The sequence below is a fragment of the Serratia liquefaciens genome, from assembly GCF_027594825.1.
Taxonomy (GTDB): Bacteria; Pseudomonadota; Gammaproteobacteria; order Enterobacterales; family Enterobacteriaceae; genus Serratia; species Serratia liquefaciens_A.
On record NZ_CP088930.1, the window covers coordinates 2543465 to 2601135 of the forward strand.

Sequence of the window (57671 nt, forward strand, 5' to 3'; positions counted from 1 at the left end):
GCGCCGACGATCAGCCCGGCGACAATCCAGCCGAAGGTCCCGAACGCCCGCACCACGGGAAATGCCTTTTCACTGTTGCTCAGGCTGTAAAACGCGACGTTGTTGCTAAGGGCGATCGTCGGCATATAGCACAGCATATAGCCGAAGATGATCCACAGCAGGCCGCTTTGCCCACTGCTGAAAAAGCCCGGCATCAGCCAAAGCAACCCGGCACCGATCAGGTGCAGTACGCCCAGTACCTTCTGCGAGGCAAAGAAACGATCCACCAGCATGCCCAGCACGAACGGCGAAAGAATCGACGCGATCGGCCCGGTGGAATAAGCATCGCCGATGATTGCCGCCAGGCCGAACTTGCCCATCACTACGCCGAGCGTGACGTACCAGGCGCCCCAAACAAAGAATTGCAGAAACATCATCAGTGCCAGCCGCGGCACTACCCATTTGAATGTGGCGCTGTTGGCCCCCAGGACCGCGCTGTCAGTTTGCATAGTTTCCCCATTGGTATTGTTGTGGTGGTGGTTAACCGCTTTCCGGCAGGAAGGACGGCATAACCACACCGCCGGGTTGCTGCGCCAGGCCTTTCACCTGCGCCAAATGCAATTCGCAAATCCTTCCGCCCCACTGCAACAGCACCTGACTGAGGGCGGAACGTTGCGCCGGTACCAGCACCACCGGCGTGGTGCCGCGGTGATGCTGGTCCAGCATCCAACTGATCAACTCCAGGGCGATCTCTTCGCTGTGGCTGCCGCCCGGCCCCAACATGCGTGAAGCCGGATGCGACACCGACGCCAGATAGCCGCCAATCACGCCGTCCAGTTCCCACACAGCGATACGCCACAGCCCGCTGGTGTCGTTAAGGAAATGGTCAATATCGCGACGGCGTTCAATGCCCAGCAGCATTCGCTCCAATTGCAAAATGCCGGGCAGATCGCCCTGCTGAGCGGCACGTACCCTGCCGCGCGTCAGTCGTGGAAAAGAGAACCCCAGCGTCGGCACCGGGATCGCCATATCCTGATAAATCGCATAGGGCGTGAAGCCGGCACGGTGGTACAACGCGTAGGAGTCCAGATTTAACGCGCTGGAAATCAGGCGTATCGGTAGCGATCCCGCCAGCTCATCGGCTTTCGCCATCAGCTGCGCGGCGATACCGCGACCGAAGTAATCGGGATGCACATTCATGATGCCCAGCCCGAGGTGTGTCTCACGCGGATGGAAAAAGCAGGAACCGCACAGTACGCCCTGCTCATCGCGCGCAATCCAGTGCTGACCGGGATCCAGTTGGCGATAGACGTCAACGAACAGCCCACAGCTGGCCGGCTCTGCGGTAAAAATGGCCCCTCTGCCGTGGCGTTGGTACCAGGCATTGGTCGACAGATGAATCAGCTGCGCGATTTCCGGGCGATCGCCGCTTTCCGCTACCCTCAGTTGCACCTGCATCCGCCACCTCTTTTCAGATTATGGGTTCAGCGAAATACCGCGAAATCGTAAAATGTAATCGATTTCATTTTCACCATGAGCAAAATGTAATCGATTTCTTTTTTTCGGCAACCCGATTAATGTGATAAGAGGGGCTGATAAGATGAATTTGTAATCAACATCACAATCCTGAGGTCAGGCGCAGACATTTTTCCGTGCTTGAGCATATTGTTCGGGGCAAATGGGCAGAAGGAACAGCAAACCATGTCGATCGAAAAGGTGGCGAAACTCGCCGGCGTCTCCGCCGCGACCGTTTCACGGGTGTTGAACGGCCAGCAGATCGTCAAACCGGCCACTCGCGACAAGGTACTGGCCGCGATCCGCGCCTGCGACTATCAGCCCAACCTGCTGGCGCGTCAGTTGCGCACCTCACGTAGCCGCATGTTGCTGGTGCTGGTTTCCAGTATCACCAACCCCTTCTGCTCGCTGGTAGTACGCGGTATCGAAGAGGAGGCTGAACGTCACGGCTACCACATTTTGCTGTGCAACTCTGAATCCAATCCGACGCGGGAATCCGCTTACCTCAGCCTGCTGAGCGGTAAGGTGGTCGACGGTGTTATTACCATGGACGCCGTCAGTTGCCTGCCCGGCCTGACCGCGATGATCGGCGATTTCCCCTGGGTACAATGCGGTGAAGGCGATCCCGAGTTCCGCGCCTCCTCGGTGACCATCGACAATCATCAGGCGGCGATGGCCGGCGTACGTTATTTGGTCGCGCAGGGCCGGCAACGTATTGCTCTGATCAACAGCGACATGCGCTATCTCTATTCACAGCAGCGGGAGCAGGGTTATCGACAGGCGCTGGCCGAAGCCAAACTGGACTATTGCCGGGTGGAATACGTCGAAGGATTGGAATATGCCGCCGGTGCGCTGGCGATGAACCGCCTGCTGGACGCGGAGCCACGCCCGGATGCGGTCTTTGCCATTTCGGACGTGATTGCCGGCGGGGCAATGAGCAGCTTGCACCAACAAGGGTTGCGCATCCCCGAACAGGTCGCCGTGATGGGCTTTGACGGTGTGCCTTTTGGCGCCATTACCACCCCGCCGCTGACCACCGTCGAACAGCCGATGCATCAATTCGGCGTGCGCAGCGTGCAGCTGCTGCTGGAAAAAATCAAGGATCCGCAACAGCCGCCACGCAATGACGTGCTCGAATGGCGGCTGGTAGAACGCGGTTCTGCCTGATTACAGGCTCAGTTCGCCACGCAAAAAAATCTGCGCATCGCCGCCTATCAGGGTACGGTCGCCTTTCAGTTCACAGAACAACTCACCGCCGCGCGCCGATATCTGCCGCGCGTGTAATTGATGACGGCCGAGACGTGCGCTCCAGTAAGGCATCAACGTGCAGTGTGCAGAGCCGGTGACCGGATCCTCACCGCCGTCCAGCGTGAAATAGCGCGAAACGAAATCCACCGTTTCGCCCGGGGCGCTGGCGATCACCGCGCGACCAGTTAAAGCAATTAACGCCGGGATAACCGGCTGCAGCGCTCTCACCTGCGCTTCATTTTCCAGCACCACCAGCAGCGCATTGGCTTGCCACACTTCCAGCGGTTCAACGCCCAACAGCTCTGTCAGCCCGGCAGGCGTCGCGATTTTTTGCGGCGGTCGGGACGGAAAATCCAGGATCAAGCGTTCGCCATCTTCGGCGTCGCGCTTAACGTACAAATCACCGCTGGCCGAACGGAAACGGATATCCTGCAACGCCGGATTGACCGCGCTGAGCATCACGTGCGCCGCCGCCAGCGTACCGTGGCCGCACAGATCCACCTCGCGCTGGGGAGTGAACCAGCGGATGGCCGACATATCGCCCTCGTCCCAGACAAAACTGGTTTCCGGCAGGTTCAGCTCATTGGCGATCGCTTGCATCTCGGCGGTCGACAACGGCTGTTTCAGCAGGCATACGCCGGCCGGATTGCCGCGAAGCCCTTCGCCGGTGAAGGCCACTACGTGGAAGTAATTTTCTGCCATCCGCAACTCCTTAATGCCAGATGAGTAACACACAGGCCGCCGTCAGCAGCCCCATAGACACATTAAAGATGATCCAGGCCTTTTTGCTGTGTAACAGGCGACCAATCACCGTGCCGAATCCGAGCCAAATCACGCCGGCGACGATATTCACCACCAAAATGCCCAGCGAGATCGCCACAATCGACGAGTTGTACCTGTCGCCTGCCAGGCTAAAACTGGCCACCGCCCCCAGCGCCATCAGCCAGGCCTTGGGGTTAAGGAACTGCAACAGCCAGCCCTGATACAAGCGTATCGGTTTGGGCGGTGCCACGTCGGTCTCCAGCTTTTCATAGGCGGCCGTGGCCACTTTCCACGCCAGCCATAACAGGTACAGGCTGCCGAGGATTTTCAGCACCAGGTGCAACGCAGGGTAAACCAGGATCAGGCTGCCGACCCCGAACGCCACCAGCAGCAAAATACTTTGCATGCCCAGCATGATGCCCATCATCAACAGCAGCGAGCGCATAAAGCCAAAATTGGCGCCGGAGGTGGTCAGCAGCATATTATTAGGGCCTGGCGTGATGGCGGCGACCCACAGGAAGCCTAACATCGAAAGAAATAAACTCGGTTCCATGAGGCGGGTGCTCCTCACCCAGGGTGATTTTTTGCAGTATTATTGTCAGTTCAGGATAGTGAAGCTAACAGCGCACTATTAATCCCACAATAGCCGCCAATAAGATTTTTACTCAGGTTATGCATGAATCCTTTCGCCCTTTGACCGGGGCCAGTAATCCGCATCTGCAGACGCTGCTGCCACGGCTGGTGCGTCGCCGAGTGCAGCTCAAACCGCACTGGCAGCGGCTGGAGTTACCCGACGGCGACTTTGTCGATCTCGCCTGGAGCGAAGATCCGGCTCAGGCTGCCGGCAAACCGCGCGTGGTGCTGTTCCACGGACTGGAAGGCAACTTCTACAGCCCCTACGCTCATGGTCAACTCAACGCCTGGCGTGAAAAAGGCTGGCTTGGCGTGGTGATGCATTTTCGCGGTTGCAGCGGCGTGCCGAACCGCAAGCAGCGCATCTATCACTCCGGAGAAACGGAAGATGCACGTTTCTTCCTGCAGTGGCTGCGCGCAACCTACGGTGAAGCGCCCACCGCCGCGGTCGGCGTCTCGCTCGGCGGTAACATGCTGGCCTGCTACCTGGCGCAGCAGGGGGCGGAAAGCCTGCTGCAGGCGGCGGTCGTGGTCTCCGCGCCGCTGATGCTGGAGCCCTGTTCGTGGCGTATGGAACAAGGCTTCTCGCGCGTTTATCAGCGCTATCTGCTCGGGCAGTTAAAACAAAACGCCACTCGCAAGCTGCTGCACTATCCTGATACCCTGCCGCTCAAACTGCCGCAGCTCAAGGCGTTGCGCCGGATCCGCGACTTTGACGATGCCATTACTTCGCGCATCCATGGCTTCAGCGATGCCAGCGATTATTACCGTCGTTGCAGCGCCCTGCCGCTGTTGCCGGCGATCCAGACGCCGTTATTGATCATCCATGCCAAAGACGATCCCTTTATGACCGACGAAGTGATCCCCGAAGTCGCCACGCTGCCGCACAACATTGAGTATCAGTTGACCGAGTTTGGCGGCCACGTCGGTTTTGTCGGCGGCACCTTGAAACATCCCCAAATGTGGCTGGAATACCGTATTCCATCCTGGCTTTCCCCTTATCTGGACACCGCCAAGTGATTATCCCCTGGAAAGAACTGGAAACTGAGACCCTGAACAGCCTGATCGAGTCCTTTGTGCTACGCGAAGGCACCGACTACGGCGAGCACGAACGTTCGCTGGAACAGAAAGTGGAAGACGTGCGCCGCCAGTTGAAAAACGGCGAGGTGTTGCTGGTTTGGTCAGAACTGCATGAGACCGTCAACATCATGCCGCGCGGCCAGTTCCGCGCAGGGCAGGAAGAAATTTAGTGGCGATCGGTTCTATGACTGACGGAAAAAATCAGGTAACAATGCGTTATTGCAAACCAACGCGCGGAATTTTGCCCTTGGCGAAAGGGCGTCAAACAGACCAATAATGATATCTGACGCCTGCGCATTTAACACGGAGTGACCTATACCATGTCCGCCAAACATCCCGTTATCGCAGTGACCGGCTCCAGCGGGGCCGGCACCACCACCACCAGCGTGGCGTTCCGTAAAATCTTTCAGCAGTTGAACATCCGCGCCGCCGAGCTGGAAGGCGACAGCTTCCACCGCTACACCCGGCCGGAAATGGACGCGGCGATCCGCAAAGCGCGCGATCTCGGCCGCCATATCAGCTATTTTGGCCCCGAAGCCAATGACTTCGGCCTGCTGCAGCAAAGCTTTCTCGACTACGGCAAAAACGGTACCGGCCGCTCACGCAAGTATCTGCATACCTACGATGAAGCGGTGCCCTATAACCAGGTTCCCGGCACCTTCACCCCCTGGGAAGCTTTGCCGGAACCCACCGACGTGCTGTTCTACGAAGGACTGCACGGTGGCGTCGTGACCGAACAGATCGACGTGGCCAAACACGTCGATCTGCTGGTTGGCGTGGTACCGATCGTCAACCTGGAATGGATCCAGAAGCTGATCCGCGATACCGGTGAGCGCGGCCACTCCCGCGAAGCGGTGATGGATTCGGTGGTTCGTTCGATGGAAGACTATATCAACTACATCACGCCGCAGTTCTCACGCACCCATATCAACTTCCAACGGGTGCCGACGGTAGACACCTCCAACCCGTTCGCCGCCAAGGCTATCCCTTCGCTGGACGAGAGCTTTGTGGTGATCCACTTCCGCGGGCTGGACCAGATCGACTTCCCTTATCTGCTGGCGATGCTGCAGGGATCTTTTATCTCGCATATCAATACGCTGGTGGTACCGGGTGGCAAAATGGGGCTGGCGATGGAGCTGATCATGGCGCCGCTGGTGCAGCGACTGCTGGAAGGAAAAAAAATCGAGTAGCCGACAGGGCGCGGCACAACCGCGCCCCTTTATCCGTTACGCCAGGTCGCGGATTTCAAAACTGTGGGTCACGCTGGCGGCTTTGCTCAGCATCAGTGAAACCGAACAGTACTTCTCGGCCGAGAGGTTCACCGCACGCTCCACGATCTTGTCGCTCAAATCTTTGCCGCTCACGATAAAATGCAGGTTGATGTGGGTAAACAAGCGTGGCGCTTCTTCGCGACGTTCAGAGGTCAGCTTCACCTCGCAATCACGCACGTCATTACGCCCTTTTTGCAGGATCGACACCACGTCGATTGCACTGCATCCCCCTGCTGACATCAGCACCATTTCCATCGGACTGGGTGCTTTATCGCCGGCGTTGCCGTCCATCAATACCTGATGGCCAGACGCGGATTCGCCCAGAAACGTCAACCCTTCCACCCACTTAACTCTTGCCTGCATGCTGGTCACTCCGGTTAATTTCTTAAAATCACAGTACGCTTTCGCATAGAAACTGGCAACGGAACCTGATGCTAATCATGCTGAAGCGAGACAACACAAGACACCCGCCTCACTCTGTGCTACAAACAGAGCCGCAATAAATCTTTCCGGGACACTGATTTCAGGGAAACTCCCAGGGAAAGGCTCCTTTACCGGTATGTTAACAGAATGTAGCTTGCAGCTCTCCCGGCAAGTTAATATGCTAGAGCGACAGCGTATATTTATGACACGCCTCAAAACCTGCTGATAGCCACCATTAAAACAACGGCGACAGCACGTTTTACAGGGAACTCTGACCCCTGTGACACAAGGCAGCGATAACAACAGAGGATAACAGCGAATGGTTCTCGGCAAACCGCAAACAGACCCTACTCTCGAATGGTTCCTGTCTCATTGCCATATCCACAAATATCCATCCAAAAGTACGCTGATTCACCAAGGTGAAAAAGCCGAAACGCTTTACTACATCGTTAAAGGCTCCGTTGCGGTGCTGATTAAGGATGAAGAAGGTAAAGAGATGATCCTGTCCTACCTTAACCAGGGGGATTTCATCGGCGAGCTTGGATTGTTTGAAGAAGGTCAGGAGCGTAGCGCCTGGGTTAGGGCGAAGACCGCCTGCGAAGTGGCTGAAATTTCCTACAAGAAATTCCGCCAGCTGATCCAGGTTAACCCGGACATCCTGATGCGCCTGTCTGCCCAGATGGCAAACCGCCTGCAGATAACCTCTGAGAAAGTGGGTAACCTCGCCTTCCTGGACGTTACGGGCCGCATCGCGCAAACCCTGCTGAACCTGGCGAAACAGCCTGATGCCATGACCCATCCGGATGGCATGCAGATTAAAATCACCCGTCAGGAAATTGGCCAGATCGTCGGTTGCTCTCGTGAAACCGTGGGTCGTATCCTGAAAATGCTGGAAGATCAAAACCTGATCTCCGCTCACGGCAAAACTATTGTCGTTTACGGCACCCGTTAATCACTGAAAAAACGGCGCGATGATTCGCGCCGTTTTTTTATGCCCCGATTTATCATGTGGCGCCGACTGATTTACCATCCGGAAGTCAATTACGCACTGCGGCAAACGCTGGTGCTGTGCCTGCCGGTTCTGCTTGGCCTGCTGATCGGCCAACTGCAATACGGCCTGCTGTTTTCTCTGGTTCCCGCCTGCTGCAACATCGCCGGGCTGGACACGCCCCACAAGCGCTTCTTCAAACGCCTGATCGTCGGCGGTTCGCTCTTTGCGCTCAGCAGCCTGCTGCTGCAACAGGCGCTACTTTGGCAGTTGCCGCTGCCGATACTGATGCTGGGCCTGGCGCTGCTGCTCGGCGTCAGCGGTGAAATCAGCCCGCTGCACGCCCGCCTGCTGCCCGCCGCGCTGGTTGCCGCCATCTTCTCTCTCAGCATGGCCGGTACGGTGCCGCTTTGGCACGCGCCCCTGTTGTATATCGTGGGCACCGCCTGGTACGGCCTGTTTACCTGGTTCTGGTTCAAGCTGTGGAAAGAGCAACCGATGCGCGAATCGCTCAACCAGCTCTATCTGGAACTGGCGGACTACTTCGAAGCCAAATATTCACTGTTAACCCAGCACACCGATCCGCAGACCGCTTTACCGCCACTGCTGGTGCGCCAGCAAAAGGTCATGGACCTGATCACTTTGCTGTATCAACAACTTAATTTTCTGCCCCATGCCAGCAATCTCGAGCAAAAGCGTTTGCAACGCACCTTCCAGGTCGCACTGGATTTGCAGGAGCACATCACCGTCAGCCTGCATCTGCCGGAAGAGGTGCAAAAGCTGGTAGAACAGAGCCAGGCCGAAGCCATCATCCGCCGTAATGCACAGGTGATTGCCAACCGGCTGCGCACGGTAGCGCATGACATTCTCTATCATCAGCATTCTCAGCGTTTCAATATGGACAATGAACTGGCCGCCCTGGAAAAAGTGGCGGCGCAGCATCCGGACAACCCGGTCGGCCAATTCTGTTATTACCACTTCAGCCGCATCGCCCGCCTGCTGCGCACCCAGCACCCACTCTACCGACGCGATCTGATGGCCAATCAAAACCGTCTGCCGTTCTGGCCCGCGCTGGTCAGTTATCTGTCGTTCAAATCCAACGCCCTGCGCAATGCGGCTCGGCTGGGAGTCACCCTGGCGGCGGGCAGCAGCCTGGGCATGATGTTCAATCTGCCAAAGCCTTACTGGATCCTGTTGACCATCATGCTGGTGAGCCAAAACGGCTACAACGCCACTCGGGTGCGCATCCAGCACCGTGCGCTCGGCACCCTGGTTGGGTTGGTGATTGCCGCCGGGTTACTGCAACTGCAGCTGCCCGAGGCTGAGACGCTGGGCGTGATGCTGGTGATCACGCTGCTGGCCTACCTGGTTTCACGTAAAAATTACGGGCTGGCGGTGATTGGCTTTACGGTGACGGCGGTCTATACCCTGCAACTGTTGGCACTGAACGGCACACACTTCCTGGTGCCGCGCCTGATCGACACGCTGATCGGCTGCGTGCTGGTGTTCGGTAGCACCATCTGGCTGTGGCCTCAGTGGCAAAGCGGTTTGCTACGCAAGAATGCCCATCAGGCATTGGAAAACGATCAGCAGGCGCTGCGCCTGTTGCTGGAAGAACAAGAGCCCGATGCCAGTGCGCTGGCCTATGCTCGTATGCAGGTCAATCAGGCGCACAACGCGCTGTTCACCTCACTTAATCAGGCGATGCAGGAACCGGGGTTTGAATCGAGCTATCTGGCAGATATGCGCCTGTGGGTCACGCACAGCCAGTTTATTGTCGAACACCTGAATGCGATGACCATTCTGGCGCGCGAACACTATATGCTGACGCCAAAGCTGGCGGAGGAGTATCTGCAGACTTGTGAAATCGCGCTGCAAAGCTGTCAGCAGCGGCTGGAATACGACGGCCCGAGCAGTGGCAGCGCCATTATGCAGCCGCCGGATTTGCACCCGGAGATGCCGGTAACCGAAATGGAACGTCACCTGCGGCGGATTTTGTCCCACCTGAGCGTCATGCACACCATTTCGTCGTTGGCCTGGCGCCAGCGTCCACACCATGGCATCTGGCTGAAACGCAAACTACGCGATCAATAAGGGCGCCGTCTGGCGCCCTCGTCATCAACACGACGCATTAAGCGTTAATCACGTCCTGTACCGCCAGCTCAAACAGCGCCATCCCTTCGTCAATATCCTCGGTTGCTACTACCAGCGAAGGCGCAAAACGAATCACGTTTGGCCCGGCATTGAGGATCATCAACCCGCGCGCAGCAGCGGCAGTCAGGAAATCGCGCGCCTTGCCATGATACGGCGCAGTCAATTCGGCACCGATCAGCAGGCCCATGCCGCGAATGTCGCTGAAAACACCATATTTCTCACCAATCTGTTTTAACGCCTGCACGTACAATCCATGACGCAGTTCAATGCCACTGAGCACTTCCGGCGTATTGATCACGTCCAGCGCCGCCTCCGCCACCGCGCAGGCCAGCGGATTGCCGCCGTAGGTGGTGCCATGGGTACCCACCTGCATCACCGATGCAATCTCTTCGGTGGTCAGCATGGCGCTGACCGGGAAGCCACCGCCAAGCGCTTTGGCCGTGGTGAGGATGTCTGGCGTCACGCCATAGTGCATATAGGCGAACAGTTTGCCACTGCGTCCCATACCGCTTTGCACTTCGTCGAATACCAGCAGCGCCTGATGCTTGTCGCACAGTTCGCGTACGCCCTTGAGGAAGTCGGCATCTACCGGGGTAATCCCGCCCTCACCCTGGATCGGCTCCATCACCACCGCGCAGGTATGGTCGTCCATCACCGCTTTCACCGCGGCCAGATCGTTGAACGGCACGTGGACGATATCGGCCGGTTTCGGTCCAAAACCGTCGGAATACTTGGCCTGTCCGCCTACAGAAACGGTAAACAGCGTGCGGCCGTGAAACGCGTTATAGAAGGCGATGATTTTGGTTTTGTACGGACTGTGGCGGGTAATCGCATAATGACGCGCCAGTTTGAAGGCCGCTTCGTTAGCCTCTGCGCCGGAGTTGGCAAAAAACACCCGATCGGCAAAGGTGGCGTTAATTAGCTTGGTCGCCAGACGCAGCGCCGGTTCGTTGGTGAACACGTTGCTGGTATGCCACAGGGTTTCGCCCTGCTGTTTCAGCGCCTCAACCAACGCCGGGTGGCAGTGTCCCAACGCCGTCACCGCAATACCGCCGGAGAAGTCGATGTACTCTTTCCCTTGCTGGTCCCACACGCGGCTGCCTTTGCCCCTGACCGGGACAAACTGAGCAGGTGCATAAACAGGCAGGATAACCTGATCAAAGGTGCTGCGGGTTACTGCAGATTTTTCGGTCATTATGGGGTCCACCCTGAAAGTGACTCAGTCTTTTGATTGCAATTAAGTGAAAATATAATCACAAAATATGCATAAAAAACCAGTTAAGGGCAAACTCAAATCGCCTTGGCGGCTAAAAAAAATCTAAGTAGTTAACTTTTAAGGAAATTATCCAACAGCTGATGCCCCTGCTCGCTGAGGATGCTTTCTGGGTGAAACTGTACCCCTTCCAGCGCCAACTGCCGGTGGCGGATGCCCATGATCTCATCGCGAGCGCCGTCGCGCTCGCTCCAGGCGGTGACTTCAAAACAGTCCGGCAGCGTGGCGGCTTCAAGCACCAACGAATGATAACGGGTAACGGTCAGCGGATTGTTCAAACCGTGAAAAACACCGCTGTCGAGATGGCGGATCGCCGAGGTCTTGCCATGCATCACCTCGCGGGCGCGTACCACCTTAGCACCGAATGCCTGCCCCAGCGCCTGGTGCCCCAGACAAACGCCGAGGATCGGCAGCTTGCCGGCAAAATGCTGGATGGCGGCTAATGAGATGCCGGCTTCATTCGGGGTACAGGGCCCAGGAGAGATCACCAGACGCTGCGGCGCCAGCCTTTCGATATCGGCCAGTTGCAGCTCATCGTTACGCTTCACCAGCACCTCGGCGCCTAATTCGCAGAAGTACTGGTAAAGGTTATAGGTAAAAGAGTCGTAGTTATCGATCAACAGCAGCATAGTGTTTCCAACAGACATCATCGTAGGGGGCGAATATGCCGCCCCGATTTACACGGGCGCAGTATACAACGCCCCCACGATAGTGCCGCTACCGATAATTTCAGCTTACTTCTTGCGACCGCCCATGATCGAGCCCAGCACGCCGCGCAGGATCTGACGCCCGAGATCGCGTGCCATGCTCTTGGCGGCGGTTTGAACTATGCCGTCGCGCTTGCCGCCACGTGGGCCGGTAGAGCCAAACAAAATATCGTTCAGCCCGCCCATCAGGCCGCCGCCCGCCGGCTGCTGCGCCTGGGGTTGCTGTGCAGGTTGGCCCGCTTGCGGTGCACCGACGGTTGCGAAACCTTCCGCAGACAGCTTCTCGTAGGCAGACTCGCGGTCCACCATATCCTCATAACGACCGTACAGCGGCGATTTGTTGATCGCACTGTTCAGCCCTTCCGCCCCCAGCATGCCCATCTTGGACTCCGGCGCGATCACCATCGCCCGTTCCACCACGTTTGGCCGCCCTTTTTCGTCGAGGAAAGAGACCAGCGCCTCGCCGACACCCAGCTCGGTGATCGCCGTTTCCGCATCGAAGGCCGGATTGGCGCGCATGGTTTGCGCTGCGGCTTTCACCGCTTTCTGATCGCGAGGGGTAAAGGCGCGTAGCGCGTGCTGCACACGGTTGCCCAACTGTCCGAGCACGCTGTCCGGAATGTCGAGCGGGTTTTGGGTAACAAAGTAGATGCCGACACCTTTGGAACGGATCAGGCGTACCACCTGTTCGATTTTCGTCAGCAGCGCCGCCGGTGCGTCGTTGAACAGCAGGTGAGCTTCGTCGAAGAAGAACACCAGCTTCGGCTGTTCAGGATCGCCCACTTCCGGCAGGTGTTCGAACAGCTCGGCCAGCAGCCACAGCAGGAACACCGAATAGAGTTTCGGCTGATTAATCAGCTTATCCGCCGCCAGCAGGTTGATGATGCCGTGGCCGTTGGCGTCGGTTTTCATCAGGTCATTGATGTCCAGCATCGGCTCGCCGAAAAACTGGTTCGCCCCCTGCTCTTCCAGCGTCAGCAATCCGCGCTGAATAGCGCCGACCGAGGCCGAAGAGATATTGCCGTATTGGGTTTGGAACTGTTTGGCGTTGTCCCCCACGTACTGCACCATGGCGCGCAGGTCTTTCATATCCAGCAGCAGCAGCGCATTGTCGTCGGCTATTTTGAACACCAGCTGCAGCACGCCGCTTTGCACTTCGTTCAAATCCAGCAATCGGGCCAGCAACAGCGGCCCCAGATCGGATACGGTGGCGCGGATCGGGTGGCCCTTCTCGCCATAAATGTCCCACGGAATAATAGTACAGGCCTGAGGCTGCCAGTCAGTGACGCCAATTGCCGCCAAACGCGCCTGCAGCTTCTCGGAAGGCACGGCTTCGGTACCAATACCCGACAGGTCTCCCTTCACGTCAGACAAAAAGACCGGTACGCCAATGCGCGAAAACTGCTCGGCCATTTTTTGCAGCGTCACGGTTTTACCTGTCCCGGTCGCTCCGGTGATCAGACCATGGCGGTTCGCCAATGCCGGCAGGATGACCAGATCCTGTACGGGTTTCCCGTCTTTCATCGCTTTGGCAATAATCCGTGCTTCACTCATTTTCTTTTCCTTGGACGCGACGCAAAAAGCGCCTGTTGATGTCAATAAAGCTATAAGGGGGACTTAACCCCGTCAAGGACAAACAAAAATCGGCCCCTTAACCCGCCAACTGGACAGGTAAATTTAGGATTCCGCTTAGCGCATTACCGTCATGCCATAACCCGCTTGAACAATAAAACACCAGTGATATAGTAAGCAGTACTCTGTATATACGAGGTATTTACCATGTCTGAATCTACCGTGGTTATCCGCGTGGATGACGAGTTAAAAATGGCTTTCGCCAGTGCGGCCAAAGCAGCGGATCGTACGGCATCCCAACTTTTACGCGATTTCATGCGAGATTTTGTCAGTCGACAATCGCAGCAAAAAGAATATGAACAGTGGTTGCAGGAAAAGGTCGATTTAAGCCGAAAAGCGCTCCAGGAAGGAAGAGTGGTTGATAATGAGGACGTTGAGGCCTATTTCGCCGAGCGCAGGGTAAAATCAATGCGGTAAAACGATAAGGAAATATCGTGAAGCTAAAGTGGACGGATCCCGCAATTGCTGACCGTATGGCAATTTATGACTATCTGGCGTCAAAGAACCCGACAGCTGCCGCAGAGATTGATGCTTTGATTTCTGCGGCGGCAAGCCAACTATCCCGAAACCCATCAAGTGGCAAAGTGGGTCGGGTTTCAGGCACTCGTGAATGGGTCATTCATCATTCTTACCTACTGATTTATGAAATAAAAAACGACCTTCTTATTATTTTGGCAGTCGTACACTCCCGCCGCCAATGGCCAAAGGATTAATCACCCCCGCAGCCCCAGCTCTTCTTTCAAGGCTTTTAGGTAGCGGCGACTGACCGGGACCGGCTCACCCACCGGCATGATCATTTCCGCCGCCCCGCCGTCGTCGAAGCGAATTTCACGCACCTGCTCCAGATTGACCAAATACTGACGGTGGCAGCGTACCAGCGGTGTCCGCAGCTCCAGCGTTCGCAGCGTCAGTTCGGTAAAACATTCCATGCCGTCATTACGTACCACAAACACGCCACTCAGCCGCGAACGTATCGCGACTACCTCGTCAAAACGCAGCAAATAGATGCGACTGTGGCCGGTACAGGGGATGTATTTCAGGTAGCCGGCGCTTTCATCCAGCGCGGCGATGTTTTGCTGCCCGCGCTGTTGCTGCAGGCGCTGCAGCGTTTTGCTCAGCCGCTTCGGTTCCGCCGGTTTCAACAGGTAATCGAACGCATGCTCTTCAAAGGCCTGCACCGCGTATTCGTCATAGGCGGTCAGGAACACGATATGCGGCATGCGATTAGGATCGAGCATGCCCACCATCTCCAGCCCGGTGATGCGCGGCATCTGAATATCCAGAAACACCACGTCCGGCTGCAGGCGATGGATCCCGCTGATGGCTTCTATCGCATTGGCGCATTCGCCGACAATGCTGATGCCCTCTTCCGCTTCCAGCAAATGTCGCAGGTTATCGCGCGCAGAGGGTTCATCATCGACAATCAGTACGTTTAGCATCAGGCAGCCCTCGCCAAGGGGACATTGAGCGTAATGCGGGTGAATGTTTGTGGCTCACAGGCCACCCGTACGCCATAGCCGTCGCCGTAGCGTACGCGAATACGTTTATCTACCAGGTTCATTCCCAGCCCGCTGTTGTTCGGCAAAGGCTGGTATAAGCCCGCATTGTCGGTCACCTGCAATAACAGACAGCCGCCCTCGAGCCGAGCGCCAATATCTATGCGCCCGATGCCCAGCAACTGCGAAGTGCCGTGCTTGATGGCATTCTCAACGATAGGTTGCAGTGAAAAGGCCGGCAGACGTACCGCCAACAGCTCTTCCGGCAGCGATACCGCAATCTCCAGCCGGTCGGCAAAACGCGCCTGTTCGATCTGCAGGTAGGCGTTAACGTGCTCAAGTTCGTCGGCCAGGCTGACTTCGTCGTCCGAACGCTTGAGGTTTTTGCGGAAAAAGGTCGAAAGGTACTGCACCAGCTCACAGGCCCGGTCCCCGTCACGACGGATCACCGCCACCAGCGTATTCAGGGCGTTGAACAGGAAATGCGGATTGACCTGCGCATGCAGCAATTTGATTTCCGACTGCGCCAGCAGCTGCGTGTGGCGCTCATACTGACCGGCCATGATTTGTGCGGATAACAGGTTGGCGATACCTTCACCCAGCGTGCGGTTGATGGTACTGAACAAACGGCTTTTCGGCTCGTAGAGTTTAATGGTGCCAATCACCCGTTGGTTCTCACCGCGCAACGGGATCACCAGCGTTGAACCCAGCTTGCAGTTGGCGTTGATCGAGCAGCAGTAGGACAGCTCATTACCGTCGGCGTAAACCACTTCATTGTTGTCGATCGCGCGGTGCGAGTGCCCTGAGGAGATCGGAGTGCCCGGTAAATGGTGGTCATCACCGATGCCGATAAACGCCAGCAGTTTCTCACGGTCGGTTATCGCTACGGCGCCAATCCCCAATTCCTGATAGAGCACCCGCGCCACCCGCATGCTGTTTTCCTGATCGAACCCCTGACGCAGAATACCCTCGGTACGCTCGGCGATCTTCAGCGCCTTGGCGGAGAACGCGCCGGTGTATTTCTCGAACATCGCTCGCCTGTCCAACAGGATCTGCATAAACATCGCCGCGCCCAGCGTGTTGGCGATCAGCATCGGCAGAGCAATGTGTTCCACCAGCCGCAGCGCCTCGCCAAACGGCCGTGCGATCGCCAGGATAATCGCCATTTGCAGCACTTCGGTCACCAATGCCACCCCGGCGACAAACAAGGGGTTAAACAGCAGATCGATACGCCGCCGGCGCATGGCGATGCTGTGCACCAGCCCTCCCACCAACCCTTCCGCCACGGTAGAGACCGCACAGGCGATATCGGTCATGCCGCCCAGCGTGTAGCGATGCAGGCCCCCGGTCAACCCCACCAGGAACCCTACCGAAGGCCCTCCCAACAGGCCGCCCAGCACGGCGCCGATCGCGCGAGTGTTGGCAATCGATCCTTCGACATGCAGCCCGAAATAGGTGCCCATGATGCAAAACACCGAGAAAATGACGTAGCACAATAGCTTGTGCGGCAGGCGGATAGTCACCTGAGTCAGCGGAATAAATAACGGAGTTTTGCTCAGTAAATAAGCAATGACAAGATAGACGCACATCTGCTGTAGCAGCAGCAGAACCTGGCTAAATTCAAACATGGCAGCAGCTCATCCCTTAACAAAACAGATGCAGAACGCCGGGTTTCCGGTCTGATTATAAGCTGGCGATTAAAGCATGCGACGGGGAAAAAAACAGTGATGCAGGCAAGGCTTCCGGGGAAAGCAACGCAGCCGGCCCACCGGGGGCCGGCGCAAAATCATTATGGCAGCACTTTCGCTGACAGAATGACGATAGGTTTGCTCGGAACATTTTGATAGGGGCCCACGTTGCCGGTCGGCGCCTGGGAAATCTTATCTACCACGTCCATACCTTTAACCACCTTGCCAAACACCGCGTAACCGAAATCGCGCTGGCCGTGATCCAGGAAGGCGTTATCCGCCACGTTCAAGAAGAACTGGCTGGTAGCACTGTCTTTATCGGCGGTACGCGCCATCGAAATGGTGCCGCGCAGGTTACGCAGGCCATTATCCGCTTCGTTTTTGATCGGTGCCTGGGTGGATTTTTGCTGCATATCCGCAGTGAAGCCACCGCCCTGAACCATAAAGCCCGGGATCACGCGGTGGAAAATAGTGTTGTTGTAATAGCCGCTGTTCACGTAGTCGATGAAGTTCTTGGTGGAAACCGGAGCCTTCTGACTGTCGAGCGCCAATTCGATATTCCCTGCTGAGGTGGTCAGCATGACATGAGTTTCACCGGCGGCGAGCGCAGCGGGTGCCATTGCTGTCAGGGAACACAGCGCAACGAAGGTCACTAAAGTACGTTTGAACATTAACGGGTCCTTTCTCTAAGAGACAAACAACGGAAAAGCGCTTTGATTCTAAAGAGCTGAACCTGCGAGTGCCAGCCATTTACCTATATTTACGCAATTGTGGGACTTATCTCAGCCAGCCCCGAATTTTACTGCCAAAAGTATGATCGCCTTAGACCTTTTTGCCAACTGCATCACGCATTTTTTGCCCTTTTTACGCCTTGCTCGCTTTTTGCGACACAACTCCCGGTTTCATTTCCTGTTCCGGTTAATCTAAACAAATGAGAGCGCTCTCATTTTGAGGGTGACAGCGAAAATAACGAATATCCGCCGGCACCGCCGCCGCGCAATAACAGGAGAAATAATGTGAGTGAATTGATGACGGAAATCAGCCCCGATTTTGAAAGCACCATCATGGAGCTGCTGGTGTTCTCCGGTGGCGCCCGCAGCAGTGCGCTGATGGCCTTGCAGCAGGCACGTGCCGGTGACTTTACCGCCTCAGCCAAGCACATGGCCGAGTCCAAACAGTCGGTGAAAAAGGCACACCTTATCCAGACCCAACTGATCGGCATGGATGAAGGCTGCGGCAAACTGGCCATCAACCTGATTACCGTTCATGCCCAGGATCATCTGATGAACGCTATGGTGATCCAGGATCTGGCGGATGACATGATTGAACTTTATCGCCGCCAGGCCCAGATGGAGGTTCGCGCATGAGCGCCTTGAAAATCGCCGTGATCGGCGGCGGCAGCAGCTACACGCCAGAATTGGTTGATGGGCTGATCCAACGTATCGAAGAGCTGCCGGTGACCGAACTGGCGTTGGTGGACGTTGAACCCGGCCGCGAAAAAGTGGAGATCATTGCCGCGCTGACCGAACGCATGCTGGCGCGCCACGGTCTGGAACAGGTCAAAGTCAGCGTGCATTTCGAGCTAGATGAGGCTATTCGGGACGCGAACTTCGTTCTGACCCAGTTCCGTGTCGGCCAGCTGCCCGCACGCGCCGCCGACGAGCGTTTGGGACTGAAATACGATCTGATAGGCCAGGAAACCACCGGCGTCGGCGGCTTTGCCAAGGCGCTGCGCACCATCCCGGTGATGCTGGATATCGCCCGCAGGGTGGAAAAACTGGCGCCGGATGCCTGGATCATCAACTTCACCAACCCAGCCGGTATCGTCACCGAAGCGGTCTCACGTTATACCAAAGCAAAAATCATCGGGCTGTGTAACGTGCCGATCAGCATGCACCATATGATCGCCAATATGCTGAAAAGCCCTTATCAGGAGGTACAGTTGCAGTTCGCTGGGCTGAACCACATGGTGTGGGTACACCAGGTATTGCAAAACGGCCGTGACGTCACCGCCAAGGTGATCGATATGCTGTGCGATGGCGCCGCGTTGACCATGAACAACATCAAGGAAGAGCCTTGGCAGCCGGACTTCCTGCGCGCCGTGGGGGCAATCCCTTGCCCGTACCACCGCTATTTCTACCAAACCAAAGAGATGCTGGCCGAAGAAATTGCCGCGGCGGCCGAGCGCGGCACCCGTGCCGAGCAGGTGATGAAAGTAGAGAAAGAGCTGTTTGAGCTATATGCCGATCCACACCTCGACAGCAAACCGGAACAATTAAGTTTCCGCGGCGGATCATATTATTCGGAAGTCGCGCTGGAGCTAATTCGTGCGATCCATAATAATCTCGGCACGCAATTAGTCGTCAATACGGCAAACCGGGGTGCCATTCGCGGTTTACCGGACGATGCGGTGATAGAAACCAACTGTATTGTCGATGCTCAGGGCGCCCACCCGCTGACCTTCGGTACGCTGCCGGATTCGATGCACGCGCTGACTCAACAGGTGAAAGCCTACGAGCGTCTTACCATCGAAGCCGCAGTGCATGGCGATCGCCGTAGCGGTCTGCTGGCGTTGGTGACCAATCCACTGGTTGGCAATGCCAATGTGGCCCAGCCGCTGCTGGATGAAGTGTTGGCGGTGAATGCACCTTATCTGCCACAGTTTAAATAACCGCCGGGCCAGCCGCGGTTGCTGATACATTGCTATAACTAATCTGTAGGGGGTCGATACGTCGACCCCATTTTTGTCGTAATCAGGAGTCGGATGATGGTGACACTGGAAGATGTCGCAGCCTTGGCGGGCGTGTCCCGCGCCACCGTGTCCCGCGTAGTGAATGGCGACACTAACGTTAAAGGGCAGACCCGCGAGAAAGTGGAACGCGCGGTGGCCCAGCTCGGCTACACCCCCAACCCTGCAGCACGCGCATTGGCCTCCAGCCACAGCAATACCCTCGGGCTGGTCACGACCTCATATCGCGGCGGCTTCTTCGGCGCGCTGATGGACTTTGTACAAACCGAAGCAGAATCCCACGGTAAACAGTTGCTGGTGACCCAAGGCCGCAACAGCGCCGAAAATGAATGGCAGGCGATTCAACGGCTGTTCAGCCTGCGCTGCGACGGTGTGATCCTCCATGTCCGCTTCCTCAGCGACGACCAACTGCGTCAGTTGGCGACCGAGCAACGCCCTTTTATCCTGCTCGATCGCCTGGTGCCAGGTCTGGAAGACCGCTGCGTCACTTTCGATCATCCACGCGCCAGCCGCATGGCGACCCAACAGTTGATTGATGCCGGCCACCGACGCATCGCCTGCATCAGCGGCCCCCGCGACCGCCCCTCCAGCCACTTGCGGCTGCAAGGCTTTGAACAGGCAATGCAGGCTGCGCACATCAAACCGGTTGCCTGCGTCGAAGGGCTGTACGATTTGGAAAGCGGCTATCGCTGCGCCGATCTGCTGTTGCAAATGAAAACCACGCCTAGCGCTATCTATTGCTGCAATGAAGAGATGGCCATCGGCGCGCTGCTGGCGATCAACGAGCACCGTCTGCGGGTTCCGCAAGATATCTCGCTGATCTGTTACGACAGCGGCGAACGTGCGCCTTTCGTTCGCCCGGCGCTGACCAGCGTACATTTCCCGATTACCGAAATGGCGCAATACGCGGCAAGGCGGCTGATTGATCCGACTACGCCAGAGGTCAGCTTCTCGCCGATCGTTATCAGTCGAGACTCCATCGTGACGGTGAGCTAACAGATCACAAAAATATTTCACCACCGCTCATTCATTGCATCAAAAAATCGACAGCCATCACAAAAACTCCCGTTGTCTGTGCTAGGATCCGCTCCCTGGTGGCCTGATCGGGACTTTTTTCTGCTTTTGCCAGGAAAAGCCAGCGGCCTTATGCCAGTTTTAAACTCCTCACAGACATAATCAGGCCTATATAATGAATGACAGCAACCGTCTACGGCTTACCTGGATCAGCTATTTTTCTTACGCGCTGACCGGTGCTTTAGTTATCGTCACAGGGATGGTGATGGGGAACATTGCAGAGTACTTTAATCTGCCGGTTTCCAGCATGAGCAATACCTTTACCTTTCTTAACGCCGGTATTTTGATTTCGATCTTCCTCAATGCCTGGCTGATGGAAATCATCCCGCTGAAACGTCAATTGATGTTCGGCTTTGTCCTGATGGTGCTGGCTGTCGCCGGGTTGATGGTCGGCAAAAGCCTGACCATGTTCTCGTTGTGCATGTTCGTCCTTGGCGTGGTCAGCGGTATCACCATGTCGATAGGCACCTTCCTGATCACCCATATGTACGCCGGCCGCCAACGCGGTTCGCGCCTGCTGTTCACTGACTCCTTCTTCAGCATGGCCGGGATGATCTTCCCGATTGTCGCCGCAATGCTGCTGGCTCGTCAGATCGGCTGGTACTGGGTGTACGCCTGCATCGGCCTGCTGTATGTAGGTATCTTTGTGCTGACCCTGTTCTCCGAGTTCCCGGTGCTGGGCAACAAAGGCGCCGACGCCGGCCAGCCGGTGGCGAAAGAAAAATGGGGTATCGGCGTGCTGTTCCTGTCGATCGCCGCACTGTGCTACATCCTCGGCCAGCTTGGTTTCATCCAGTGGGTGCCGGAATACGCCACCAAGTCATTCGGTATGGATATCAGCCAGGCCGGTAAACTGGTGAGCGATTTCTGGACCTCATACATGGTGGGCATGTGGGTGTTCAGCTTTATTCTGCGCTTCTTCGACTTGCAGCGTATCGTCACCATTCTGGCCGCTTTGGCGACCGGTGCGATGTACATGTTCGTCAGCACCGACAATCCGGAACACCTGGGCTACTACATTATGGCTCTGGGCTTCGTTTCCAGCGCCATCTACACTACGCTGATCACTCTGGGCTCGCTGCAGACCAAGGTTTCTTCGCCGAAACTGGTTAACTTCATCCTGACCTGCGGCACCATCGGCACCATGCTGACCTTCGTGGTCACCGGCCCGATCGTAGCGAAAGGCGGCGCGCATGCGGCGCTGACTACCGCTAACGGCCTGTACCTGGCGGTGTTCGTCATGTGTCTGCTGCTCGGTTTCGTGACCAAGCACCGCAGCCACGGTCACGTGACGCACTAACCTGCCGACGTGATGTGAAAAGGGCGCCTCGGCGCCCTTTTTTATGCTGAAGCCGGCGCCTTAGCGCCGGAAATCCACCTTCTCATCCTGCGCCAGATACAGCGTGGTTTCGGCAGGCTGGGTCTCGGCGATCACCGCTCCCTGCCGTATCGAATAGCGCACCGGCGTCTGTCGGCGCACCGCGTCAAAACCGCTTTCCGCCGGCAGAATCACCAGGTTGGCACTGTTCCCTGCCGTCAGGCCGTAATCGGTCAGGTTCAACGTCCGTGCGCTGTGGCTGGTGATCAGTTTCAGCCCGTCATCGATTTGGCCGTATCCCATCAGTTGACACACATGCAGCCCCATATGCAGCACCTGCAGCATGTTGGCAGTCCCCAGCGGGTACCAGGGGTCGAACACATCGTCATGACCGAAGCAGACGTTGATATTCGCCTCCAGCATCTCTTTCACCCTGGTGATGCCGCGCCGCTTCGGATAACTGTCGAAGCGTCCCTGCAGGTGGATATTCACCAGCGGGTTAGCAACAAAGTTGATGCCTGACATTTTCAGCAGGCGGAACAACCGTGAAGCATAGGCGCCATTGTAAGAGTGCATCGCCGTGGTGTGGCTGGCGGTCACCCTGGCACCCATGTCCATTTTCAGCGCCAGCGCCGCCACGGTCTCGACAAATCGCGACTGCTCGTCGTCAATCTCATCGCAGTGGACATCCACCAGCCGATCGTATTTCTGCGCCAGAGCAAACGCCTTGTGCAGCGACTCCACGCCGTACTCCCGGGTGAATTCAAAGTGCGGGATGGCCCCCACCACGTCGGCCCCCAACCGCAGCGCCTCTTCCAACAGGGCTTCGCCGTTGGGATAAGACATGATGCCCTCCTGCGGGAAGGCGACGATTTGCAGCGTAACCCAGGGTGCCACTTCCTGCTTCACTTCCAGCATCGCACGCAACGCCGTCAGGGTCGGGTCTGAAACGTCAACGTGGGTACGCACGTACTGCACGCCGTTGGCGATCTGCCATTTCAGCGTCTGCCAGGCGCGTTGCTTGACGTCCTCGTGGGTCAACAGCGCCTTGCGTTCCGCCCAGCGTTCAATGCCTTCAAACAGAGTACCTGACTGGTTCCAGGCCGGTTGCCCGGCAGTTTGGGTGGTATCCAGATGGATATGCGGCTCGACAAATGCCGGCTGCGCCAGCCCGCCCTGCGCATCCAGCACGTCGTTGCGCCACTCTTGCCCTTCCGGCTGCGGCACGATATGGGCGATGCGCCCCTGTTCAATGGCCAGTTGCCACAGCCCTTCATGCCCGCTTAAACGCAGGTTATCGATAAACTTCAATGGACTCTTGGCCACGCTTCACCTCTGCTGTTCCAGCCTGTTTTATTCATCATACTGGCAGCGGATCAGACTGACAAAGCGCCCTTGCGGTTATTACCCCGCCCTTACTCCCAAATAAGTAGAATTCGTGTTAACTGGCTCGTTTCAGCTAAAGATGAATAAAAACCGCAACTTATCAAATATCGATAAAAATCATCCATATACCACATAAGAGGTATATAGAGGGGCGATTGATTTGCATCAATAAATCGCCCGTGGGGAAGAATAAGGTAACCCTAGGAAACCAGAATTTTGAGGCAATAATGAGCAGAGTCAAACTTGCTGTCATCGGGAACGGCATGGTCGGCCACCGGTTTATCGAAGATCTGTTGGAAAAAGCAGACAAAGACCAGTTCGACATCACCGTATTTTGTGAAGAACCGCGCATCGCCTACGACCGCGTGCACCTGTCTTCTTATTTTTCCCACCACACCGCCGAAGAACTCTCGCTGGTTCGCGAAGGCTTTTACGAAAAACAGGGCGTAAAAGTGCTGGTCGGCGAGCGTGCCATTACCATCAACCGCAGTGAAAAAGTCATTCACTCCAACACCGGCCGCACGGTCTACTACGACAAGCTGATCATGGCCACCGGCTCTTACCCGTGGATCCCGCCGATCAAAGGCTCGGACAGCCAGGACTGCTTTGTCTACCGGACCATTGAAGATCTGAACGCCATCGAAGCTTGCGCACGCCGCAGCAAACGCGGTGCCGTGGTCGGCGGCGGCCTGCTCGGGCTGGAAGCCGCAGGCGCGTTGAAAAGCCTGGGCGTAGAAACCCACGTCATTGAGTTTGCGCCGGTACTGATGGCAGAACAGCTCGATCCAATGGGTGGCGATCAGCTGCGTCGTAAAATCGAACGCATGGGCGTCAAAGTTCACACCGGTAAAAACACCCAGGAAATCGTCAACGGCGGGGAACAGGCGCGCAAGACCATGCAGTTCGCCGACGGCACCGCATTGGAAGTCGACTTTATCGTTTTCTCCACCGGCATCCGTGCCCAGGACAAACTGGCCCATCAGTGCGGGCTAGCTACCGCACGCCGGGGCGGCATCGTGATCAACGACAGTTGCCAAACCTCAGATCCTGACGTTTACGCCATCGGCGAATGCGCTTCGTGGCGCGACCGCACCTTCGGCCTGGTTGCTCCAGGCTATAAAATGGCGCAGGTCACGGCTGACCATCTGCTGGGGCGTGAAAATACCTTCCTGGGCGCAGACATGAGCGCCAAGCTGAAATTGCTGGGTGTCGACGTCGGCGGCATCGGTGATGCCCATGGCCGCACCGAAGGGGCGCGCAGCTACGTTTATCTGGATGAAAGCAAAGAAATTTATAAACGCATCGTGGTCAGCGCAGACAACAAGACCCTGCTCGGCGCGGTGCTGGTGGGTGATACCAGCGACTACGGCAACCTGCTGCAGTTGGCGTTAAACGCCATCGAACTGCCGGAAAACCCGGACGGTCTGATCCTGCCGTCGCACGCAGGCAGTAAGCCGGCGATTGGCGTCGAGTCGCTGCCGGAAACCGCGCAAATTTGCTCCTGCTTCGACGTCAGCAAAGGCGATATCATCAAGGCGGTCAGCATGGGCTGCCACACCGTCGCCGCCATCAAGTCTGAAACCAAGGCCGGTACCGGCTGCGGTGGCTGTATTCCTCTGATCACCCAGGTGCTGAACGCCGAACTGACCAAACAGGGCATCGAAGTCAACCATCACCTGTGCGAGCACTTTGCTTATTCACGCCAGGAGCTCTACCACCTGATCCGCGTCGAAGGCATCAAATCCTTCGACGAACTGCTGGCCAAATACGGCAAGGGTTACGGCTGCGAAGTGTGTAAACCTACCGTTGGCTCACTGCTAGCCTCCTGCTGGAATGAGTACGTGCTCAAACCGCAACATACGCCGCTGCAGGACACTAACGACAATTTCCTCGGCAATATCCAGAAAGACGGCACTTATTCGGTGATCCCACGCTCCGCCGGCGGTGAAATCACGCCGGACGGTTTGATGGCGGTCGGCCAGATCGCCAAGGAATACAATCTGTACACCAAGATGACCGGCTCTCAGCGCATCGGCATGTTCGGCGCGCAAAAAGACGACCTGCCGGCTATTTGGAGCAAACTGATTGCCGCCGGTTTTGAAACCGGCCACGCCTACGCCAAGGCGCTGCGCATGTCGAAAACCTGCGTTGGCAGCACCTGGTGCCGCTATGGCGTCGGCGACAGCGTCGGGTTTGGCGTCAAGCTGGAACACCGCTACAAAGGCATTCGCACCCCGCACAAAATGAAGTTTGGCGTTTCCGGCTGCACCCGTGAATGCGCCGAGGCGCAGGGCAAGGACGTCGGTATTATCGCGACCGAAAACGGCTGGAATCTGTACGTCTGCGGCAACGGCGGCATGAAACCGCGCCATGCCGATCTGCTGGCGGCTGACCTCGACAGCGAGACGCTGGAGCACTACCTCGATCGCTTTATGATGTTCTATATCCGCACCGCCGATAAGCTGCAGCGCACCTCGGTATGGCTGGAAAGCCTGGAAGGCGGCATCGATTACCTGCGCAAAGTGATCATTGACGACAAACTGGGCATCAACGCTCAGTTGGAAGCCGAAATCGCCCGCCTTCGCGACGCGGTGATCTGCGAGTGGAAAGAAACCGTTGAGCACCCCGAATCTCAGGTCCGCTTCGCCCACTTTATCAACAGTAGCCAGCGCGATCCGAACGTCCAGGTGGTCGCCGAACGCGAGCAGCATCGCCCGGCCCGTCCAGACGAACGCATTCCTGTCACCCTGCTGGAAGTCGAGGAGAACAACGCATGAGCCAGTGGACAACCCTTTGCCCCATCACCGATATTCTGCCAGGCACCGGCGTGTGTGCCCTGATTGGCGACCAGCAGGTGGCGATATTCCGTCCCTATGCCGACGAGCAGGTCTTTGCCATCAGCAATATTGATCCCTTCGCCCAGGCCAGCGTGTTATCACGCGGGCTGATCGCCGAACATCAGGGTGAGCTGTGGGTCGCGAGCCCGTTAAAAAAACAACATTTCCGCCTGCACGACGGTTACTGTCTGGAAGATGACAGCCGCTCCGTCTCGCATTTCGCCAGCCGGGTTTTGGACGGCATGGTGCAGGTCGCGGCCTGATATTTCTACTTTAACCTCAGGGGAAGCAGCATGTTCACCGATACCATCAACAAATGCGCCGCCAATGCGGCGCGCATCGTCCGGCTGGCAAAACACAGCCCGCTGGGCTTTTGGATCAGCTCGGCAATGGCCGGGGCCTACGTCGGCCTCGGCATCATTTTAATCTTCACCCTCGGCAATCTGGTCGATCCCTCCCTGCGTCCGCTGGTGATGGGGGCCACCTTCGGCATCGCGCTGACGCTGGTGATCATCGCCGGTTCCGAACTGTTCACCGGCCACACCCTATTCCTGACGCTCGGCGTCAAGGCCGGCACCATCCGTCAAAGCCAAATGTGGGCGGTCTTGCCGCAGACCTGGTTAGGCAATCTGTTGGGCTCGGTGCTGGTGGCGCTGATGTACTATTACGGCGGCGGCAGCCTGTTGCCGGTGGACACCAGTCTGGTGCACACCGCCGCGTTGGCGAAAACCACCGCTCCGGCGGAAGTGCTGTTCTTCAAGGGCGTGCTGTGTAACTGGCTGGTCTGTCTGGCAATTTGGATGGCGATCCGCGTGGAAGGTGCCGCCAAGTTCATCGCCATCTGGTGGTGTCTGCTGGCCTTTATTGCTTCCGGCTATGAACACTCGGTCGCCAATATGGCGCTGTTCGCCCTGTCCTGGTTCGGCCATCACAGCGAGGCCTATACCCTGAGTGGCATCGGCCATAACCTGCTGTGGGTGACGCTGGGTAATATCCTGTCCGGCTCGGTGCTGATGGGCCTGGGTTACTGGTACGCCACACCGCGTGCCGAACGGCCGCAGGCTGAAAAAGCCGCAACGCGTCAAACCGCATAATATTCCGGGGCGCTTGGCGCCCCACTGCTGATTGCCCCGAGGATTGCCGATGGATTACCTGCCGATTTTCTGCCAACTGCAACACAAAGCCTGCCTGCTGGTCGGTGGCGGCGAGATTGCCGAACGCAAAGCCCGTCTGCTGCTGGATGCCGGCGCGGCGTTGACCGTCAACGCCTGCAGCTTCAGCCCGCAATTTCACGAATGGGCCGCGCTTGGCCGGGTCACGCTGGCAGAAGGCGAGTTCAGCCCGGCGTTGCTGGCAGAAAAGTGGCTGGTGATCGCCGCCACCGATCGGGTCGAAGTCAACGCGTTGGTGTATCAATGCGCCAATCAGCAACGGGTGTTCTGCAACGTCGTGGATGATCCCAAGCGTGCCAGCTTTATCATGCCGTCGATTATCGATCGCTCACCGATTATGGTCGCGGTGTCTTCCGGCGGTAAAGCGCCGGTGCTGGCGCGGCTGTTGCGAGAAAAACTGGAGGCCATGCTGCCTCAGCACCTTGGCAAGCTGGCGCAGTTGGGCGGTTCATTGCGTCAACGGGTGAAAAAACACTTCGCCGATATCGGTGCGCGCCGCCGTTTTTGGGAAAAGCTGTTTGCCCACGACCGCCTGGCGCAATCTTTGGCCAATAATGACCAACCGCTGGCAGATCGGCAGATCGAGGAGCTGTTTAGCCATCAACAGCAACAATGCGGTGAAGTGGTGCTGGTGGGTGCCGGGCCGGGTGACGCAGGCCTGTTGACCCTGAAAGGTCTGCAGCAGATCCAGCAGGCTGACGTGGTGGTTTATGACCGCCTGGTCTCCGATGAGGTCATGACGCTGGTTCGCCGGGATGCCGAGCGCATTTTCGTCGGCAAACGTGCCGGCAACCATTGCGTGCCGCAAGATCAGATTAACCAAATCCTGCTCGAGCAGGCGCAACAAGGTAAGCGTGTGGTACGACTGAAAGGCGGTGACCCGTTTATCTTTGGCCGTGGCGGCGAAGAGCTGGAAACGCTGGCCGACGCCAATATTCCATTCTCGGTGGTGCCGGGCATTACCGCCGCTTCCGGGTGTTCAGCCTACAGCGGTATTCCCCTCACCCATCGCGACCATGCGCAAAGCGTACGGCTGGTGACGGGGCACGCCAAGCGCGATGGCGGGTTGAACTGGTCAACGCTGGCCGCCGGACAACAAACGCTGGTGTTTTACATGGGCCTGACGCAGGCGGCAGAGATCCAGCGCCAACTGGTTGCACACGGTATGCCGGCGTCCACCCCGGTGGCGTTGGTAGAGAACGGCACCTCTTGTCGTCAAAAGGTGATCGAAGGGGAACTGAACCAGCTGGGAACCCTGGCCTTGCGAGCCGCCAGCCCAAGTTTGATCATCGTCGGCAGCGTGGTGAGCCTGCGCAGCAAACTGAACTGGTTCTCCAGCCAGGAATCACCACCGCCGCTGGCGCAAATGGCTTAATCCAGACGTAAAAAAAGCGGCCAATGGCCGCTTTTCATTTATGGCGAGGATCACAGTGGCGACACGAAGCCAACCGCCTGGTAAACCTTGGCCAACGTTTCCTGCGCACGAGCACGAGCCTTGGCCGCGCCGTCACGCATTACCTGTTGCAGCAGGGCCTCGTCATTGCGGAAACGGTGGTAACGCTCCTGCAGCTCACCCAGCATGCCTGATACCGCTTCGGCTACCGCACCTTTCAGGTGGCCGTACATCTGGCCTTCAAACTCGGCTTCCAGCTGAGCGATGCTCTTGCCGGTCACACCGGCGAGAATATCCAGCAGGTTTGATACCCCCGCCTTGTTCGCCACGTCGTAACGCACGACCGGCGGCTCTTCGGAATCGGTCATCGCACGTTTGATTTTCTTGCTCACCGCTTTCGGATCTTCCAACAGGCCAATCACGTTGTTGCGGTTATCGTCCGACTTGGACATTTTCTTGGTCGGCTCTTGCAGCGACATCACGCGAGCGCCGGACTTGGGAATAAACGGTTCAGGGACTTTGAACACATCGCCGTACAAGGCATTGAAACGCTGACCGATGTCACGGCTCAGTTCCAGATGTTGTTTCTGGTCTTCACCGACCGGAACCTGGTTAGTCTGGTACAACAGGATATCCGCCGCCATCAGCACCGGGTAGCTGAACAGGCCGGCGTTGATGTTCTCCGCATAGCGTGCGGATTTGTCTTTGAACTGGGTCATGCGGCTCAGTTCGCCGAAATAGGTATAGCAGTTCAACACCCAGCTCAGCTGCGTATGCTCCGGCACGTGAGACTGCACGAAGATGGTGCTCTTTTGCGGATCGATGCCGCAGGCCAGATACAGCGCCAGCGTGTCCAGCGTAGCTTTGCGCAGTTTCTCTGCGTCCTGACGTACGGTGATCGCGTGCAAATCAACGATGCAGTAGATGCAGTCATAATCGTCCTGCATTTTCTCCCACTGACGCAGGGCACCCATGTAGTTGCCAATGGTCAGTTCACCGGACGGCTGTGCGCCGCTAAATACGATGGGCTTACTCATGTTTAAATTTCCTGATTCTCTAAAGATGACAGCCCAAGAGCGGGCAACAAATCGGCAAAGCGCTCCAACACGCGGTCGGGATGGCTCAGGGCAATCGCCTCGCCGTAGTTATAACCATAGGTCAGCGCAACGCTTGGGCAGCCAGCCGCCTGCGCCGCCTGAATATCATTGCGGGAATCGCCCACAAACAGTAACTCGTTGGCACGCAGGCCCAACTTGCCGAGAACCAGATACAGCGGTGCCGGGTGCGGTTTTTTTTCCACCACGTCATCACCGCCGATAATCAGCGAGAAGTCATCGAGAATGCCCAGCGCAGCCAGCAAGGGGGCGACAAACGGCGTCGGCTTGTTGGTCACCAGCGCCATGGGATACCCTTGCGCGGCCAATTGAGTCAGCGTTTCCCTCACCTGAGGAAACAGGCGGCTGCCGCTGTCCACGGTTTGCGCATAGAAGTGATCGAAACGTTCGCGCAGCTGCAGGCAGTGTTCCGGCGTGGCTTCCACTTCGGCCCAGCGCAGCGCGCGTTGCACCAGCACGTCTGCGCCATTGCCAATCCAGGTGCTGACCCGAGCCTCACCGGCCTGCGGCAGACCCATTTCCGCCAGCGCCATATCGATAGCGGCAGCCAGTCCCGGCGCGCTGTCTACCAGCGTGCCATCGAGATCAAACGCCAGAGCACGGATGGCACTGAAATCAGCCATGCGTCACCTTCGCCAGTTCGCTGCGCATATCATCAATCACCCGGCGATAGTCCGGCTTGCCGAAGATGGCTGAACCGGCGACAAACATGTCTGCACCGGCTGCGGCGATTTCGGCGATATTGTCGACCTTCACTCCGCCATCCACTTCCAAACGGATATCGCGACCGCTTTCGTCGATCAGCTTGCGCACCTGGCGCAGCTTATCCAAAGTGCCGTGGATAAACGACTGGCCGCCAAAGCCAGGGTTGACCGACATCAGCAGGATCACGTCGATTTTGTCCATCACGTAATCGAGATAGCTCAGCGGCGTCGCCGGGTTGAATACCAAGCCGGCTTTACAGCCGTGCTCTTTAATCAATTGAATGGTGCGATCGACGTGTTCGGAGGCTTCCGGATGGAAAGAGATGTAACTGGCGCCCGCTGCGGCGAAGTCCGGCACTATGCGGTCTACCGGCTTCACCATCAGATGCACGTCAATCGGTGCGGTGATGCCGTAGTTACGCAGCGCCTGACAAACCATCGGCCCGATGGTCAGATTGGGAACGTAGTGGTTATCCATCACGTCGAAGTGCACTACGTCGGCACCGGCGGCCAGCACGTTGGCCGTGTCTTCACCCAGGCGAGCAAAATCTGCCGACAAAATGGACGGGGCAATCAAAAATTTTTTCATCCGCTATCTCCAAACGTAGGGTTCGAATTTGTTATACGCCGGGGCGTAACCCCGGTTTAACGATAAAGCGCCAAAAGTTCATTCACTTTGCTGCGACCAAGAATATTGCGGCTGATGGTGCGGCGCGCTTTCACCACGTACAGCGAAGCATGCTGGTACCAGTCACGCGTCAGTTCGGTATCGTGGTTGGAAATCAATACCGGCACCTGGCTTTCGACCGAAAGCTGATGCGCCATCAACGCCAGGCTTTGTTGATCGGCCATGCTGAAGCTGTTGGTGTGGTAGGCGGTAAAATTCGCCGTCGCCGATAATGGCGCATACGGCGGATCGCAATACACCACGGTACCACGCTCGGCTTTTGCCATGGTATCCCGGTAATGCTCGCAGACAAAAGTGGCGTTGCGGGATTTTTCGGCGAACCAGTACAGCTCTTCCTCCGGGAAGTACGGTTTCTTGTAACGTCCAAACGGGACATTGAATTCCCCACGAAGATTATATCGGCACAGGCCGTTATAGCAGTGGCGGTTCAGATAAAGAAACAGCAGCGCGCGGCGATAAGGATCGGCACTAGTATTAAACTCTTCGCGCAGCAGGTAAAACTGATCCGACTTATTGAATTCATCGGTGAAAAGAAGGCGGGCATCACGTACAAAGTCATCCGTACGCAGCTTAACGATGTTATACAGATTAATAAGATCGCTGTTGATGTCGGCGAGAATATAGGCATCGTATTCCGTGTTCAGAAAGACTGAACCCGCACCCACGAAGGGCTCGATTAAGCAGTCGCCTGCTGGTAGATGACGACGAATCTCGTCCACCAGCGGGTATTTTCCACCAGCCCATTTTAAAAAAGCGCGGTTTTTCTTCATGCCGTCAATTAGCTACTTATTATACAATTCAGAGCGGCGGATTGTACTCTGTTTCAGACAGCACATCAGCGCACAAATTTAAGTGATTGATACCCTTCATACTTCAAGCCGCAGCATCGTTGGCCACGCACGGTCGTTCGTGCCTGTTTCCAGGCCACTTCAGTCATCTGTCGCGGGCTAAATGGCGCGCCCCGATTAACATGGGCGCAGCATGCTGCGCCCCTCAATGTCTGAAACCCCTGCTCTTGCCGTCTGACTGCAGCTTGAAATCTACCGGGTTACTTTTTCAGTTCTTGCTGTACCTGGCGTACAGGTCGAACCCATGGTTTTTTCGCCTGAACATCCGCCGGCAGCGTCGCGATTGCACGCTTCGCTTCTGCCGAAGAGGCATAGTTACCACTCACCAGCACATACCAAGGCTTGCCGTCACGCTGGGTCGAGTACACCAGATAATGCTGCAATTTCTGCTGCTTGGCATACGCATTGAGCGTATCGGAGCGTGAGGCACTGCTCAGTTGCAGAGTATAATGGCCTGCCGGTGCAGACTGCAGCGAACCAGCGCTGCCGCTTACGGCGCCTGCCTTGGCACTTGCCGCTCCCGCTTTGGCAGAAGAGGTCGGCGCTGGCGTATACACCGTGGTCGGCGCTTTATGCTGCGAGGCGGTAGCCGCTGGCTTGGTGACGGTTTTTGCCGGCGTTTTGTGTTGCTGTGGCGCCGTTCCCTGAACCGGGCGTACGGTTTCTTTCGCCGCTGCGCCGTTCATCAGGGTGGCAGGAGCCGTCGGCAGAGTCGAAGCCGGCCCCGTAATGCCTTGCGTCGCGGTATCAACCTGCCCTTGCTGGGCGGACAACGCGTCCGACATATTGCCCGGCAAATCGACCCGTTGCTGCGCGCCGCCCTGTTGTGGCTGCGGTTGCGCTTCCGTAGGGGTGCTGGCGATCGGTGGAACGCTGACGGTTTGCGGCTGAGAGCTGCTGCTCACGCCGTTATTGTCATTGGTGTCCGTAGTGCCGCCTGGTACGCCGGAATTACCGGCCGTCAGCGACGAAGAACCAGACAGGTTAATGTCTTTGGCTGCGCCATTTTGTGCGCCTTCCTGAGCCGCTTCATGCTTGGTTGGCGCTTTCAGCGCCGAGCCAATGCCGACAATCAGCAATAACAGCACCAAAATACCGATACCAATCATTAAATGCTGACGTGAAACGGCGAAACGCGGTCCCGGAGCCGGCTTGCGCGAACGTGCAGGACGACGATCGCTGCTATCAGGTCTGAGATCGTCTTCCGGTTTAAACTCATCCATCTGAAACCCTCCAACTAGAGGCAAAAGCCCACCACTGTAGACCTACCGTGGCACGGGCAGATTAACCCGATGATGGTAAAGCGATGCCATGCATGCTTTACACATATTAATATAGATGTAAACGGCGGCTAAGCCACTGTTACTTCGTCCGATTTACTTAGGCATTCCGTGCAGGAAGGCAAGCTGCGATCGAAGCAAGCACCATTTCATGCCCCACCCCGCCACGGACCTCCGCCTGGCCAATGGCCGTCGGCAGTACCAGGCGCAGCTCACCGGCCAGTACTTTCTTATCGCGCAACATATGTGGCAGATAAGATTCCGGTGCCATTTCCTGCGGACCACACACCGGCAAACCGGCGCGCAGCAACAGTGCTTTAATACGTTCAATATCTTCGACGGAGAACTGACCGAGACGGTGCGCGGTTTCTGCCGCCATCACCATGCCGGCGGCAACGGCCTCACCGTGCAACCATACACCATAGCCCATTTCGGCTTCGATAGCATGACCGTAAGTATGGCCCAGATTCAGCAGCGCACGCAGACCGCTTTCGCGTTCATCGGCGGCGACCACCTCAGCCTTGAGTTCACAGCAGCGGCGGATGCAATAGGCCAGAGCCTGCATGTCCAACGCCATCAGCGCATCGATATTGTTTTCCAGCCAGACAAAGAAATCGCGGTCGAGAATGATCCCGTACTTGATCACTTCAGCCAGACCAGAGGAGAGCTCACGCGCCGGCAGGGTTTTCAGGCAATCCAGATCAACCACCACGGAAACGGGTTGATAGAAGGCGCCGATCATGTTTTTGCCGAGCGGATGATTGACGGCGGTTTTACCGCCAACGGAAGAGTCCACCTGCGACAGCAGCGTGGTAGGAACCTGAATAAAGCGGACACCGCGTTGATAACAAGCGGCGGCAAAACCGGTCAGATCGCCCACCACGCCGCCGCCCAGGGCAATCAGCGTGGTATCGCGACCGTGCGGTTTTTCCAACAGCGCCGAGAACACCTGCTCAAGCACGGCAAGGGATTTGTACTGTTCGCCATCAGGTAAAATCACCTGATCCACCATGACGCCGGCCTGCTCCAGCACCTTCCGGACGCGGTCCAGATAGAGTGGCGCCAGGGTTTGGTTGGTGACCAGCATTACCTGTTCACCCGCCTTCAGCGGCATAAAAGAAGCCGGATCGTTAAACAATCCGGCGGCTATGGTAATCGGGTAGCTGCGCTCCCCAAGCGTTACGGTAATTCTCTCCATGTCGCGCTCAGTTCTCAATGTGGTTTATCCCCGCTACTGCGGGGAACACAATCAGTCTTTCCGCATTTGCCGTGGCGAACACGGAAACCGCAATCAGTTGCTTTCCAGCATGTTGATAATCTGGTTGGCAACCACTTTGGCGCTTTGATCGTCGGTGCGGATGGTGACATCTGCAATTTCTTCGTATAACGGATTGCGCTCTTTCGCCAGCGCTTCAAGCACTTCACGCGGAGGAGAATCAACCTGCAACAGCGGACGCTTTTTGTCGCGCTGGGTACGGGCCAATTGCTTCTCGATAGTGGTTTCCAGATACACCACTACGCCACGCGCCGACAGACGGTTACGCGTTTCACGCGATTTAACCGAACCGCCACCGGTAGCCAGCACGATGCCTTGCTTTTCCGTCAGTTCATTAATGACTTTTTCTTCACGATCGCGGAAACCTTCTTCACCTTCCACGTCGAATACCCAGCCCACGTCAGCTCCGGTACGTCGCTCAATTTCTTGATCGGAGTCGAAAAACTCCATATTGAGTTGCTGAGCTAACTGACGGCCAATAGTGCTTTTGCCGGCACCCATAGGCCCAACCAGAAAGATATTGCGTTTCTCTGCCATGTTTTTCGGTATTACTAAGACAATTCGTTAATGTTAACCCGCCCCGCCAATCAAATCAGCGGCGGGACCTAAACTGAAACCTCATGAACGATAGTGCGAGATCAGACGGAAAATTATCTCAACACTCTTGGTAGTTTGGCAACCGAATAAATCGCAATCCACGCCGCAGGAGGGAAACCATACGTTTTTAACGGCGTCTTGGCGCTAACAAAAAAACCTCGGTGCTCAATTCGGTAACCCTTGTAAGCTAAATCGGTCGCAGCGTCAAACGCAGATGCCCCCAAGGCGATAAAAAAGTGCATCTGCTCATCAACTTTAGGTGATTTCCCACGAACCTGACACATTGCCGCTCAGGCCTTAATCAATGTCGGAGTAATGAATATCACCAGCTCGCGCCGTTTATGCTGTTTGCTACTCTGTTTGAACAAAGATCCCAACAGCGGCACGTCGCCAATACCGGGCACCTTATCGGCCCCGCGGGCCCCATGACGCTGAAATACGCCGCCCAAAACGATGGTTTCGCCATCTTTCACCGTCACCTGGGTTTTGATCTCCTGCTTATCTATCGCCAGCGCCTCGCCTGCCCCACGGCTGATTGAACGCCCGGGCATGTTCTGGCTGATTTGCAACGTCAGGGTAATGCGCCCATTGGGTAAAATTTGCGGCGTGACCTCCATCCCCAGCACCGCCTCTTTAAACTCCATCGATGTCGCCCCACTGGAACCACTCTTCACCTCATAGGGAATTTCAGTGCCTTGCTTTATGCTGGCGGTTTGCAGGTTGGCCGTCAGCAGCCGAGGGCTGGCGATAATTTCTACCCGGTTTTCCTGTTCCAGCGCCATCAACTCCAGATCCAGCAATCGTCCGCCGATGCGTGCCAGGTGAAAACCCGCGCTGACGGCGCTGCGATCCAACGGCAACGCCACGTTGAAGCCATCCAACTGCCACGACTTTGCCGGCCGCGCATCCGGTGCCAATCCCCAACGCACGCCAAGTTCCCGCAAGCTTTCGCTGTTGATGGTGACGATATGCGCCGCCAATTGCACCTGTGCCAACGGCGTATCCATTTCCGCGATCCGCTGAGTCAATAACGCCACTGTCGGTGCGGTATCTCGGATCAGCACGGCATTGGTGCGTTTGTCCGCCACCACGCTGCCCCTCTCGCTCAGCAATATACCGCCCTGAGCATTCAGGTTTTCGGCAATCTCGGTCGCATCGGCATGGTTCAACGGCAGAGTCACGCTGTGCAAGGGCTGTTTTTGCGCCAGTGCCTGCTGTTGCCGCTGCTTTTCCTGCTCGCTCGGCTCGGGAAACACCATCATGACGTTGCCCTCCAGCGTCATGGTCAATTTCCCCATGCGTAAAATCACGGCCAGCGCCTGCCGCCAGGGCACGTTATCCAATCTCAACGTCAGGTTACCCTCTACACCCGCAGCGGTGACCACATTCAGTTGCTGATAATCCGCCAGCGCCTGCAATACCACCGCAACCGGCGCATCCTGAAACTCCAGTGAAATGGGGGCGGGTTCCTGCCCTGCGTTTGCGATAGCGCTCCCCCACAGCAGCGCGGCAGGCAGCCAACGGTATCCTTTCATTTTTCTTCCTTATGTTTTCCCAACGTCAGCACCACTGCGTTCTCGGCGGCCGGGCACGCCGGATCACCCAGCACCTCTTTGAGCGTCAATTGCCGTTCCAGTACCTGCTCTACTTGCCAGCGCCCGGCCAGCAGCGTTTGCCGAGGTTTGGCCCGCAGCCACTGCCCAGCGGGGGTAACGATCCAGGCATAGCGCAACGTCGCTTGCCCGATGATGCCTTTTAGTTGCCAGCTCGCCGGCGATTGCGCCGGTGTCGCGCAGTCAGACGAGGGCAGCGGCCTGAAAGGGTCCCGCGGTTGCGCCAGCAGCGATATCGGCAGCAACAGCAGCCATAACCCGAGATTTTTATTCATTGGGCGTTACCGCTGCAGCCTCAGCCACATCCTGAAAAGTGAACTGCACCGTTAGCCCCTCCTGCTGTGTCTCAACCGTCATCTGGTCGATACGCAGTTTGGCAGGCAGCGCGTCCAGTAACCTTAACAAGCGGCCGTAATCAAGGTGCAGTTGCAGGGTTTGCCGCGAGGAGTTTTCCTGCTGCTGCCAGCGTTGCAGCCCCGCACCTATCCGCTGCAATATCTCCGACAACGCTTCACTCGCGGCAGGCAGGGGCTCAACCTGTTGCAGCTTTTGATTCAGCGCCTCCAGCGTCGGCATGCGAGCCAGCTGTGCCGCCAAAGGGGCTATTTGTTGCGTAACTCGTTGCTGCTCCGCCTGGGTTTTGCCCAGTTGTTGCCACGGGCCCTGCAACAGCAGCAGGCCGAACAGCAGGAACAGCCCACTCAATGCCAGCCACTGCATGCTTAACAGCTTCCACCCTGGCAGGATCAGGCATTTCGTCAGCCAAAACGGCAGCGGCTTATTCATCCCGCCCCCACTGCGCCACCAGGGCAAATGAAAACAAGCCATCCTGACGCTGTGCCACCTCGGCCAGTTGGCCACGCCGCAACAACGGCAATGCAGTCAGCTGTTGCTCAAACTGGGTTATAGCCTCATAGCGGTGGCTCAAACCCCGTAGCGTAAGATTGTGCGTATTGCTTTCCAGTGCAATAAGCCACAGCGGCGCAGGCAGCAGGGCCGAGAGTTGTTGCAGCAAGTTAAGGTAGCGTCGGTTGTGCGCCAGATTCCTGCCATGCTGCTCCGCCTGTGCGGTCAGGTTCGCCAGGCGAGTCATTGCCTGTTGCCGTTGCTGATAGCGCCCCGTCAATTCCGCCTGCTGCCGGGCCAGCGTTAACAATGCCTGATGCTGTTGTTCCTGTTGCTGATTCAACAAGCCATAAGCCCCCATCAGCACCGCCAACACCAGCACTAGTTGCAGCACAAACAGGCGTAACCAGAAAGCAGCGTGCCGACGCTGGATGCCCGCACGCCAGGGCAGAAGATTAACCTGATACATCAGCGGTCCTCTGCGCGCAGCGCCAAACCGCCGGCCAATACAAACGCCGCCGGCACGGGTGGCTGCGGCGGACGCAGCTGGCTGAAAGCGCTGAACGGTGACCAGGGTAAACTCCCCGACGGAGGCAGCTCATCCAGCACGCTGCTATAGTAAATCTGCTGCGTCGCCAGCGACGGACAGGCGGCATGCATCGCCGTCAGCGCCTGGTCAGGCTCTTCGGCCTCCCCCAGGCTGACAATGCCATAGGCAAGGGCCTGGGGAGAGGGGGCGACCCATAACCACTCCTGATCGAGACGGTGCAGTAAACCGGCTTCAGCCGACACGCCTGCCGCCGTCGCCATCATGCGCAGTGCGCAAGGAGTGATATCGACCGCCTGCGGCTGCAGGTTGGCCTGATGCAAACAGTGCAGCCACTGCTCCAACTCCTGCTGTCGCGCGGCGGTGAGCAGCAAAGTACCGGGGTCCGGCGGGGAGGGTCGGTAATCCAGTGCCAGCGTCTGGCTGTCCAGCGGGAACTGTTTTAAACCCTGACTGGTGATGTATTCACCGCGAGCCGGCTCTTTCAGCCTGGCATCCGGCAGCGGCATCTGCTGCTGTAAAACCCGCGGGGCGGGCAATGCAATGCGTAAGGAAATATGTCTTGGTAACTGAATTCGCCATTGTCGCAATGCCTGAATCAGCAGCTCGGGGTGTTCGAGGCAGCCTTCTCGCAACACCGGTTGCGGTAGCCTTTGTTGCCACCAGTGACGCAGTTGCCAGCCGTTGCGGCGGCGCTGTGCTGCCAGAGCGCGAATGCAGTGACTTTGTATATCCAGCCCCACCTGCCATGCTTGTGTGAACATATTTCGCCCGACCTCCATATCGTCAGATGATAAAAGAACATATCCATGTTGCAGGCTTGCCTTTATACTACCGCGCGGTTGTTTATAAACTGCCCAAATGACATGAAAATGGGAAATCTCAGGTGAAGTTCGTAAAGTATTTACTAATCCTTGCAGTGTGTTGCATCGTGTTGGGGGCAGCCTCGATCTTTGGCTTGTACAAATATGTCGAGCCACAGTTGCCTGACGTTGCGACGCTGAAAGATGTGCGGCTGCAAATACCGATGCAGGTTTACAGCGCCGACGGCGAACTGATCGCCCAATACGGTGAAAAACGCCGTATTCCGTTGAAACTGAACCAAATTCCACCGGTTATGGTGCATGCGTTTATCGCCACCGAAGACAGCCGCTTCTATGAGCATCATGGCGTCGACCCGGTCGGTATCTTCCGTGCTGCCTCTATTGCGCTGGTCTCCGGCCATGCGTCCCAGGGGGCGAGTACCATTACCCAGCAGTTGGCGAGGAACTTCTTCTTAAGCCCGGAACGCACCCTGATGCGAAAAATCAAGGAAGCTTTCCTGGCGATTCGCATCGAACAGATGCTGAGCAAAGACGAAATTCTCGAGCTGTACCTGAACAAAATCTATCTGGGGTATCGCGCCTATGGCGTGGGTGCCGCGGCTCAGGTTTACTTCGGTAAAGACGTTAGCCAGCTCACCTTAAGCGAAATGGCGACCATCGCCGGTTTGCCGAAAGCGCCTTCTACCTTCAACCCGCTCTACTCCCACGATCGCGCCGTCGCGCGCCGCAACGTGGTGCTGTCGCGCATGATGGATGAGCATTACATCACTCAGGCGCAGTACGATCAGGCTCGCAGCGAAGAACTGGTGGCCAACTACCATGCACCGGAAATCAGCTTCTCCGCCCCCTATCTCTCCGAGATGGTGCGTCAGGAGATGATCAAACGTTATGGCGACAACGCCTATACCGACGGTTACAAGGTCTACACCACCATCACCAAAAAGCTGCAGCTGGCGGCGCAGGAGTCGGTACGTAACAACGTGCTGGCCTACGATATGCGCCACGGTTACCGTGGCCCGTCCAACGTGCTGTGGAAAGTCGGCGAAGCAGCGTGGGATCAAAAACAGATCGTTGATTCGCTGAAGAATCTGCCGAACTACGGCCCGCTGTCTCCGGCTGTGATTGTCGCGGCCAACGCCGAAGAAGCGACGGCCATGATGGCTGACGGCAGCCATATTGCGCTACCGATGGCGACCATGCGCTGGGCGCGTCCTTACAAATCCGATACTCAGCAGGGCCCTACGCCGAAACGCGTTACCGACGTAGTGCAGGCCGGTCAGCAAGTCTGGGTGCGTAAGGTGGGCGAGAATTGGTGGCTGTCACAGGTGCCGGACGTCAACTCGGCCTTGGTGTCGATCAACCCGAATGACGGGGCCGTGAAGGCGCTGGTCGGCGGGTTCGACTTCAACCAGAGCAAGTTCAACCGCGTTACCCAGGCGCTGCGTCAGGTCGGTTCGAATATCAAACCTTTCCTGTACACCGCCGCGATGGACAAGGGCCTGACCCTGGCAACCATCCTGAACGACCTGCCGATCACCCGTTGGGATCCGGGCGCCGGCACCGACTGGCGACCGAAGAACTCACCGCCAACCTACGATGGGCCGATTCGCCTGCGTCAGGGGCTGGGGCAGTCTAAAAACGTGGTAATGGTACGTGCTATGCGCGCGATGGGCGTCGATTATGCGGCAGAATACCTGCAGCGTTTCGGCTTCCCGGCACAGAACATCGTGCACACCGAATCGCTGGCGCTGGGTTCCGCTTCGTTCACCCCTATGCAACTGGTGCGCGGCTATGCGGTTCTGGCCAACGGCGGTTACCTGGTGGATCCGTACTTTATCACCAAGATTGAAGACGATAGCGGCAACACGGTGTTCGAAACCAAGCCTAAGATTGTCTGCAGCAGCTGTAACCTGCCGGTGATCTACGGTGATACCCACCGTTCTGCCGTACTTTCTGAAGACAATATTGAAAATGTCGCGACGTCGCAGGAAGGCAAGAATGGCAGCGTGCCTATGCCGCAACTGGAGCAGGTGACTCCGGCTCAGGTGCTCCAGGATGGCGATCAGCAGTATGCGCCACACGTGATCAGCACCCCGTTGGCGTTCCTGATGCACGACGCGCTGAACAGCAACATCTTTGGCGAACCGGGCTGGATGGGCACGGCATGGCGTGCAGGACGCGATCTGAAGCGTCGTGATATCGGCGGTAAAACCGGGACCACCAACAGCTCGAAAGACGCCTGGTTCTCCGGTTATGGCCCGGATACCGTGACCTCGGTATGGATTGGTTTTGATGACCATCGCCGCGACCTTGGCCGTGCTACGGTTTCAGGTGCGATACCGGATCAGGTCTCCGGCGGCGAAGGCGGTGCGAAGAGTGCACAGCCGGCATGGGACGACTTTATGAAAACCGCGCTGGAAGGCATTCCGGAGCAGAAGGTCACTCCGCCACCGGGCATCATCAGCGTCACCATCGACAAGAGCAGCGGCAAGCTTTCTGGCGGCGGCGGCGGCAGTCGCTCCGAGTACTTCATCGAAGGGACTCAGCCAACGGACTACCCATCGCGAGATACCGGCACTACGTTGACGGATCCCGGCGGTGAGAGCCACGAGCTGTTCTAACAAAAAAAGGCCAGAGAAATCTGGCCTTTTTTTATTTAGGATTCAAAGATTAACGCGAACCGCGTAAAAATGCCTCAGTCAGGAACAACGCGCTGACATTGCGCGCCTCACGGAAATCCGGTTCAGCCAGCAACGCCATCATATCGGCAATCGGCCAGCGTACCTGCGGCAAGGGCTCCGGCTCATCCCCTTCCAGACTCTGCGGGTAGAGATCGTGTGCCAGCACGATATTCATTTTGCTGGAAAAGTATGACGGCGCCATCGTCAGCTTGCTGAGGAAGTCAAAGCGCCTGGCGCCAAAGCCCACCTCTTCCATCAGTTCGCGGTTCGCCGCCTCCAGCACGCCTTCACCAGGATCGATCAACCCTTTGGGAAACCCCAGCTCATAAGATTCGGTGCCCACCGCATATTCACGGATCAGCAACAAGTCGTCGCCAATCACCGGCACAATCATCACGGCCTCACGGTCCGAGGGCCGCATCCGCTCGTACACCCGCCGTACACCGTTACTGAACTCCAGATCGACGGACTCAACGTTAAATAAACGCGAACGCGCGACCGTTTCCACTTTCAGAATTTTAGGTTTTTGCAGGTGTTTATCCATGATTGCCTCAAATGAGTTATCCGCGACAGGCCACAGTTTCAGGCGTGATAGCGCGGATAACCAGAATAGTGATTGGCGTGACGCGCAGTTCACTTGCGTTCAAACGCTGACCAAATCCGATCTTGATCACATTGTGCGTTAATGAGAACCTTTGCCGCAACGAGCACAAGCAGTAATTTACTTTTTTTTAACAACTGTAGCCAGCGCTGGCCGATTTTCTGCCTCTCTCAGGCAAAAAAGAGTGCATTAAAATAAGATAATGCCGATACCGATAGAAGAGCCCGATTGCTATCATCACACAGGTAAGGCATGGCGATAAAACGGGCAATTATTATCAATAAATGAGATCCCAACGGAGAATCTGTTCTCCCGTCACTGTTCGGGGTGTCTCTTGATGATTTGGCTGCGTATAATGCGCCACGATTCATCAGGTTGGTGAGGTTCACGGGTTCAAGATGGGGATAGCATGAGCACAATAGTGTTGATATTGGCCTTAGTGCTTGCCTGCCTGATTGCCGCCGGCCTGTATCTCTGGTTTAAAGCCCGCAATCAGCCGCTGCTAACGCGCGCGTTGCCCTTTATCAAACCCACACACCGTAAACTGACTGGCGAAGAGCGCGCTGCCGTTGAGCATTATCTCGGCCAGCAAAATAAGCTGAGCAACAAACTGTTGCCCGGCAACAGCTCGCTGCCTTCCGCCAAGCTGGCTCTGACACCGCAGAGCGACAACGTCTATCCCATTACCCATGCCATTACCCGCTACGGGCTGGCCAGCGATGACCCCAACAAGTGGCGCTATTATCTGGACGCCGAAGAGGTGCATCTGCCGCCGTTCTGGGAGCAGTACATCAGCGCCGATAACCATGTGGAAGTGATCAGAACCCAGACGTTACCGCTGGTCATCTCCCTCAACGGGCATTCGCTGAAAGATCATATTCACGATCGGCCGCAACCGCCGGTGGTGAAAGCCGCCCCGAGTCAAAATGCCTCCATTCGCAAGGAGGAGAGCGAACACGTCGAGTTGGTGAATATCCGCAAGGAAACACCGGAAGAACACGCGCTGACTCGCCCGAACGGCATCAAGGAAGCCGCCGTTATCTCGGCCGCCCTGCTGCTGCTGTTCTTCAGCCTGATAAGCCCGGTGGTGGTTATCCCCTGGATGATTCTGGTTGCCGTGCTGATGATCTCCTGGGGCTGCTGGAACCTGTTCCGTCGGCCGGCAACGCGTGAACTGAAAGAAGTGCACTGCCTGCGGGGCACTCCCAAGCGCTGGGGGCTGTTTGGCGAATCCAATCAGGGACAGATCAGCAATATCTCACTCGGCATCATCGATCTGATTTATCCGCCGCATTGGCAGCCTTATATCACCCAGGATCTGGGCAAGACCACCGACGTGGATATCTACCTTAACCGCCAGGTGTTGCGTCAGGGACGTTTCCTCTCACTGCATGATGAGGTGAAAAACTTCCCGTTGCAGCAATGGGGCAGAAACGCGGTGCTGATGGCCAGTTCGTTTTTGGTGCTGGTGCTGCTGCTGACCTATATTCCGCTAAGCCTGCCGCTTAAGCTGAGCATGGCTTGGCTGCAGGGCGCGCAAAAAATCGAAGTGACCAACGTTCAGGCTCTCGAAGGCGCAACCTTGCGCATCGGCGATACCCTGAAAGCGCAAGGCAACGGTATGTGTTATGTGCCGCCACCGGTTAACGGTTCGCACACCTCCAACTTTATGCCTTTCGACTGTTCAGGCATTTACTGGAACAACGCCGCCCCCCTGCCGCAGCCGGAATCCGATATCATCGACAAAGCCTCCGCCTTGCTGGCGACGGTCAATACCCAGTTGCATCCCGACGGTACCGATCAGAAACTCAACCCGCAGCTGGCCAGCGCGATTGAAAAATCCGGTATGATCCTGTTGGATGATTTTTCCGATATTGTGCTGAAAACGCAGGATTTATGCCAGGCGGACAACGACTGCGTCCGGCTGAAGAACGCCCTGGTGAACCTGGGTAACGTCAAAAACTGGGCAACCCTGGTAAAACGCGCCAAGTCGGGCGCTTTGCAGGGGGTCAACGTGTTGCTGCGCCCGGTGAGCGCCGAATCGCTGGAAAGCCTGACCAAGGTTGCCGCATCGTCGTTTGTCTACAGCGAAACCCGGCAGGCCGCCGCCGCGCTCAACAGCCCTCCGCCTGGCGGGTTCCTGATCAGCAGCGATGAAGGCAAGCAGTTGGTCAATCATCCCCAGCCTGCGGTCCCCTTAAACGAATACAACGCACTTGATCAGTGGAATGAGCTGCAACGCCTGGCCAGCATGCTGCTGCATACGCCGTTTGAAGCTCAGGGCGTGATCACCAATATCAGCGTCGACGCCAACGGCACACGCCATATTGCGCTGCACAGCGAGCCGGATATCATCACCCTGTGGCGCTATCTCGGCACCAGCCTGCTGCTGCTGACGGTCGCCGTCGTTCTGGGTTACAACACCTGGCGACTGGTACAGCGCCGCCGTATCAACCAGCACCGAACCGCCGATATCCAGCGCTATTACGAAAGCTGCTTTAACCCGCAGCTCTCCCCGATGTCATTGCGGCCGATGCCCTGAGTCATCCGTCGGCCTGCTTCCTGTCACCCACTTTATGCTAGGCTAACGCTATTCCCCTTATCCTGCGGACCCGCGACTGTTCGCCTATGGAGTTTTCATGGTTCCCGAGTTTGACTGGCGTGAAATTGATACCGTGCTGCTGGATATGGACGGCACCCTGCTCGATCTGGAGTTCGACAGCCACTTTTGGCTCAGCCTGGTACCACAGGCCCTGAGCGAGCAGCGTGCTATTCCGTTCGACGAAGCGCGTAAAATCATTCACCAGGAATATCTGGCAGTACAGCACACCATGAACTGGTACTGCTTCGACTACTGGAGCGAACGGCTGGATCTTGATATTTACCGCATGACCACGGAGGTCGGCAGCCGAGCTCGCCTGCGTGAAGACACCGAGCCCTTTTTGCAGGCATTGCGAGCCGCAGGTCACCAGACTATTCTGTTGACCAACGCCCATCCGCACAGCCTGGCGGTAAAAATTGAGCATACCGGTTTGGATCGGCACCTTGATTTATTACTTTCTACCCACACATTTGGTTATCCGAAAGAAGATCAGCGTTTGTGGCAGGCCGTGCAGCAACACACCGGATTTGATCCGCAACGCACCCTGTTCGTCGACGACGGTGAACCTATTCTGGATGCTGCCCGCACCTTCGGGATCCGCTATTGCCTGGGCGTTCAGAATCCGGACTCCAGCATGGCGGAGAAAACTTTCCGACACTACCCGGCAATGCGCGACTACCGCCTGTTGATTCCGGCGTTAGCCAAGGGGGAGCAATGAAAGATAAGGAAACACGGGACGACGCGGTCCGGCTGGATAAATGGCTTTGGGCGGCTCGTTTCTACAAAACCCGCGCGTTGGCGCGGGACATGATCGACGGCGGCAAGGTGCACTACAACGGACAGCGCGGTAAGCCGAGCAAGATTGTCGAGCTCAATGCCGAGATCAAGCTGCGTCAGGGTAATGATGAGCGCACGGTGATCGTCCTGGCTCTGGCCAGCCAACGGCGCGGCGCCGACGAGGCGCAGCAAATGTATCAGGAAACCGAAGCCAGCATCGCCAACCGAGAGAAAGTGGCGCTCGCACGCAAGATGAATGCGCTGACCATGCCGCATCCGGACCGCCGTCCGGACAAGAAAGAGCGGCGCGACCTGATTAAATTTAAATTTGGTGAGCAGGAATAACCCCTCGCCGCAATGAGAGAAAACTATGTCTAACCATGACCAATTGCACCGTTACCTGTTTGAAAACTACGCGGTGCGCGGTGAGCTGGTTACCGTCAGCGGAACCTATCAGCAGGTCCTGAACAACCATGATTACCCGGCGCCGGTTAAAAAACTGCTGGGTGAGTTGCTGGTAGCCACCAGCCTGCTGACCGCAACCTTGAAGTTCGACGGCGATATCACCGTACAATTGCAGGGCGACGGCCCGCTGAAGCTGGCGGTGATTAACGGCAATAACCGCCAGGAAATGCGTGGCGTAGCGCGCGTACAGAGCGAAATCGCCGATGACAGCACGCTGCATCAGTTGATCGGCAATGGCGTCATGGTGATCACCATCGCGCCAACCGAAGGCGAGCGCTATCAGGGCGTAGTGGCACTGGAAGGCGAAACGCTGGCCGAATGCCTTGAGGCTTACTTCCGCCAGTCCGAACAGCTGCCAACCCGTCTGTTCATCCGCACCGGCGAGTTCGAAGGCCAACCGGCCGCGGGCGGTATGTTGCTGCAGGTACTGCCGGCGCAGGACGGCAATGCCGATGATTTCGATCATCTGGTACAGCTGACCAACACGGTGAAAAGCGAAGAGCTGTTCAGCCTGCCGGCCAACGAAGTGCTGTATCGCCTGTATCACCAGGAAGAAGTCACGCTGTATGAACCGCAGGACGTGATCTTCCGTTGCACCTGTTCACGCCAGCGTTGCGCTGATGCGCTGATCACCCTGCCGGCGGAAGAAGTGGCCCAAATGCTCGAGCAGGATGGCAATATTGATATGCACTGCGATTACTGCGGCAATCACTATGTGTTTGACGCCGTGGATGTTGCCGCCTTGTACACTGGTAACACCGACGAAAGCGAGCAGTTGCACTAAGTAGCACCCCATATCGGCGGGCGCGCCCTGCGCCCGCTCATTCACCTCGTTTGCACGTTTGCTTTTTTCCGTGTGCTATCTCTCAGATCGTAACGAAAAACCGACTAAAACGTTAAATATTTGATACCTATCGCGGTTACTCGCTGCTGAATCCCTACAATTGGCGCCAGAAATTCTGTGACCAAGGAGTAGTGACATGCGTGTTAAAGGTATAACCCCTCAGGATCTGGCCGCTTATGGGATTCATAACGTCGGCGAAATCGTTCACAACCCGAGTTATGACTTGCTGTTCAAGGAAGAAACAGACCCATCTCTGGAAGGTTATGAACGTGGGGTCGTAACCAAGCTGGGTGCTGTATCCGTCGACACCGGTATTTTTACCGGCCGTTCCCCGAAAGATAAGTACATCGTCCGTGACGACATCACCCGCGACACCGTCTGGTGGGCCGATCAGGGCAAAGGAAAAAACGACAACAAACCCCTCAGTCCGGAAATTTGGGCTGACCTGAAACAGCTGGTCACCACGCAGCTCTCCGGCAAACGCCTGTTTGTGGTGGATACCTTCTGCGGCGCCAATGCCGACTCACGCTTGAAAGTCCGTTTTATCACCGAGGTTGCCTGGCAGGCACACTTCGTCAAAAACATGTTCATTCGCCCGACGGAAGAAGAACTGCAGGATTTCGAACCGGACTTCGTGGTGATGAACGGCGCCAAATGCACTAACCCGAACTGGCAGCAACAGGGCCTGAACTCGGAGAACTTTGTCGCTTTCAACCTGACCGAACGCATGCAGCTGATTGGCGGCACCTGGTACGGCGGCGAAATGAAAAAGGGTATGTTCTCCATGATGAACTACCTGCTGCCGCTGAAAGGCATCGCTTCCATGCACTGCTCGGCCAACGTGGGTGAAAAAGGCGACGTGGCGGTATTCTTCGGCCTGTCCGGCACCGGCAAAACCACCCTGTCCACCGATCCAAAACGCCAGCTGATTGGCGATGACGAACACGGCTGGGATGACGACGGCGTGTTCAACTTCGAAGGTGGTTGCTACGCCAAAACCATCAAGCTGTCCGAAGAAGCCGAGCCGGATATCTATCACGCCATCAAACGCGATGCGCTGCTGGAAAACGTCACGGTGCTGGCCGACGGTACGATTGATTTCAACGACGGCTCGAAAACCGAGAACACCCGCGTTTCCTACCCGATCTATCACATCCAGAACATCGTCAAGCCGGTTTCCAAGGCTGGCCACGCCACCAAGGTGATCTTCCTGACCGCAGACGCCTTCGGCGTGCTGCCACCGGTTTCTCGCCTGACCGCCAACCAGACCCAGTACCACTTCCTGTCCGGCTTTACCGCCAAGCTGGCCGGTACCGAACGCGGCGTGACCGAGCCGACCCCAACCTTCTCCGCCTGCTTCGGCGCAGCCTTCCTGTCGCTGCACCCAACGCAGTACGCCGAAGTCCTGGTGAAGCGCATGCAGGCTGCGGGTGCCCAGGCCTACCTGGTCAACACCGGCTGGAACGGCACCGGTAAACGCATTTCGATCAAAGATACTCGCGGCATTATCGATGCGATCCTCAGCGGTGAAATCGATAAGGCAGAAACCATTACTCTGCCTATCTTCGATCTGGCGATGCCAACCTCACTGCCGGGCGTTAACCCGGACATTCTGGATCCCCGCGCCACTTACGCCAGCCTTGAGCAATGGCAAGAGAAAGCACAGGATTTGGCCGAGCGTTTTGTCACCAACTTTGACAAATACACTGACACCCCGGCAGGTGCCGCACTGGTCAGCGCCGGTCCAAAACTGTAATACCTTCTTTTTTACAGCTTCATCTAAGGCGTGGATACCACGCCTTTTTTTATTTTAATCGGTTGTTTTTTGAGCAGCACAAAGTGATAATAATGCAGTGCAATCATTGATAGCAAAGGAGGTTTCAATGGCTACCATAACCGTCAGAAATCTGGACGACGAAGTAAAGGAGTTGCTGCGCGTCTCGGCAGCAAAAAATGGCCATTCCATGGAGGAGGAAGCTCGAATGATTTTGAAACAGGCCTTAGTGAAAAAACCGCCGCGCTATGGTTTAGGCACGCGTATGCATCAACACTTTGCCGAATTGGGTGGCGTTGAGCTGGAGATCCCGCCGCGTGATAAAACACCGCCGCGGATTGTCACCTTTGACGACGACGATGACCAGGTATGATTATTCTCGATACCAATGTAGTTTTAGAATTGCTGCGTCCGGCGCCTCATTATCACGTCTTAAGGTGGCTGGACCAACAAGACACCTATCAATTCTATCTGAGCGCTGTCGTAGTCGCGGAACTCTATACCGGCATAGCCCGTATGCCCTATGGCAAAAGACAGTCCGAGTTGCAAACCAATCTCGGTGTCATGCTGCATGAGGAGTTTTCGGAAAGAGTTTTGCCCTTTGATACTGGCTGCGCTCTGCAGCATGCGGAATTAATGGGTGCCAACCGCCGCCAAGGCATCGGCGTCAGCTTTCCTGACACCCAAATCGCCGCCACCTGCCTGCATTACGGTGCCACCCTGGCCACGCGCAATACCCAAGACTTTATCCATTGCGGCATTGAGTTAATCGATCCCTGGCAAGCCAGCACCGGTAGGCTTCTGCATGAAGAAGCGGCGGAGTACTACGTGATGAGCAGAAAGCCCTGACAGGGCAACCTCACTGTCAGGGGAGTTTGGCGGTGTCTTTCGCTGCCTGATGCCCGTTGCCCGACTCTTTTTTCTCCATCGGTAACGGAATATAAGCCCGGATCAACAGCCCACCGCGTTCGCTGGTGCCGATATCCAGTGCGCCATGATGCCCATCGATAATGCGCTGTACGATAGCCAGGCCCAGCCCGGTCCCGCTGGTACTGCGCGCGCTGTCACCACGGACAAATGGCTGCAACAGATGCTTCAGCTCTTCCGGCTTGATGCCAGGACCGTCGTCTTCCACCTGGAACCAGCCGCGCTGCAGCTCACGGCCGCTGCTGACTTTGATCCAGCCGTTGCCGTAACGCGCCGCATTCACCACCATATTCACCGCCGCACGCTTGATCGACAGTGGATGCACATTCATCATCAGCTCGCCCGGCGCCAAAGCGGTTTCAATCACCCGCTCATAGCCACTCTCGGCGGCCACCACTTCGCCCAGAATGCTATTCAAGTCGCTGATTTCTGTCTGCATCTCCTGGCCAGTGCGCAGATAATCGATAAACTGCTCAATGATGTCGTTGCACTCTTCAATATCTTTATTGATCGACTCCGCCAGGTAACCGTCTTCGGCACTCATCATCTCGGTCGCCAGACGGATACGCGTCAGTGGCGTACGCAGGTCGTGGCTCACCCCGGCCATCAGCAATGTGCGGTCGTCCGCCAGCTGCTTGACGCCCGACGCCATCTGATTAAAGGCCCGCGTTACCGAACGGACTTCCGATGCGCCATACTCACGCAGCGGCGGTGGAATGATGCCCTTACCCACCTGCAAAGCGGCGTGCTCAAGCTCCACCAGCGGGCGGTTCTGAATACGGATAAACAGCCAGGCGCCGCCGATCGCCAACAGCATAATCGCCAGGGTATAGCGGAACAGCGGCGAGAAATCGCCCTGGTGAATTTCAGTCAGCGGAACACGCACCCAGATATCCGGCTGCAGCCAGGTTTTCAGCCACACTACCGGTGAGTTTTTGTTCACTTCCACCCGGACGTCGGTTGGCCCGCCGAGCTGCTGCGCCATTTGCTGGCTGAGGAATTGGTAGTGCTGCGCCCAGCGCAGGCCGCTCTCCTCCGCCGCAGAATTGGTGTAGAGAGAAATTCCCAGTTCGCGATAGATTTCGCGACGGAACGCCGGCGGCACTTCCAACAGCGTCCCATCCTCCAGCTGCAGCCGGTCGGTCATCAGCATACGAACTTCGTAGGCCAACACCTTATTGAACTGCTGCAGGCTGGGCAGGATGGCAAAGTTCAGCACCACCAGATAGGTCGTCACCAGGCTGACGAACAGCAGGGTGACGATCAATAGCAGGGTTCGGGCAAACGAGCTACGCGGTGAAAAGCGCAATCGTCTCATGCCTTGCTGCCGTCCGGGACGAAGACGTAGCCAAGACCCCAAACGGTCTGGATGTAGCGTGGATGCGCAGGATCTTCCTCTACCATGCGACGCAAACGAGAAATCTGCACGTCGATGGAGCGTTCCATGGCGCTGTATTCACGGCCTCGGGCCAGGTTCATCAGCTTATCGCGTGAAAGCGGCTCGCGTGGATGGCTCACCAGCGCCTTCAGCACCGCAAACTCACCGCTGGTCAACGGCATAGGCTCGTCTTCGCGGAACATTTCGCGGGTGCCCAGGTTCAGTTTGAATTTACCAAAGGCGATCACCGCCTCTTCCTGTGAGGGAGCGCCCGGCAGTTCATTGGCCTGACGGCGCAACACTGCGCGGATACGGGCCAGCAGTTCGCGCGGGTTGAAGGGTTTTGGGATGTAATCGTCGGCGCCGATTTCCAGGCCAACGATACGGTCGACTTCTTCACCTTTGGCGGTAACCATAATGATCGGCATAGGGTTGCTTTGGCTGCGCAGACGGCGGCAGATGGAAAGCCCGTCTTCGCCCGGCAACATCAGGTCCAGCACCATCAGGTGGAATGATTCACGAGTCAGCAAGCGATCCATTTGCTCAGCGTTGGCTACGCTGCGAACCTGAAAACCCTGTTCGGTTAAATAACGCTCTAAAAGCGCACGCAGGCGCATGTCATCATCGACGACCAGAATCTTATGATTCTCTTGCATTGTATTACTCCCAAAGGCTTTATTGCCTGACGTGAATATTGTTAAAAAACCCTGTCATTTCGGACAGCGTTTAATGGTATATATTCTAGACGAAATTGTTACAAAGCTTATTCTTTTGCCCATTTATCAACAATTTTCATCAAAATGCCCGCGACGATCCGCCAAAATCCCGATGCGCATAGGTTAAATTTACAAGCACCGCGTCTTATGGCAGGCGGGCATACCCGACGGCTGATTCGGCAGTGTAACTCAGCCGGGGCGATAAGAAACGCGAGCACCGGCAATTTTGCCGCGTAGCCGATGATTAACGCTCATTTGATTGTGCAACAGCAGCCTACAGCCCGATGCGAGTTTGTGCGACACTTTGCCAATGCAATGACGTCCTTCCCTTTGATATGCCCCTAAAGGCGGAACCACGATGAGAACGCAGCTGATAACCCGCGAAGGTTACGACAAGCTAAAGCAGGAATTAGACTTTCTCTGGCGCGAAGATCGGCCAGAGGTCACCAAAAAAGTGACCTGGGCAGCCAGCCTCGGCGACAGAAGTGAAAATGCCGATTATCAGTACAATAAAAAGCGACTGCGGGAAATCGATCGCCGCGTGCGCTACCTGACCAAATGCCTCGAGCAATTGAAGATTGTCGATTACTCGCCGCAGCAGGAAGGCAAAGTGTTTTTCGGCGCCTGGGTGGTGGTAGAAAATGAGGACGGCGACATTAAACGCTTCCGCATCGTCGGCTATGACGAAATTTTTGGCCGCCGAGACTACATCTCCATCGATTCGCCTATGGCCCGCGCGCTGCTTAAAAAAGAAGTGGGCGATGCAGCCACCGTCAATACGCCGGTCGGCGATGCCCTGTGGTACGTGAATGAGATCGAGTACGTAAAATAAGATTTCAGTTTTTTCCGAGCGGCCGCCCGCCGCCGCAGTACAGGCCGCTTTACGCGCTATGACTGTCGAGAGGCGGCCCGCTCCACTGGCATTTTCCCCGCGCAATCCGTATAACTGTCCCCCTGTTTACCAACCGTTCTCAACAGATACCAGACTTATGAATGACCCACTGAGCCGCATTATTGCAACAGAACTGCAGGCCCGGCCGGAGCAAGTTGACTCCGCCATCCGTCTGCTGGATGAAGGTAATACCGTGCCCTTTATTGCACGCTATCGTAAGGAAGTCACCGGGGGTCTGGACGATACCCAACTGCGCCAGCTGGAAACCCGCCTGGGTTATCTGCGTGAACTGGAAGACCGCCGTCAGACCATCCTTAAATCGATCGACGAGCAGGGCAAACTGACCGAACAGCTGGCGACGGCGATCACCGCCACGCAAAGCAAAACCGAACTCGAAGACCTCTACCTGCCTTACAAACCCAAGCGCCGCACCCGCGGTCAGATCGCGATTGAAGCCGGTCTGGAGCCTCTGGCGGACACCCTGTGGCAGGATCCTCAGCAGCAACCTGAACAACTGGCCGAAGGCTACGTTGATGCAGACAAAGGCGTGGCGGACGTAAAAGCCGCCCTTGACGGCGCGCGTTACATCCTGATGGAGCGTTTCGCCGAAGACGCCGCATTGCTGGCCAAGGTCCGTAACTACCTGTGGAAACATGCGCATCTGGTGTCCAAAGTGGTGGAAGGCAAAGAAGAGGCCGGGGCCAAGTTCCGCGACTATTTCGATCACCATGAACCCATTGCCCAGGTGCCATCGCACCGTGCGCTGGCCATGTTCCGCGGCCGTAACGAAGGCGTACTGCAGCTGGCGCTGAATGCCGATCCTCAGTTTGAAGAAGCCCCACGCGAAAGCCAGGCGGAGCAGATCATCATCAGCCACCTGGATCTGCGCCTGAATGATGCTCCGGCGGACGCCTGGCGCAAAGCGGTGGTCAACTGGACCTGGCGTATCAAGGTGCTGCTGCATCTGGAAACCGAACTGATGAGCACCGTGCGCGAACGTGCGGAAGACGAAGCGATCAACGTCTTTGCCCGTAACATGCATGACCTGCTGATGGCGGCACCGGCCGGTATGCGCGCCACCATGGGGCTGGATCCGGGCCTGCGTACCGGGGTCAAAGTGGCGGTAGTCGATGCTACCGGCAAGCTGGTCGCCACCGACACCGTTTACCCGCACACGGGCCAGGCCGCCAAAGCCGCAGCCATCGTCGCCGCACTGTGCATCAAGCATAAAGTGGAGCTGGTCGCCATCGGCAACGGCACCGCATCGCGCGAGACCGAACGCTTTTACCTCGACTTGCAACAGCAGTTCAGCGAAGTCAAAGCGCAGAAGGTGATCGTCAGCGAAGCCGGCGCTTCGGTGTACTCCGCTTCCGAACTGGCGGCGCTGGAGTTCCCTAACCTCGACGTCTCGCTGCGCGGGGCGGTATCCATCGCACGTCGTCTGCAGGATCCGCTGGCCGAGCTGGTCAAAATCGACCCGAAATCCATCGGCGTCGGCCAGTATCAGCATGACGTCAGCCAAAGCCAACTGGCGAAAAAGCTCGATTCCGTGGTCGAAGACTGCGTGAATGCCGTCGGCGTCGATCTGAACACCGCCTCGGTGCCGCTGTTGACCCGCGTAGCTGGCCTGACGCGCATGATGGCGCAGAACATCGTCACCTGGCGCGACGAAAACGGCCGCTTCAGCAACCGCGAACAGCTGCTGAAAGTCAGCCGCTTGGGGCCGAAAGCCTTTGAACAGTGCGCCGGCTTCCTGCGTATCAATCACGGCGACAATCCGCTGGACGCCTCGACGGTTCACCCGGAAACCTACCCGGTGGTCGAACGCATTCTGGCGGCAACTCGTCAGGCTCTGCAGGATCTGATGGGCAACCCGGCGGCGGTGCGTAGCCTGAAGGCCAGCGACTTTACCGACGAGAAGTTCGGTGTGCCGACGGTGACCGACATCCTGAAGGAGCTGGAGAAACCGGGCCGCGATCCTCGTCCGGAATTCAAAACCGCAACCTTCGCCGAAGGCGTGGAAACCCTCAACGACCTGCAACCGGGAATGATCCTGGAAGGTTCGGTCACCAACGTCACCAACTTCGGTGCCTTTGTGGATATCGGCGTGCATCAGGATGGACTGGTGCATATCTCCTCGCTGGCGGACAAGTTTGTCGAAGATCCGCACACCGTGGTGAAAGCCGGCGATATCGTCAAAGTGAAGGTGATGGAAGTGGATCTGCAACGTAAACGCATCGCATTGAGCATGCGCCTGGACGAGCAACCGGGTGAAGGTTCCCCACGCCGGGGCGGCAATTCGGCGCCGGCCCGGGACAACGCTACCCGACCGCAGGCCAATAAGGCTAAACCGCGCGGTGGCAACACCTCGGCTGGCAACAGCGCCATGGGCGACGCACTGGCTGCCGCCTTCGGCAAAAAGTCGTAGTCAAAACGCAAGATGCACAGGGAGGGGTTAACCTCTCCCTTTTCCGCTAAATATCCTCACCTTTTTTTGACCCGCCTCAATAAAACTGCATTATTCTTCCGCGTCACCGACAGCAATAATCACTCCGACGTTAAGCCCGAAAAAAGCGTCGAATCGCCATTCATTAACATCGTTATTAACATTAAATTCTCATTTCAGCATTTCCCAGCGAAACACAAATGGTTAGCGCTCGTATTCAGCCTGTTAAATGTTGCCAAATAAATACCGATAGTGACGCCATCGAATAAAAGCAGTCGAATATGTCGTTAATTTTTTCAAAGTAGAAAAAATTACTACAATAACGTAACTGATTTAACTCACCATTCGCATTTGCACCCCGCCCGGCGCGGTGATAAAAATAGCGCTGTCAGGCAATTGCATTCACTAAATGTGATCGCCACAACCTTTGGCTACCAATACCCCTATTTTTTGTATTGAATACGATAATTATTCTCACTATTATTATTTTGCGTGTTCACTGCATTGCCTCATGGATTGAAAGCGTCGGCAGCCCGTGGTTTTTATCTCGGGACTGCCATTGGAACGTTCTTTTATCATCACCAGCCCAATAGCCTGGGCTTAGAGAAGGTTACATGCATCTTCTGCCTAAACGATCTTATAAGATCGCCGGCTTCGCCAATGAAATCGGCCCGGCTTATCGCCAAAAACTTTTATCCCTCGGCATGCTGCCAGGGTCGTCGTTTGAAGTGGTACGCGTAGCGCCATTGGGTGATCCCATAGAAATCAAAACCCGCCGCGTCAGCCTGGTGCTGCGCCGGAAAGATCTGGCCCTGATCCTGCTAGACGGCCAATCCTGAGCCGTTGTGCCTTGGCCATGCTCATCGCCTGGCCCAATTTTCTTCGACTGATATCACGCTAAACTATGAAAAAACTCACGATTGGCTTAATAGGCAACCCCAACTCCGGAAAAACCACGCTGTTCAATCAGCTGACCGGGGCGCGCCAGCGGGTCGGTAACTGGGCTGGCGTGACGGTTGAGCGCAAAGAAGGCCTGTTCACCACGCCGCAATCGCAGGTGAAACTGGTCGATCTGCCCGGCACCTACTCCCTGACCACCATCTCGGAGCAAACCTCACTCGACGAGCAAATTGCCTGTCACTACATTCTCAGCGGCGACGCCGATCTGCTGATCAACGTGGTCGATGCCTCCAACCTGGAACGCAATCTGTATCTGACGCTGCAACTGCTGGAGCTGGGCATCCCCTGCATTGTCGCGCTGAATATGTTGGATATCGCCAAAAGCCAAAAAATTAATATCGATATCGCGGCACTGTCAGCGCGTCTCGGCTGCCCGGTGGTGCCGATGGTGTCCACCAAAGCCGACGGCATTGGCGTGCTGAAGCAGATGATCGACAACCATCAGTTCAACGAATTAAGAGCGCTGGTGAACTACCCGCCGTTGCTGCTCAAGGAAATGACCACGCTGAGCGACGCCATGCCGCAGACCCTGCCAAGCGAGCAACGCCGCTGGCTGGCGCTGCAGATGCTGGAAGGCGATATCTACAGCCACCAGCTTGCCGGCCCTGCGGCGGCCCTGCTGCCGGCCGCCAGACAGGCGCTGCAACGGCAGCAACAGGAAGACCCGGCCCTGGTGATTGCCGATGCGCGTTATCAGTCAATCGCCACCCTGTGCGATGCCGTCAGCAATTCACAGCAGGCCATGCCGAACCGCCTGACCGAAGCGCTGGATAAAGTGATCCTCAATCGCTGGTTAGGGGTGCCCATCTTCCTGCTGGTGATGTATTTGATGTTCCTGCTGGCCATCAACCTCGGCGGCGCACTGCAACCGATCTTCGATATCGGCTCGGCGGCAATCTTTATTCAGGGTATTCAATGGTTGGGCTATACCCTGCACTTCCCTGAATGGCTGACCATTTTCCTGGCGCAGGGGGTCGGTGGCGGTATCAACACCGTGCTGCCGCTGGTGCCGCAAATCGGCATGATGTACCTGTTCCTGTCGTTCCTCGAAGACTCCGGCTATATGGCGCGTGCGGCATTCGTGATGGATCGCCTGATGCAGGCGCTCGGGTTGCCCGGCAAGTCCTTCGTGCCGCTGATCGTCGGCTTCGGCTGTAACGTTCCTTCAATCATGGGTGCCCGCACGCTGGATGCGCAGCGCGAACGCCTGATTACCATCATGATGGCACCCTTCATGTCCTGCGGTGCCCGGTTGGCAATCTTCGCCGTGTTTGCTGCCGCCTTCTTTGGCCAGGACGGCGCGGGGGTGGTGTTCTCCTTGTATATGCTCGGCATTGTGGTGGCGATCCTCACCGGATTGGTGTTGAAGTACACCATCATGCGCGGTGAAGCCTCCCCCTTCGTGATGGAGCTGCCGGTTTACCACGTACCGCACCTGAAAAGCCTGCTGCTGCAAACCTGGCAGCGCCTGAAAGGCTTCGTGCTGCGCGCC

The 57671-nt window shown here is 56.8% G+C and carries 55 protein-coding genes (2 of these 55 running past the window's edge); 28 read left to right on the forward strand and 27 right to left on the reverse strand.

Translation table 11 applies throughout. The features are described from left to right. Nucleotides 1-488 carry the beginning of an MFS transporter gene (locus LQ945_RS11640; protein ID WP_270102907.1) on the reverse strand. It extends 772 nt beyond the left edge of the window, so 488 of the gene's 1260 nt are visible here — the first part of the coding sequence; the start codon lies at nt 486-488; the stop codon falls past the left edge of the window. Nucleotides 489-519: 31 nt separating this feature from the next. Further along, the gene (locus LQ945_RS11645) at nt 520-1437 is read right to left on the reverse strand and encodes a GNAT family N-acetyltransferase (RefSeq protein WP_270102908.1); all 918 of its coding nucleotides are present in this window, start codon (nt 1435-1437) and stop codon (nt 520-522) included. A 243-nt stretch (nt 1438-1680) separates the two neighbouring features. On the opposite strand from LQ945_RS11645, the gene LQ945_RS11650 reads away from it, so the two are divergent. Continuing rightward, on the forward strand, nt 1681-2661 hold the full coding sequence (locus tag LQ945_RS11650; RefSeq protein ID WP_044554749.1) for a LacI family DNA-binding transcriptional regulator: 981 nt from the start codon (nt 1681-1683) through the stop codon (nt 2659-2661). Here the strand turns inward: LQ945_RS11650 and LQ945_RS11655 are convergent, their stop codons facing one another. Beyond that, the gene (locus tag LQ945_RS11655) at nt 2662-3444 is read right to left on the reverse strand and encodes a PhzF family phenazine biosynthesis protein (protein WP_270102909.1); all 783 of its coding nucleotides are present in this window, start codon (nt 3442-3444) and stop codon (nt 2662-2664) included. A 10-nt stretch (nt 3445-3454) separates the two neighbouring features. Next, complete coding sequence (locus tag LQ945_RS11660; RefSeq protein WP_270102910.1) at nt 3455-4057, reverse strand: LysE family translocator; 603 nt, start codon at nt 4055-4057, stop codon at nt 3455-3457. Nucleotides 4058-4176: 119 nt separating this feature from the next. On the opposite strand from LQ945_RS11660, the gene LQ945_RS11665 reads away from it, so the two are divergent. From LQ945_RS11665 to LQ945_RS11675, 3 genes are all read left to right on the forward strand, one after another. Then, on the forward strand, nt 4177-5157 hold the full coding sequence (locus LQ945_RS11665; RefSeq protein WP_270102911.1) for a hydrolase: 981 nt from the start codon (nt 4177-4179) through the stop codon (nt 5155-5157). Further along, a complete protein-coding gene (locus LQ945_RS11670) occupies nt 5154-5387 on the forward strand; it encodes a YheU family protein (protein ID WP_020837285.1) in 234 nt (77 codons plus the stop codon). Before LQ945_RS11665 ends, LQ945_RS11670 begins: the two co-directional genes overlap by 4 nt. A gap of 150 nt (nt 5388-5537) precedes the next feature. Next, entirely contained in the window at nt 5538-6407 is an 870-nt protein-coding gene (locus LQ945_RS11675; RefSeq protein ID WP_270102912.1) for a phosphoribulokinase, read from the forward strand. A 36-nt stretch (nt 6408-6443) separates the two neighbouring features. Here the strand turns inward: LQ945_RS11675 and LQ945_RS11680 are convergent, their stop codons facing one another. Further along, on the reverse strand, nt 6444-6851 hold the full coding sequence (locus LQ945_RS11680) for an OsmC family protein (protein WP_270102913.1): 408 nt from the start codon (nt 6849-6851) through the stop codon (nt 6444-6446). A 379-nt stretch (nt 6852-7230) separates the two neighbouring features. Between LQ945_RS11680 and crp the strand changes: the two genes are divergently transcribed. Together crp and LQ945_RS11690 are read left to right on the forward strand one after the other, a co-directional pair. Next, nucleotides 7231-7863 (forward strand): cAMP-activated global transcriptional regulator CRP, encoded by a 633-nt coding sequence (crp, locus tag LQ945_RS11685; protein WP_004718520.1) that lies wholly within the window; start codon nt 7231-7233, stop codon nt 7861-7863. Between the two features lie 54 nt (nt 7864-7917). After that, entirely contained in the window at nt 7918-9993 is a 2076-nt protein-coding gene (locus LQ945_RS11690) for a YccS/YhfK family putative transporter (RefSeq protein WP_044554854.1), read from the forward strand. A gap of 37 nt (nt 9994-10030) precedes the next feature. Here the strand turns inward: LQ945_RS11690 and argD are convergent, their stop codons facing one another. The 3 genes from argD to LQ945_RS11705 form a co-directional block, all read right to left on the reverse strand. Continuing rightward, nucleotides 10031-11248 carry a bifunctional acetylornithine/succinyldiaminopimelate transaminase gene (argD, locus tag LQ945_RS11695; RefSeq protein WP_182825419.1) on the reverse strand — a complete coding sequence of 406 codons (1218 nt, stop codon included), beginning with the start codon at nt 11246-11248 and terminating at the stop codon, nt 10031-10033. A gap of 131 nt (nt 11249-11379) precedes the next feature. Continuing rightward, nucleotides 11380-11955 carry an aminodeoxychorismate synthase component II gene (locus tag LQ945_RS11700; protein ID WP_270102914.1) on the reverse strand — a complete coding sequence of 192 codons (576 nt, stop codon included), beginning with the start codon at nt 11953-11955 and terminating at the stop codon, nt 11380-11382. 105 nt (nt 11956-12060) lie between these two features. Next, nucleotides 12061-13587 carry a helicase HerA-like domain-containing protein gene (locus LQ945_RS11705; protein ID WP_182825417.1) on the reverse strand — a complete coding sequence of 509 codons (1527 nt, stop codon included), beginning with the start codon at nt 13585-13587 and terminating at the stop codon, nt 12061-12063. A 225-nt stretch (nt 13588-13812) separates the two neighbouring features. Here LQ945_RS11705 and LQ945_RS11710 point away from each other — a divergent pair, with 225 nt between their 5' ends. After that, entirely contained in the window at nt 13813-14082 is a 270-nt protein-coding gene (locus tag LQ945_RS11710; protein ID WP_269935936.1) for a CopG family ribbon-helix-helix protein, read from the forward strand. Nucleotides 14083-14099: 17 nt separating this feature from the next. Then, nucleotides 14100-14378 carry a type II toxin-antitoxin system RelE/ParE family toxin gene (locus LQ945_RS11715; protein ID WP_270102915.1) on the forward strand — a complete coding sequence of 93 codons (279 nt, stop codon included), beginning with the start codon at nt 14100-14102 and terminating at the stop codon, nt 14376-14378. Here the strand turns inward: LQ945_RS11715 and btsR are convergent, their stop codons facing one another. The 3 genes from btsR to ppiA all read right to left on the reverse strand — a co-directional run bounded on the left by btsR (nt 14379) and on the right by ppiA (nt 17520). Continuing rightward, nucleotides 14379-15104, reverse strand: coding sequence for a two-component system response regulator BtsR (btsR, locus tag LQ945_RS11720; protein WP_044554760.1), 726 nt, complete (start codon nt 15102-15104; stop codon nt 14379-14381). Continuing rightward, nucleotides 15104-16789, reverse strand: a complete 1686-nt coding sequence (locus LQ945_RS11725; protein WP_269935938.1) for a sensor histidine kinase — start codon at nt 16787-16789, stop codon at nt 15104-15106. Before LQ945_RS11725 ends, btsR begins: the two co-directional genes overlap by 1 nt. Before the next feature lie 161 nt (nt 16790-16950). Continuing rightward, nucleotides 16951-17520: a peptidylprolyl isomerase A gene (gene ppiA, locus LQ945_RS11730; RefSeq protein WP_262241562.1), complete on the reverse strand. Its 570-nt coding sequence runs from the start codon at nt 17518-17520 to the stop codon at nt 16951-16953. A 357-nt stretch (nt 17521-17877) separates the two neighbouring features. Here ppiA and LQ945_RS11735 point away from each other — a divergent pair, with 357 nt between their 5' ends. The 4 genes from LQ945_RS11735 (at nt 17878) to tsgA (ending at nt 21972) form a co-directional block, all read left to right on the forward strand. Beyond that, nucleotides 17878-18216 (forward strand): PTS lactose/cellobiose transporter subunit IIA, encoded by a 339-nt coding sequence (locus LQ945_RS11735; protein WP_041415733.1) that lies wholly within the window; start codon nt 17878-17880, stop codon nt 18214-18216. Beyond that, entirely contained in the window at nt 18213-19520 is a 1308-nt protein-coding gene (locus tag LQ945_RS11740) for a 6-phospho-beta-glucosidase (RefSeq protein WP_044554763.1), read from the forward strand. Before LQ945_RS11735 ends, LQ945_RS11740 begins: the two co-directional genes overlap by 4 nt. A gap of 96 nt (nt 19521-19616) precedes the next feature. Beyond that, on the forward strand, nt 19617-20594 hold the full coding sequence (locus LQ945_RS11745) for a LacI family DNA-binding transcriptional regulator (protein ID WP_270102981.1): 978 nt from the start codon (nt 19617-19619) through the stop codon (nt 20592-20594). A 193-nt stretch (nt 20595-20787) separates the two neighbouring features. Further along, the gene (gene tsgA, locus LQ945_RS11750; RefSeq protein WP_020837315.1) at nt 20788-21972 is read left to right on the forward strand and encodes an MFS transporter TsgA; all 1185 of its coding nucleotides are present in this window, start codon (nt 20788-20790) and stop codon (nt 21970-21972) included. Between the two features lie 60 nt (nt 21973-22032). Here tsgA and LQ945_RS11755 read toward each other — a convergent pair whose 3' ends face one another. Continuing rightward, a complete protein-coding gene (locus LQ945_RS11755) occupies nt 22033-23301 on the reverse strand; it encodes a cytosine deaminase (protein ID WP_269321578.1) in 1269 nt (422 codons plus the stop codon). A gap of 302 nt (nt 23302-23603) precedes the next feature. Between LQ945_RS11755 and nirB the strand changes: the two genes are divergently transcribed. Genes nirB through cysG form a run of 4 tightly spaced genes read left to right on the forward strand, consistent with a single transcriptional unit; the run spans nt 23604 to nt 28760 of the window. Continuing rightward, nucleotides 23604-26153 (forward strand): nitrite reductase large subunit NirB, encoded by a 2550-nt coding sequence (nirB, locus tag LQ945_RS11760; RefSeq protein WP_044554765.1) that lies wholly within the window; start codon nt 23604-23606, stop codon nt 26151-26153. Then, the gene (nirD, locus tag LQ945_RS11765; protein WP_044554766.1) at nt 26150-26476 is read left to right on the forward strand and encodes a nitrite reductase small subunit NirD; all 327 of its coding nucleotides are present in this window, start codon (nt 26150-26152) and stop codon (nt 26474-26476) included. The genes nirB and nirD overlap by 4 nt, the downstream gene beginning before the upstream one ends. 30 nt (nt 26477-26506) lie before the next feature. Further along, a complete protein-coding gene (gene nirC, locus LQ945_RS11770; RefSeq protein ID WP_270102916.1) occupies nt 26507-27307 on the forward strand; it encodes a nitrite transporter NirC in 801 nt (266 codons plus the stop codon). A gap of 49 nt (nt 27308-27356) precedes the next feature. Continuing rightward, complete coding sequence (gene cysG / locus LQ945_RS11775) at nt 27357-28760, forward strand: siroheme synthase CysG (protein ID WP_262241567.1); 1404 nt, start codon at nt 27357-27359, stop codon at nt 28758-28760. A gap of 50 nt (nt 28761-28810) precedes the next feature. Here cysG and trpS read toward each other — a convergent pair whose 3' ends face one another. From trpS to pilM, 12 genes are all read right to left on the reverse strand, one after another. Then, a complete protein-coding gene (trpS, locus tag LQ945_RS11780) occupies nt 28811-29815 on the reverse strand; it encodes a tryptophan--tRNA ligase (protein ID WP_182824095.1) in 1005 nt (334 codons plus the stop codon). A gap of 2 nt (nt 29816-29817) precedes the next feature. Continuing rightward, nucleotides 29818-30516: a phosphoglycolate phosphatase gene (locus LQ945_RS11785; protein ID WP_270102917.1), complete on the reverse strand. Its 699-nt coding sequence runs from the start codon at nt 30514-30516 to the stop codon at nt 29818-29820. Continuing rightward, nucleotides 30509-31186, reverse strand: coding sequence for a ribulose-phosphate 3-epimerase (gene rpe / locus LQ945_RS11790; RefSeq protein ID WP_020837326.1), 678 nt, complete (start codon nt 31184-31186; stop codon nt 30509-30511). Before rpe ends, LQ945_RS11785 begins: the two co-directional genes overlap by 8 nt. Before the next feature lie 56 nt (nt 31187-31242). After that, on the reverse strand, nt 31243-32055 hold the full coding sequence (gene dam / locus LQ945_RS11795) for an adenine-specific DNA-methyltransferase (protein ID WP_262241570.1): 813 nt from the start codon (nt 32053-32055) through the stop codon (nt 31243-31245). A 278-nt stretch (nt 32056-32333) separates the two neighbouring features. Continuing rightward, on the reverse strand, nt 32334-33356 hold the full coding sequence (locus LQ945_RS11800; protein WP_270102918.1) for an SPOR domain-containing protein: 1023 nt from the start codon (nt 33354-33356) through the stop codon (nt 32334-32336). Between the two features lie 157 nt (nt 33357-33513). Beyond that, nucleotides 33514-34611: a 3-dehydroquinate synthase gene (aroB, locus tag LQ945_RS11805; RefSeq protein WP_044554773.1), complete on the reverse strand. Its 1098-nt coding sequence runs from the start codon at nt 34609-34611 to the stop codon at nt 33514-33516. 93 nt (nt 34612-34704) lie between these two features. Beyond that, nucleotides 34705-35226 carry a shikimate kinase AroK gene (gene aroK / locus LQ945_RS11810; RefSeq protein ID WP_004391482.1) on the reverse strand — a complete coding sequence of 174 codons (522 nt, stop codon included), beginning with the start codon at nt 35224-35226 and terminating at the stop codon, nt 34705-34707. Between the two features lie 350 nt (nt 35227-35576). Beyond that, the gene (gene hofQ, locus LQ945_RS11815) at nt 35577-36821 is read right to left on the reverse strand and encodes a DNA uptake porin HofQ (RefSeq protein WP_270102920.1); all 1245 of its coding nucleotides are present in this window, start codon (nt 36819-36821) and stop codon (nt 35577-35579) included. Continuing rightward, nucleotides 36818-37174 carry a hypothetical protein gene (locus LQ945_RS11820; protein WP_269935947.1) on the reverse strand — a complete coding sequence of 119 codons (357 nt, stop codon included), beginning with the start codon at nt 37172-37174 and terminating at the stop codon, nt 36818-36820. The genes hofQ and LQ945_RS11820 overlap by 4 nt, the downstream gene beginning before the upstream one ends. Continuing rightward, nucleotides 37167-37685 (reverse strand): hypothetical protein, encoded by a 519-nt coding sequence (locus LQ945_RS11825; protein WP_269935948.1) that lies wholly within the window; start codon nt 37683-37685, stop codon nt 37167-37169. The genes LQ945_RS11820 and LQ945_RS11825 overlap by 8 nt, the downstream gene beginning before the upstream one ends. Then, complete coding sequence (locus LQ945_RS11830) at nt 37678-38214, reverse strand: PilN domain-containing protein (RefSeq protein WP_269935949.1); 537 nt, start codon at nt 38212-38214, stop codon at nt 37678-37680. The genes LQ945_RS11825 and LQ945_RS11830 overlap by 8 nt, the downstream gene beginning before the upstream one ends. Next, nucleotides 38214-39056, reverse strand: coding sequence for a type IV pilus biogenesis protein PilM (pilM, locus tag LQ945_RS11835; protein WP_270102921.1), 843 nt, complete (start codon nt 39054-39056; stop codon nt 38214-38216). Before pilM ends, LQ945_RS11830 begins: the two co-directional genes overlap by 1 nt. A 122-nt stretch (nt 39057-39178) precedes the next feature. On the opposite strand from pilM, the gene mrcA reads away from it, so the two are divergent. Continuing rightward, nucleotides 39179-41737, forward strand: coding sequence for a peptidoglycan glycosyltransferase/peptidoglycan DD-transpeptidase MrcA (gene mrcA, locus LQ945_RS11840; protein ID WP_182824107.1), 2559 nt, complete (start codon nt 39179-39181; stop codon nt 41735-41737). A 49-nt stretch (nt 41738-41786) separates the two neighbouring features. Here mrcA and nudE read toward each other — a convergent pair whose 3' ends face one another. Continuing rightward, entirely contained in the window at nt 41787-42341 is a 555-nt protein-coding gene (gene nudE / locus LQ945_RS11845) for an ADP compounds hydrolase NudE (RefSeq protein ID WP_012147288.1), read from the reverse strand. A gap of 466 nt (nt 42342-42807) precedes the next feature. Here nudE and LQ945_RS11850 point away from each other — a divergent pair, with 466 nt between their 5' ends. From LQ945_RS11850 to LQ945_RS11880, 7 genes are all read left to right on the forward strand, one after another. Beyond that, on the forward strand, nt 42808-44940 hold the full coding sequence (locus LQ945_RS11850; RefSeq protein ID WP_270102922.1) for an intracellular growth attenuator family protein: 2133 nt from the start codon (nt 42808-42810) through the stop codon (nt 44938-44940). 97 nt (nt 44941-45037) lie between these two features. Next, nucleotides 45038-45718: a GMP/IMP nucleotidase gene (gene yrfG, locus LQ945_RS11855; RefSeq protein ID WP_044554780.1), complete on the forward strand. Its 681-nt coding sequence runs from the start codon at nt 45038-45040 to the stop codon at nt 45716-45718. Then, nucleotides 45715-46122, forward strand: a complete 408-nt coding sequence (gene hslR / locus LQ945_RS11860; protein ID WP_182824111.1) for a ribosome-associated heat shock protein Hsp15 — start codon at nt 45715-45717, stop codon at nt 46120-46122. The genes yrfG and hslR overlap by 4 nt, the downstream gene beginning before the upstream one ends. A gap of 25 nt (nt 46123-46147) precedes the next feature. After that, a complete protein-coding gene (hslO, locus tag LQ945_RS11865) occupies nt 46148-47026 on the forward strand; it encodes an Hsp33 family molecular chaperone HslO (protein ID WP_270102923.1) in 879 nt (292 codons plus the stop codon). 196 nt (nt 47027-47222) lie between these two features. After that, nucleotides 47223-48842, forward strand: coding sequence for a phosphoenolpyruvate carboxykinase (ATP) (gene pckA, locus LQ945_RS11870; RefSeq protein WP_044554782.1), 1620 nt, complete (start codon nt 47223-47225; stop codon nt 48840-48842). Nucleotides 48843-48969: 127 nt separating this feature from the next. Next, nucleotides 48970-49233 (forward strand): FitA-like ribbon-helix-helix domain-containing protein, encoded by a 264-nt coding sequence (locus tag LQ945_RS11875; RefSeq protein WP_044554783.1) that lies wholly within the window; start codon nt 48970-48972, stop codon nt 49231-49233. Further along, complete coding sequence (locus tag LQ945_RS11880) at nt 49230-49709, forward strand: type II toxin-antitoxin system VapC family toxin (RefSeq protein WP_270102924.1); 480 nt, start codon at nt 49230-49232, stop codon at nt 49707-49709. The genes LQ945_RS11875 and LQ945_RS11880 overlap by 4 nt, the downstream gene beginning before the upstream one ends. Before the next feature lie 16 nt (nt 49710-49725). Here the strand turns inward: LQ945_RS11880 and envZ are convergent, their stop codons facing one another. Next, on the reverse strand, nt 49726-51105 hold the full coding sequence (gene envZ, locus LQ945_RS11885; RefSeq protein WP_044554785.1) for a two-component system sensor histidine kinase EnvZ: 1380 nt from the start codon (nt 51103-51105) through the stop codon (nt 49726-49728). Then, the gene (ompR, locus tag LQ945_RS11890) at nt 51102-51821 is read right to left on the reverse strand and encodes a two-component system response regulator OmpR (RefSeq protein WP_004709363.1); all 720 of its coding nucleotides are present in this window, start codon (nt 51819-51821) and stop codon (nt 51102-51104) included. The genes envZ and ompR overlap by 4 nt, the downstream gene beginning before the upstream one ends. 418 nt (nt 51822-52239) lie before the next feature. Between ompR and greB the strand changes: the two genes are divergently transcribed. From greB to feoB, 4 genes are all read left to right on the forward strand, one after another. Next, on the forward strand, nt 52240-52713 hold the full coding sequence (gene greB, locus LQ945_RS11895) for a transcription elongation factor GreB (protein ID WP_044554786.1): 474 nt from the start codon (nt 52240-52242) through the stop codon (nt 52711-52713). A 157-nt stretch (nt 52714-52870) separates the two neighbouring features. Then, nucleotides 52871-55201 (forward strand): Tex family protein, encoded by a 2331-nt coding sequence (locus LQ945_RS11900; protein WP_182824119.1) that lies wholly within the window; start codon nt 52871-52873, stop codon nt 55199-55201. A gap of 632 nt (nt 55202-55833) precedes the next feature. Next, nucleotides 55834-56058: a ferrous iron transporter A gene (gene feoA / locus LQ945_RS11905; RefSeq protein WP_037426593.1), complete on the forward strand. Its 225-nt coding sequence runs from the start codon at nt 55834-55836 to the stop codon at nt 56056-56058. Nucleotides 56059-56123: 65 nt separating this feature from the next. Next, nucleotides 56124-57671, forward strand: the 5' portion of a protein-coding gene (feoB, locus tag LQ945_RS11910; RefSeq protein ID WP_262241584.1) for a Fe(2+) transporter permease subunit FeoB. Its footprint extends 768 nt past the window's final position; the window shows 1548 of its 2316 coding nt (coding positions 1-1548); the start codon lies at nt 56124-56126; its stop codon lies beyond the right edge, outside the window.

Bases quoted from the DNA above. Each gene is read 5' to 3' on its own strand.
- crp (WP_004718520.1), top strand. From the start codon at position 7,231: ATGGTTCTCGGCAAACCGCAAACAGACCCTACTCTCGAATGGTTCCTG.
- LQ945_RS11665 (WP_270102911.1), top strand. From the start codon at position 4,177: ATGCATGAATCCTTTCGCCCTTTGACCGGGGCCAGTAATCCGCATCTG.
- LQ945_RS11675 (WP_270102912.1), top strand. From the start codon at position 5,538: ATGTCCGCCAAACATCCCGTTATCGCAGTGACCGGCTCCAGCGGGGCC.
- hslO (WP_270102923.1), top strand. From the start codon at position 46,148: ATGTCTAACCATGACCAATTGCACCGTTACCTGTTTGAAAACTACGCG.
- nirB (WP_044554765.1), top strand. From the start codon at position 23,604: ATGAGCAGAGTCAAACTTGCTGTCATCGGGAACGGCATGGTCGGCCAC.
- cysG (WP_262241567.1), top strand. From the start codon at position 27,357: ATGGATTACCTGCCGATTTTCTGCCAACTGCAACACAAAGCCTGCCTG.
- pilM (WP_270102921.1), bottom strand. From the start codon at position 39,056: ATGTTCACACAAGCATGGCAGGTGGGGCTGGATATACAAAGTCACTGC.
- hslR (WP_182824111.1), top strand. From the start codon at position 45,715: ATGAAAGATAAGGAAACACGGGACGACGCGGTCCGGCTGGATAAATGG.
- ompR (WP_004709363.1), bottom strand. From the start codon at position 51,821: ATGCAAGAGAATCATAAGATTCTGGTCGTCGATGATGACATGCGCCTG.
- nirD (WP_044554766.1), top strand. From the start codon at position 26,150: ATGAGCCAGTGGACAACCCTTTGCCCCATCACCGATATTCTGCCAGGC.
- trpS (WP_182824095.1), bottom strand. From the start codon at position 29,815: ATGAGTAAGCCCATCGTATTTAGCGGCGCACAGCCGTCCGGTGAACTG.
- LQ945_RS11785 (WP_270102917.1), bottom strand. From the start codon at position 30,516: ATGGCTGATTTCAGTGCCATCCGTGCTCTGGCGTTTGATCTCGATGGC.
- LQ945_RS11710 (WP_269935936.1), top strand. From the start codon at position 13,813: ATGTCTGAATCTACCGTGGTTATCCGCGTGGATGACGAGTTAAAAATG.
- aroK (WP_004391482.1), bottom strand. From the start codon at position 35,226: ATGGCAGAGAAACGCAATATCTTTCTGGTTGGGCCTATGGGTGCCGGC.
- aroB (WP_044554773.1), bottom strand. From the start codon at position 34,611: ATGGAGAGAATTACCGTAACGCTTGGGGAGCGCAGCTACCCGATTACC.
- LQ945_RS11740 (WP_044554763.1), top strand. From the start codon at position 18,213: ATGAGCGCCTTGAAAATCGCCGTGATCGGCGGCGGCAGCAGCTACACG.
- LQ945_RS11820 (WP_269935947.1), bottom strand. From the start codon at position 37,174: ATGAATAAAAATCTCGGGTTATGGCTGCTGTTGCTGCCGATATCGCTG.
- ppiA (WP_262241562.1), bottom strand. From the start codon at position 17,520: ATGTTCAAACGTACTTTAGTGACCTTCGTTGCGCTGTGTTCCCTGACA.
- LQ945_RS11700 (WP_270102914.1), bottom strand. From the start codon at position 11,955: ATGCTGCTGTTGATCGATAACTACGACTCTTTTACCTATAACCTTTAC.
- LQ945_RS11830 (WP_269935949.1), bottom strand. From the start codon at position 38,214: ATGTATCAGGTTAATCTTCTGCCCTGGCGTGCGGGCATCCAGCGTCGG.
- LQ945_RS11645 (WP_270102908.1), bottom strand. From the start codon at position 1,437: ATGCAGGTGCAACTGAGGGTAGCGGAAAGCGGCGATCGCCCGGAAATC.
- LQ945_RS11725 (WP_269935938.1), bottom strand. From the start codon at position 16,789: ATGTTTGAATTTAGCCAGGTTCTGCTGCTGCTACAGCAGATGTGCGTC.
- yrfG (WP_044554780.1), top strand. From the start codon at position 45,038: ATGGTTCCCGAGTTTGACTGGCGTGAAATTGATACCGTGCTGCTGGAT.
- dam (WP_262241570.1), bottom strand. From the start codon at position 32,055: ATGAAGAAAAACCGCGCTTTTTTAAAATGGGCTGGTGGAAAATACCCG.
- greB (WP_044554786.1), top strand. From the start codon at position 52,240: ATGAGAACGCAGCTGATAACCCGCGAAGGTTACGACAAGCTAAAGCAG.
- envZ (WP_044554785.1), bottom strand. From the start codon at position 51,105: ATGAGACGATTGCGCTTTTCACCGCGTAGCTCGTTTGCCCGAACCCTG.
- LQ945_RS11745 (WP_270102981.1), top strand. From the start codon at position 19,617: ATGGTGACACTGGAAGATGTCGCAGCCTTGGCGGGCGTGTCCCGCGCC.
- LQ945_RS11850 (WP_270102922.1), top strand. From the start codon at position 42,808: ATGAGCACAATAGTGTTGATATTGGCCTTAGTGCTTGCCTGCCTGATT.
- rpe (WP_020837326.1), bottom strand. From the start codon at position 31,186: ATGAAAAAATTTTTGATTGCCCCGTCCATTTTGTCGGCAGATTTTGCT.
- LQ945_RS11735 (WP_041415733.1), top strand. From the start codon at position 17,878: ATGACGGAAATCAGCCCCGATTTTGAAAGCACCATCATGGAGCTGCTG.
- feoA (WP_037426593.1), top strand. From the start codon at position 55,834: ATGCATCTTCTGCCTAAACGATCTTATAAGATCGCCGGCTTCGCCAAT.
- LQ945_RS11660 (WP_270102910.1), bottom strand. From the start codon at position 4,057: ATGGAACCGAGTTTATTTCTTTCGATGTTAGGCTTCCTGTGGGTCGCC.
- argD (WP_182825419.1), bottom strand. From the start codon at position 11,248: ATGACCGAAAAATCTGCAGTAACCCGCAGCACCTTTGATCAGGTTATC.
- LQ945_RS11825 (WP_269935948.1), bottom strand. From the start codon at position 37,685: ATGAATAAGCCGCTGCCGTTTTGGCTGACGAAATGCCTGATCCTGCCA.
- hofQ (WP_270102920.1), bottom strand. From the start codon at position 36,821: ATGAAAGGATACCGTTGGCTGCCTGCCGCGCTGCTGTGGGGGAGCGCT.
- LQ945_RS11875 (WP_044554783.1), top strand. From the start codon at position 48,970: ATGGCTACCATAACCGTCAGAAATCTGGACGACGAAGTAAAGGAGTTG.
- pckA (WP_044554782.1), top strand. From the start codon at position 47,223: ATGCGTGTTAAAGGTATAACCCCTCAGGATCTGGCCGCTTATGGGATT.
- btsR (WP_044554760.1), bottom strand. From the start codon at position 15,104: ATGCTAAACGTACTGATTGTCGATGATGAACCCTCTGCGCGCGATAAC.
- LQ945_RS11690 (WP_044554854.1), top strand. From the start codon at position 7,918: ATGTGGCGCCGACTGATTTACCATCCGGAAGTCAATTACGCACTGCGG.
- LQ945_RS11705 (WP_182825417.1), bottom strand. From the start codon at position 13,587: ATGAGTGAAGCACGGATTATTGCCAAAGCGATGAAAGACGGGAAACCC.
- LQ945_RS11655 (WP_270102909.1), bottom strand. From the start codon at position 3,444: ATGGCAGAAAATTACTTCCACGTAGTGGCCTTCACCGGCGAAGGGCTT.
- LQ945_RS11800 (WP_270102918.1), bottom strand. From the start codon at position 33,356: ATGGATGAGTTTAAACCGGAAGACGATCTCAGACCTGATAGCAGCGAT.
- LQ945_RS11880 (WP_270102924.1), top strand. From the start codon at position 49,230: ATGATTATTCTCGATACCAATGTAGTTTTAGAATTGCTGCGTCCGGCG.
- LQ945_RS11680 (WP_270102913.1), bottom strand. From the start codon at position 6,851: ATGCAGGCAAGAGTTAAGTGGGTGGAAGGGTTGACGTTTCTGGGCGAA.
- LQ945_RS11650 (WP_044554749.1), top strand. From the start codon at position 1,681: ATGTCGATCGAAAAGGTGGCGAAACTCGCCGGCGTCTCCGCCGCGACC.
- nirC (WP_270102916.1), top strand. From the start codon at position 26,507: ATGTTCACCGATACCATCAACAAATGCGCCGCCAATGCGGCGCGCATC.
- nudE (WP_012147288.1), bottom strand. From the start codon at position 42,341: ATGGATAAACACCTGCAAAAACCTAAAATTCTGAAAGTGGAAACGGTC.
- LQ945_RS11900 (WP_182824119.1), top strand. From the start codon at position 52,871: ATGAATGACCCACTGAGCCGCATTATTGCAACAGAACTGCAGGCCCGG.
- tsgA (WP_020837315.1), top strand. From the start codon at position 20,788: ATGAATGACAGCAACCGTCTACGGCTTACCTGGATCAGCTATTTTTCT.